Source organism: Agromyces intestinalis, from assembly GCF_008365295.1.
In the GTDB taxonomy this organism is placed as follows: Bacteria; Actinomycetota; Actinomycetes; order Actinomycetales; family Microbacteriaceae; genus Agromyces; species Agromyces intestinalis.
In genome coordinates this window covers 3,527,417-3,584,207 of record NZ_CP043505.1, presented here as the reverse complement: position 1 = coordinate 3,584,207, position 56,791 = coordinate 3,527,417, and the positions used below count along the sequence as shown (strand labels likewise).

Below are 56,791 nucleotides of genomic sequence, written 5' to 3'. Positions count from 1 at the left end.
GTTCACCTTGGCGCAGCCCCGCGAGATGAGGTCGCTGAACTGGGCGTCGGTCATGCCGCTGCCGCCGTGCAGGGCGATGGGCACGCCGGTGGCCTCGACCAGGTCGGTGACGCGCTGGAAGTCGAGGTCGGGAGTGGCCGAGTACACGCCGTGCGCGTTGCCGATCGACGGCGCGAACACGTCGACGCCGGTGGTCTCGATGAATTCGATCGACGTCGCGAGGCTGTGCCGGCGCGGGTCGGTGTCGCTGCCGATGCCGTCCTCGACGCCCTTGATGGCCTCGATCTCGCCCTCGACGTGGGCGCCGTAGCCGCGGGCCTCGGCGACGACCTCGACCGTCTGCCGCTGGTTCTCCTCGACCGGCATGGTCGAGGCGTCGAAGAGCACCGAGTTCCAGCCGCGGGCGAGGCAGTCGCTGATCACCTGCCGTTCGGGGCAGTGGTCGAGGTGCAGGGTGACCGGCACCTCGATACCCTCCGTCATCGAGGTCCACATCGACCAGAGCACGTCGAGCCCGATCGACTTCACCGTCTTCACCGACGTCTGCACGATGACGGGTGACCGCGCCTCGACGGCGCCCGCAAGCACCGCCTCGAGCGTCAAGTCGTTCACGATGTTGATCGCGGGCACCCCGTACCGTTCCTGGAATGCCCGGTCGACGATCTCCTTCAAGCTCACCACCGGCATGCCGACCTCCTCGTCCGCGCTGCAAGGTTGGCACGTGCCGGGCACGGCCCCCATGCGAGATTCCCCTACCGGGTGGTAGGGGAATCCTCCATGCGGATGCCCCGGGTCTCAGTCGCGGCGCAGGCCGGCGAGCTCGGTGCGGTTCGCCGCGCCGGTCTTGCGCAGGATCGCGCCGACGTGCTTCTCGACGGTCTTCACCGAGATCTGCAGCAGCACGGCGATCTGCTTGTCGGGAAGGCCCCGGGCGACGAGGTCGCGCACCTCGCGTTCGCGCGGGGTGAGCAGCGGATCGTCGGGCGCGGTGAGCACGCTGAACACCTCAGGCGTGAGCAGGGTGTCGCCCCGCGCGGCGGCGACGACCGCTCGCACCAGCCCCGCGGCATCCGTGTGCTCTTCGACGAAGCCGGTCGCACCGATCTGCGCGGCTCCGCGCACCCGCTCATCGCTGAACGACGGAACGAGCAGCACCACCGCCGCTTCGGGATCGATCGCGCGCAGGTACGCCGTGAGCTGCACGCCGTCGACGTGCGGGTGGTCGAGCGGGGCGAGCACCACATGCGGGCGCAGCAGCTCGTACGCCTCGACGACGCTGCGCGTCTCGGACACCTCGCCGACGACCTGGATATCGGGCTCCTGATCGGTGAGCACACGCACGAGCCCAGCCCGCACGAGCTCGTGCTCGTGAGCGACGAGCACCCGCCACCTGGTGCGCTCGGAGTCGACGGCGGGCCATCGCGGCACCTCCGCTCGGATCCGCGTGCCCCAGCCGCGCGTCGACTCGATCTGCAGCGTGCCGCCGAGGTGCTGGGCGCGGGCGAGCAGCCCCTGCAGACCGAGCGCACGCCTCGGTTCGGCCGTGACCGACGCGACGTCGAAGCCCCGCCCGTCGTCCTCGATCAGCACCGAGACCGTGTGCCCGCCGTACACGAGCCCGACGCGCACCGTCCGTGCGCCCGCGTGTTCGAGCACATTCGTCAGTGCCTCCTGCACGATGCGGAGCAACTGTCGGCCCGTTTCGGGCGGCAGCGCGACGGGATCGCCGATGACGATGAGCCGGGTCGACACGCCGGCAGCGGACTCCATCCAGCTGAGCTCGAGTCGCACGGCCTCGGCGAGCGCGGCGGCGTCGGTGAGGCCGGGATCGAACCCGAGCACGCTGCGCTGGGTCTCGGTCAGTGCGGTGCGCGCCGCAGAGCGGGCGCGTCCGAGCGCCCCCACCGGGTCGTCGGCGCGGCCGATCGCCCGCTCGGCGTCGTCGAGGTGCAGCAGCACGGTCGCAAGTCCTCGCCCGACGGTGTCGTGCACGTCGCGCATCACCCGCTCGCGTTCGGCGAGCACTGCCGCCTGGCGCTCCTTCTCGGCGGCGAGCGCGTGCAACCTGGCGTTGGCGATGGCGATCGCGGCGTGCGTGGCGAACAGCTCGACGAGCGTCACGTCGGCGTCGGTGAAGCGCCGGTCGGGGTCGCGACTGAACACGACGCAGGTGCCGATGATCGCGCCGTTCGAGAGGATCGGCACGCCGATCACGCCGTGCAGTTCGCCGCGGTCGCGTGCGGCGATGTGCCCGCCGCGAACCTGCGCGTACTCGTCGAACACGACCGAGCGGCGTGCGCGCACCACCTCCCCGGTGACGCCCTCGTCGAGCGGGAAGGTGCGCCCCGAGAGGCAGCCGACGCCGAGGTCGACCTCTTTGCGGTAGGTGCCCGCCGCCTCGTCGACCGTGCAGATCGAGCCGCTGTCGCAGTCGAGCAGTGCCATCGTATGGCGCAGGATGCGCTCGAGCAGGCGTTGCGGGTCGAAGCGGCCGGCGAGGTCGGCCGCCATCGTGATGAGCGCGTCGAACCTCGGGTCGCCGCGCAGACTCGTGTGGGGGTTCGCAGGGTTCATGGTCATCCTCATCGACGCCGTTCGTCCATGCACATCATGCGCCCGTATGGACGCGACGGCCAGCATCGGATGCCACGCGACCCGCGTGTCGCCCGATGTCAGCCGAGCCTTCCCTTCCTTGAAATACCGGGGCATCCGCGTAGCGTTGAGGCAGACATCATCCAGGGAAGGTGGACCGATGACCGACATCCAGACCGCACCGAAGACCGGCTCGGGCGCCGACGTCGCCGCGGGCGTCGCCCAGTACTTCACGCCCGTGCTGCACGAGCTCGTCGCCCTCGCCGTCAACGGCAAGCAGGCGCACTGGCACGTGCGCGGCGTCAACTTCATCGCCGTGCACGAGCTGCTCGACGACGTCGTGGCTCACGCGCAGGAGTGGGCCGACGAGGTCGCGGAGCGAGTCGTCGCGCTCGGCCTGCCGATCGACGGTCGACTCGCGACGATCGCGTCCAAGAGCGGCGCGGTGAACCCGAAGCTCGGATTCCAGGGCTACGAGGACACCATCGCCGATGTGGTCGCACAGATCGACATCGCGACCGAGAAGCTGAACGAGGCGATCGAGGGACTCGATGAGCTCGACCCCGCCAGCCAGGACGTCGCGATCGAGATCCGTCGCGGCATCGACAAGGACCGCTGGTTCCTGGCGGCGCACGTCGCCAAGAAGTAGCCCGCACGACACCGCAGGTCCCGCAGCCCACCCGGGGCGGCGGGACCTGCGGCATTCGAGCGCTATCGCTGCAGCCAGGCGAGCACCGCGAGCACCCGGCGGTGGTCGGTGCCCGAGTCCTCGAGCCCGAGCTTCTGGAAGATGCTGGTGACATTCTTCTCGACGGCGCCGACACCGATGAAGAGCTGCCCCGCGATCGCGGTGTTGGTGCGCCCCTCGGCCATGAGCTGCAGCACCTCGCGCTCGCGCGGCGTGAGCCGGGCGAGCGGGTCACCGCGCCGGCCGAGCAGCTCACGCACCACCTGCGGGTCGAGTACGGTGCCGCCGGCGCTGACGCGCTCCACCGCGTCCTGCAGTTCGTCGAGCGATGCGACCCGGTCTTTCAGCAGATAGCCCATGCCGCCCTCGCCCGATGAGAGCAGCTCGTCGGCATAGGTGCCCTCGACGTACTGGCTGAGCAGCAGGACACCCAGCCCGGGCCGACGCCGACGCAGCTCGATCGCGGCGCGCACCCCCTCGTCGCGGAACGTCGGCGGCATGCGCACATCGAGCACCACGACGTCGGGCGCGGGGGTGCCCGGGGCCGAGTCGTCGAGTGCGGCGAGCAGGGCGTCGGCCTCGCCGAAGGCCCCGACCGTCTCGAACCCGGCCTCGTCGAAGAGTCGGACGAGGCCTTCGCGCAACAGCACCGAGTCTTCGGCGAGCATGATGCGGAGCGGGGCGGCGGCTTCGGTCACTCGGCCAGCGTATCGGCCGGGCGCGCGGTGCGGCGGCGCCGCCGGCGCATCGCCGGCCGGCGCCGCCTCGGCTCAGACGGTCGGCGGCGTCACCGGTTCGGATGCCCCGGATCCGGCGCCGACCGGCTGGAACGGGATGTGCGCGCCGACGACGGTCGGCCCGCCCGCGGGGCTGTCGACCACGAGGACGCCGCGCAGGCCCCGCACCCGGTCGTCGAGCCCGGCGAGCCCGTGCCCGGCGGCGACGCTCGCGCCGCCGCGGCCGTTGTCGGTGACCCAGAGATCGAGCCAGTGCGTGCCGTCGGCGAGCGCGCGGGTCTGCACGCGCAGCCGCGCGGCCGTCGCCGCCGAGTGCTTGGCCACGTTGGTCAGCAGCTCGGCCGCGATGAAGTACGCGTTGCGCTCGATCGGCGCCGGCAGGGAGGCATCCGCACCGAGCCCGTTGTCGAAGGCGACCGTGACGGGGCTGCGCGCCGCGAGCGCGCCCAACGCGCTGCCCAGCCCGCGGTCCTGCAGCAGCGGCGGGGCGAAGCCGCGTGAGAGCGCGCGGAGTTCATCGAGCGTCTCGCGGGCCTGGTCTCGTGCCTCGGCGATCAGGGCGCGTGCCGCTTCGGGATCCTGGTCGAGTCGGCGTTCGATCGACGCGAGGTCCATCTGGAGGCGCACCAGCCGCTGCTGCGGGCCGTCGTGGATGTCGCGCTCGAGGCGTCGCAGCGAGGCATCCTCGGCCTGCACCGCGGCACCGCGGGAGGCGGACAGCTCGGCGACCTCGCGCTCGAGGGCCTCCGAGCGCCACGCGCCGAGCATGCCGCGCGCGACGCCGTCGTGCATGAGCGTCAAGCCGCGGAACACGAGCGGCAGGGTGAGCAGGAACATCACGCCGAGGAGCAGTTCGAGGACGCGCTCGCCCGCGACCGGGTCGACCAGGCTCGCCGTCCCGGGCGCGATGCGGTCGAGGATCCACTGGTTGAGCCAGAACCCGCGGTCGTCCGCGGGGATGAACGGCTGCCAGATCCAGCCGGTGAGTCCGCCGAGGGCGCCCGAGACCCACGCGATCGTGACGGTCCACGAGAAGACGCTGACGATCGGATTCACGACCAGCGTGTGCAGCAGGTACAGCCAGTAGTGGCCGTCGACGAACGGGCTGAACGTCGCACGCCAGAACCCGCCGGTGCCGTCGGTGCGCGGCCACTGGGGCCGGCGGATCTCGGGCCGCCCCGCCCAGCGCAGTCGGACGAGTTCGAGCGTCCCGAAACCGCGCGCGGTGAAGAACGCGGCGATCATGAGGAAGATGCCCACCACGAGCGCGATCATGCCGACGCCGGTGAAGAACACCGTCGAGACCACCACGAGCCCCGTGATCGCGATCGGCATGGTGAGGATGAGGAAGCCGAGCTCGCGCGGCACGCTCGCCCAGAGCGCGCCGTAGCCGCGCCGCGGGGTCGCGGCAGCGGGTTCGGCCGGCGCGATGCCGGGCGCGGCGGGCGCGGGGCCCGCGGTCGTCGAGTCAGTGGCCATGGTGGGGTGTTCCTTCCGTCATCGTCGCACGCTGACCGGGCTCGACGACGGCGAACTGGCCCATCATGCCCTGGTCCTCGTGCCACAGCAGGTGGCAGTGGTACATGTACGGATGCGCCGGGTCGGCGTAGTCCTCGAAGCGGAGGAGCAGTTCGTACTCGGCGTGCGGGCGCAGACGCACGGTGTCCTTCCAGCCCGCGAGCTCGGGCGGCGGCGCGGCGCCGTCGATCGTCGCGATGCGGAACTGCACGTCGTGCACGTGGAAGCTGTGCGGCAGGTCGGTGTCGTTCTCGACGACCCAGCGTTCGAGGGTGTCGACCGTGACGGTCTCGTCGACGCGGCCGAGGTCCATCGCGTGTCCGTTGATCTCGAAGCTGTCGTCGAGGACGAACCGGCGGGTGGTGGCCACCTCGGCGGGGTCGAACGGCGGGTTCGACGCGAGCTGCGCGGGCAGCGACGGCGCCGGGTCGAGCACGTCGGCGGCACGCACCTCGAGCACGTCGAACGAGTCGGCGTCGCCGTTGGTCGCGGCGATCACGCGGTTCGACCCGACCGCTTCCGCGGTGAGCTCGCTGCGCAGCACGACCCGCTCCCCCGGTGTCGGGCGCAGCAGCACCTCGGCGCGTTCGCCCGGCGAGAGCACCACCCGGTCGAGGGCGACGGATGCTTCGAGCAGCCCGCCGTCGGTGGCGATCAGTTCGACGGGCCGGCCGTCCGACCAGGTGAATCCGTACGTGCGGGCCGTCGAGGCGTTGAGCAGCCGCAGCCGGACGAGCCCGTCGGAGACCTCGAGGTACGGGCCGCGGGTGCCGTTCACGAGCAGTTCGTCGCCGAGGCCCCCCGCGTACCCGCGCTGCGGGCCCTCGCGCCGGCCGTCGGCCGAGAACCCCGTGTCCTGCACGATGAGGGGCACGTCGTCGACGCCGTACTCCGACGGCAGGCCGAGCGCGCGTTCGTCGGCGTCGTGCAGCAGGAACAGGCCGGCGAGGCCCCGGCGCACGTGCGACTCGGTCGCGCCGTGGGGGTGCGGGTGGTACCAGAGGGTCGCGGCGCGCTGGTCGATCGTCCACTCGGGCGACCAGGTCGCGCCCGGATCGACCATCTGATGCGGTCCGCCGTCCATCGCGGCGGGCAGGTGCATCCCGTGCCAGTGCACCGTCGTGGGCTCGTCGAGCGAGTTGGTCACGTCGACGCGCACGTGCTCGCCGCGCTCGGCGACGAGGGTCGGGCCCAGGTACGAGCCGTCGAACCCCCACGTCTCGCTCGGCACACCGGGTTCGAACTCGGTCGTGCCCGCCTGCGCGTCGAGCGAGAACACGCGGGTGCCATCGGCGTCGACGTGCGATTCGGCGATCGGCGGGATGGCGAGCGGCCGGTCGAACGCGACGTCGCCGATCGTCGAGATCTGCGCCGGGACTGCGAGCCCGCATCCCGAGAGCCCGACGGCGACGGCGGTTGCGGTGGCCGTGAGCAGGGTGCCGGCCGCGACCGCGGCGCGCGGTCTGCGGAGCGTGGGGGTGCGAAGCATGGTTCCAGCCTCGGCGGCACCGGCTCGGCGAGCCATCCGGCCGGCGACCGGATCGCGGCGGGGGATATCCCCCGACGCGTCCGTCGTGCCTGCGTTCAGCCGAGCGTCGAGTGCGTGAACCGGCCGCCGAGCAGCGTCGCCGCGACCGGCATCGTGCGCAGCCGATCGGCGGGGACGGCGAGCGGATCGAGCTCGACCACCGCGAGGTCGGCGCGCACGCCCTGGCGCACCTCGTAGCCGGCGCCGTTGGTCGATGCGGCGAGCGCGACGCGGGCTTCGACGGCCTGCTCGGGGTGCCACGGCTCGCGTCCGTCGCGGGCGCGCCCGACCGCGGCCGAGACCGCGACCCACGGGTCGAGCGGAGCGACGGGAGCATCCGACCCGAGCGCGAGCTCGACGCCCGCGGCGGCGAGCTCGGCGAGCATGAACGCCCGGTCGGTGCGCCCGGCCCAGTACCGGTCGGCCACATCACGGTCGTCCATCGCGTGCTCGGGCTGCACGCTCGCGACGACGCCGAGCGCCGCGAACCGTGCGACGTCCTCGTGCCGGAGGAGCTGGGCGTGCTCGATCGCGGCGCGTCCGTGCCATCCGCCCGGTGAGACCGCCTCGAATGCGTCCAGCACCCGGGCGTTCGCCTGATCGCCGATGGCGTGCACGGCCGGCGCGATGCCGCCGGCGCGTGCGCGGCGCAGGTGCGGCACGAGCTCGTCGTGCGGGACCGTGGCGACCCCGTGCGGGTGCTCGTCGGCCCCGAGACCGGGGTACGGGTCGAAGCACCAGGCGGTGCGGGTGTTCAGCGACCCGTCGGTGATGACCTTCGCGCCGCCGACCCTGACGAGCCCGTTCGTGCCGGGCACCGAGTCGCCGGTGCGCAGCCGTTCGTCGAGCGCGCGCTCGAGGTGCTGGGGGTAGATGCCGAACGAGACCCGCAGCAGGTCGAGCCCGCCGCCGACGCGGCGCGCCCAGTCGTCGCGGTTCCAGCGCATCTCGTAGTCGACGACGCCGACGACGCCGCGGGCCGCGGCCGCAGCCGCGGCGTCGGCGACCCATGCGTCGAGCACGTCGGCGGGCACATCGTCGAGCGCGCGCACGAGGGCGAAGCAGTCGTCCTCGCGGAGGAGCCCGCCGTCGCCCGTGGACGCGACCACGCCGTGCCGGCGGGCGGCGGCGGTGTTCACCCAGCAGCAGTGCAGGTCGGCGGCCACGAGCACGACCGGCACGTCGCCCGCAACTCCGTCGAGCATCGCGAGGCTCGGCGCATCGGCCCAGAGCCCGTCACGGAACCCGAAGCCGATCACCTCGGTCGCGCCGCCCGCGATGGATGCTCCGACGAGTGCCGCGGTCGCTGCCGCGCTCTCGGCAGCGGCGAGGTCGAGCCTGCGGGCCGCCATCGCCCACTGCGACATGTGGACGTGGCGGTCCCAGAGCCCGGGGATGACGTAGCGGCCCTCGAGTGCAACCCGATCGGCGCCCTCGGGCTCGGGCACGACGCCGGCCGGCGCGATCGCGGCGATCGCACCGTCGACGACGTGCACGTCGACCGGCGCATCGCGGCCGGGAAGCCGCCCGCCCGCGAGCACGAGCGCGCGATCGACCCTGCTCACTCCGTGCCCTCGGCCCGCGCCGCGCGACCGGCTCGGAGCGCCGTGTGGGTGCGCCGCATCTCGTCGGCGAGCGCGGGGCTCGCGTACGAGCCGTCGCCGTCGAGCTCGGTCATGATGCGGTCGACGACGGCGTCGGGCTTGTTCTGACTCATCTTGTTCTTGGCGGTCCACCGCGTGATCGGGATGCGCAGGCCCACGGTGCCGGCGGCGATGCGGTCGGCGTACGCCGAGTTCTCGGCGGTGCCGCGCATGCGGCGGGGCTCGGGCATGGCGTCTTCGAAGTGGTCGACCAGGTCTTCGAGCACGCGCAGGTTCTCGTCGTCGGAGAGGATCTCGGGCGTGCCGTGCAGGTGCGCCACGACGAAGTTCCACGTCGGCACCGCAGGGTTCGCGTCGTACCATCCGGGTGAGATGTACCCGTGCGGGCCCTGCACGATGATGAGCAGTTCGTGACGCCCGAGCTCGTGCAGCACCTCGTCGGGCCGGCCGACGTGCGTGAGCAGCACGATGCCGTCGGCCTCCTCGTCGAGCAGCACCGGGTAGTGGCTCGCGACCAGCCCCGAGGCATCCGTCATGCTGACCAGGGTCATCCAGGGGTGCTCGCGGATCAGGCGCTTCACGCCCTCCTCACTCGCGAGGGTGAAGCTGGGGTTCTGTCGCATCGGGTCCTCGCTTCGGGTCAGGCCTGGCAGTAGGGGCACCAGTAGAGCTTGCGGCCGCCCATCTCTTCCAATGCGATGTTCGTGCCGCACACCCGGCACGGCAGCCCCTCGCGCTTGTACACCCAGTGCCGGTCGGCGCGGTTCGCCATCGCGGCACGCCAGGCTTCGGGGTCGAGGTCGTCCATGGTCATCATCTGCCCGGTCTCGACGCCGATGCGCAGCAGCTTCGCCCAGTCGCGCCAGAGGTGCCGCACGTGCTCCTCGGGCACGTCGCGGCCCGGCGTGTGCGGGTTCTGGCGCGCGCGGAACAGCAGTTCGGCCCGGTACACGTTGCCGATCCCGGCGACGACGTTCTGGTCCATGAGCAGCAGGCCGACGGGCACGCCGCGCCGTCGCACGGCCGCGGTGAAGCGGTCTTCGGCGGCGTCGCCGTCGTCGAGCAGCGGGTCGGGGCCGAGCTTCGCGACGACCTGCTCGACCTGCGCGGGGTCGAGCACCTCGCACGCGATCGGCCCACGCAGGTCGGCGCACACCGTCTCGGTCAGCAGGCGCACCCGCACCTGGCCGACGGGCTCGGGCGGGAACGACTCGAGGCCGCCGCCCTCCTTCTCGGACTCCGACATGCGCAGTCGGGTGCGCCGCGGCGCGCCGATGGAGGTGACCGAGTTCTCACCTGCCGCGTCGAACACCCGGGGCTCGGATGCCACGGCATCGGGGTTCGGCCCCTCGAGGAAGGTGCCTCGCTGGTTCGTCTGACCCATGCGTCCGTTCGCGGACGCGATCGTGGCATCCATCAGGATGTCGCCCGCGAAATCCCACGCGCCGTACATGCCGAGGTGCACGCGCAGCCACACGTCGCCCTCGAACCCGAGGAACATCTGCTTGCCCACGGCGCGGGCCTGCGTCATCCGCCGCCCGTCGAGCTCGGCCGCACCGGCCGCGAACCGGCCCTGCGGGCTCGACGCCTGCACGACGTGGCCGACGAAGTTCCGCTCGAACTGCCGCGTGATGCGATGGACGGAGTGGCCCTCGGGCACGACTACTCCGCGTCGGGCGCGACGACGTCGACGCCCTTGCCGGCGATATCGCCGGTCTGCTCGTATTCGGCGAGCTGGGCGATGCGGCGCACGTGCCGCTCGTCGCCCGAGAACGGCTCGGCGATGAACGCGTCGATGTAGCGGATCGCCTCTTCGACGGTGTGCTGGCGCGCACCGATCGAGATGACGTTCGCGTCGTTGTGCTGGCGGGCGAGGATCGCGGTGTCCATGCTCCACACCAGGGCGGCCCGGATGCCACGCACCTTGTTGGCCGCGATCTGCTCGCCGTTGCCCGACCCGCCGAACACCACGCCGAGCGCGCGCACGCCCGCGGCCTGATCGCGCGCGACTGCGAGCGCCGCGTTGATGCAGAAGGCCGGGTAGTCGTCGAGCGGGTCGTACTCGGCGGGGCCGTGGTCGACGACCTCGTGACCGCCGTTGGTCAGATGGTCGACGAGCGTGCGGCTGAACTCGAGGCCGGCGTGGTCGGTCGCGATGTGGATGCGCATGCACCAAGTCTAGGGACGCGACAGGTGCCCCGAATGCACCCCTGGCTTAGGCTGGTTCGCGGTGCGTGCGGCCAGAAGCCGCGGCCCCGATGCATCCGATCGAATCGACTGGAGACCCCGTGCCCGGAGACAATCTCACCCGCTCAGAAGCCGAGGAGCGCGCCGCCCTCGTCACCGTCCACGACTACGACGTCGTGCTCGATGTGACGAAGGGCCCCGACGTGTTCCGGTCGACGACGACCGTGCGCTTCGCCGCGACGGCGGGTGCCTCGACCTTCATCGACGCGATCACGGCCGCTGTGCACTCGGTGACCCTGAACGGCGTCGCGCTCGACCCCGCCGAGGTCAGCGACGGCGTGCGCATCGCGCTGCCGAACCTGCAGGACGAGAATGTGCTCGTCGTCGACGCCGACGGCCGGTACATGCACACGGGCGAAGGCCTGCACCGCTTCGAGGACCCCGCCGACGGCGAGGTCTACCTCTACACGCAGTTCGAGGTGCCCGACTCGCGCCGCATGTTCGCGGTGTTCGAGCAGCCCGATCTGAAGGCCGCGTTCCGGTTCACCGTGACCGCGCCCGCGCACTGGCAGGTCGTCTCGAACCAGCCGACGCCCGAGCCGGTCGCCGCGGGCACCTCGGCCGACGGACAGGAGCGCGCGACCTGGCCGTTCGGCCCCACCCCGCGGATTTCGAGCTACATCACCGCGCTGATCGCCGGGCCCTACGACGTCGTGCGCGACGAGCTCACCAGCTCCGACGGGCGGGTCATCCCGCTCGGCGTGTTCAGCCGCAAGAGCCTCTCGCAGTACCTCGACGCCGACTACATCTTCGAGAAGACCAAGCAGGGCTTCGAGTACTTCGAGCGCAAGTTCGGCGTCGCCTACCCGTTCGACAAGTACGACCAGCTCTTCGTGCCCGAGTACAACGCCGGCGCGATGGAGAACGCGGGCGCCGTCACCTTCACCGAGGTGTACGTGTTCCGCTCGAAGGTGACCGACGCGATCAAGGAGCGCCGCGTCGTCACGATCCTGCACGAGCTCGCCCACATGTGGTTCGGCGACCTCGTCACCATGAAGTGGTGGAACGACCTGTGGCTGAACGAGTCGTTCGCCGAGTGGGCGTCGACCATCGCGACCGCCGAAGCCACCGAGTGGGTGAACGCGTGGACGACCTTCAACTCGATGGAGAAGACCTGGGCGTACCGTCAAGACCAGCTGCCCTCGACGCACCCCATCTCGGCGACGATCAACGACCTCGAGGACGTGCTGGTCAACTTCGACGGCATCACCTACGCCAAGGGCGGTTCGGTGCTGAAGCAGCTGGCGGCGTGGGTCGGCGTGGACGCGTTCTTCACGGGCGTGGGCGCGTACTTCCGCAAGCACGCGTGGGGCAACACCACGCTCGCCGACCTGCTCGCCGAGCTCGAGGTCGCCAGCGGCCGCGATCTGTCGGGCTGGTCGGATGTCTGGCTCGAGACTGCGGGCGTCAACACGCTGCGCCCCGAGCTCGAGGTCGACGAGGCCGGCACGATCACGTCGTTCGCCGTGCTGCAGTCGGCGCCCGCCGACTACCCCACGATCCGCCCGCACCGGCTCGCGATCGGCTTCTACCAGCTGCGCGACGGCAAGCTGGTGCGCGAGCACCGCGTCGAGCTCGACGTCGACGGCGAGCGCACCGAGGTCGCCGAGCTCGTCGGCCTCGCCCGCCCCGACCTGATCCTCGTGAACGACGACGACCTCGCCTACGCGAAGATCCGCCTCGACGAGGCATCCCAGCAGGTCGCGATCGCGAACCTGTCGGCGATCGAAGACCCGCTGGCCCGCGCGCTGGTCTGGAGCAGCGTGTGGGACGCGACCCGCGACGGCGAGACCCCGGCGAGCGACTGGCTCGACCTGGTGCTCGGCAACATCGCGAGCGAGACCGAGTCGACGACGCTGCGCATCGTGCTCGCGAACGCGATCCTGGCCGCGAGCTCCTACGTGGCGCCGGCCGAGCGCGCCGAGTCGCGCCGTCGGCTCGCCGACGGCTTCTGGGCGCTCGCACAGGCCGCCGCAGCCGGCAGCGACGCCCAGTTCCAGTTCGTGAAGTCGTTCGCCGCGATCGCCGAGGCCGGCACGAACATCGACGCGCTCGCGGGCCTCGCCGCCGGCTCGATCGCGCTCGACGGGCTCGAGATCGACACCGACCTCGGGTGGGAGCTGGCGCGCGCCCTGGTCGCGGCCGGCCGCGCCGGCGACGCCGAGATCGACGCACGCCTCGCCGACGACAACACCGCGACCGGTCGCGAGGCGGCCGCGCACGCCCGTGCCGCCATCCCGACCGCCGCAGCGAAGGAGCGCGCCTGGGCGTCGCTCGTCGACAGCGACACCGCGAGCAACTCGGTGGTGCGCGAGACCGCGGCCGGGTTCCTGCGCGCTGACGACACCGCACTGCTCGCGCCGTTCGTCGACCGCTACTTCGGCGTCATCGAGCGGATCTGGGCGGAACGCAGCTACGCGATCGCCGAGAAGATCGTCGACCTGCTCTACCCCGCGCCGCTCGCGAACGCCGACCTTGCCGCGGCGAGCCGCGCCTGGCTCGACGCGCACGCCGATGCCGCGCCCGCGCTGCGCCGCCTGATCGTCGAGCACCTCGCCGGCGTCGAGCGTGCGCTGACCGCGCAGGAGCGCGACGCGCAGGCCTGACCCCACCCGCGACGTCGGCCCGGGGCGTCGGCGGGTGGTACCTCGGTACCACCCGCCGACGCCCCGAACCGTTCTCACGGCCGATGTGCCGGCTGTCGCCGCTGCGTAGCGTCGACGACATGATCACCGCCACCGGGCTGTCCAAGCGCTACGGCGCCAAGACGGCCGTCAACGACATCACCTTCACCGTGCGACCGGGCGTCGTCACGGGATTCCTCGGCCCGAACGGCGCCGGCAAGTCGACCACGATGCGCATGATCGTGGGACTCGACCGCCCGACCACCGGCGCCGTCACCGTGAACGGCAAACCCTACGCCGCGCACCGCGCGCCGCTGCACGAGGTCGGCGCCCTGCTCGACGCGAAGGCCGTGCACACCGGTCGCACCGCCGAGAACCACCTGCTCGCGATGGCCGCGACCCACGGCATCGGCCGCAGCCGAGTCCGTGAGGTCATCGAGCTCACCGGGCTCGAATCGGTTGCGCGCAAGCGCGTCGGCGGCTTCTCGCTCGGCATGGGCCAGCGGCTCGGCATCGCGGCCGCCCTGCTCGGCGACCCGGCCACCGTCATCCTCGACGAACCCGTCAACGGACTCGACCCCGAGGGCGTCCTCTGGGTGCGGCAGCTCGTCCGCCATCTCGCGTCCGAGGGGCGTACGGTGTTCCTCTCGTCGCACCTGATGAGCGAGATGGCCCAGACCGCCGACCACGTCATCGTGCTCGGCCGCGGCGAGATCATCGCCGACGCGCCGATCGCCGACGTCATCTCAGGCGTCAGCCGCAAGCGGGTACGCGTGCGCTCGCCGCACGCCTCGCGCCTGGCCGACCTGCTGGCCGCACCCGAGGTCGCGATCGTGCGATCCGAGGGGGGTGTGCTCGAGGTGACCGGCCACGAGTCATCCGTCATCGGCGACCTCGCCGCCGCAAACGGCATCGCTCTGCATGAACTGACCGCCCAGACCGCGTCGCTCGAAGAGGCCTACCTGGCCCTGACCGCCGACGCCGTCGAGTACCGTACGGAGGCTGTCCGATGACCACCACGACCCTCACCGCGCCTCCTGTCCGCCACGACGAGACCCGCCCGAGCTTCGCGCGGCTCGTGCACTCCGAGTGGATCAAGCTCCGCAGCCTGCGCTCGACCGTCTGGTCGTATGCCATCGTCATCGCGATCGCGGTGGGCATGGCCTGGCTCATGTCGGCGACGTTCACCGGCGGCATGGGCGGCGAACTCGACGTCGCGACCGCGCCGGCCGAGCAGCAGGTCGCCTTCGTCGTGCAGGCCGCGTCGTTCGGGGTGCTCTTCGGCCAGCTCGTCGTCGGGGTGCTCGGCGTACTCTCGATGAGCGGCGAGTACACGACGGGGATGATCCGCTCCACCCTGGCAGCGACGCCGAGGCGCCTCCCGGCGCTCGCGGCGAAGGCGACGGTGCTGTTCCTCACCACATTCGCCGTCGGCGTCGTCGCGCTCCTCGCCGCCTTCGTCACCGCGAACGCCGTGTTCGCCGGGTCGGGGGTGTCGGTGAGCCTGTTCGACCCCGAGGTCGTGCAGCCGCTGCTGCTGGGCGCCCTCTACCTCGCGCTGGTGTCGGTGTTCGCGCTCGGGGTCGGCACGATGCTGCGCTCCAGCGCGGGCGGCATCGCCGCGGTGCTCGGGCTCCTGCTGCTCCTGCCGACCGTGCTGCAGATGCTCCCGGCCGACTGGGCGCACGACCTGGTGCCGTACCTGCTCGCGTCCGCCGGCATGGTGATGACGACGCCCCCCGGCGCCGTCGACCCCGCGTCGACCGATCCGAACGCGTGGCAGAGCCTCGCCATCACGGTCGGCTGGGTCGCCGCGTCGATCGCGGGTGCGGCCGTGCTGCTCAGGCGGCGCGACGCGTAGCATCCACATCATGGCCGATGCCGGATTCTCCCCCGACCCGCCCGAGGGGGCGGTCGGGGGAGAACTGCGCCTGCCCCGACCGCCCGGCTTCATCCGCAGGTTCTGGGCGAGGCATCCGCGGCTCGTCGATGCTCTGATCGCGGCCGTCTACGTCCTGCCCACCGTGACGGTCGCCGGTGTGGGCGCGGCGGGCACGACCCCCGTGGCTCCACCGGTGTGGGCGACCATCGTGCACGCCGCGGGCATCATCGCCGCGGGCATCTGCCTGCTGCTGTTCCGACGCAGCCGACCCTGGGTCGTCATCGCAGTCACGTGGGCGGTGTGCCTGGCCGTCTCGGTGACGGGCTCGGTCGAATCGCTGCCGGTGCTGCTGGCCCTATACGGCCTCGGCGTCTACCGGTCGACGAGGGCGGCCTGGATCGGGTTCGCCGGTTCCGTCGTCGTCGCAGCGGCGTCGAGCTTCCTCGCCGTCTGGCTCGGGTTCGTCGGCGCGATCCCCGACGGGCTCATCGACCGCGACGGCGCCCCAGCGATGACCTCGCAGGCGTTCGTCGGCATGCTCATCGCGACCCTCATCGGCGTGACGGTCGGCAACCGCCGGCGATACCTCGACGCGCTCATCGCGCGGGCGCACGACCTGGCGCGCGAACGCGACCAGCAGGCGAGGCTCGCCGCCGCCGCTGAGCGGGCGCGCATCGCGAGGGAGATGCACGACATCGTCTCGCACGGGCTCACCGTCATGATCACCCTCGCCGACGGCTCGGCCGCGACCGCGACGCGCGACCCCGAGCAGGCCGCCGAGGGCATGCGCACGGTCGCCGAGGCCGGTCGCGAGGCGCTGGGCGACATGCGGCGGATGCTCGGCGTGCTCGATGACCCGGATGTCCCGGCCGAGCGTCGCCCCCAACCCGACGCCGGCGGCCTGCCCGACCTCGTCGACGGGTTCCGCGACGCCGGCCTGCCCGTGCGGCTCACGACCTCGGGCGTCGCGCCCGACGACTCGGCGCTCGGGCTCACGGTGTACCGCATCGTGCAAGAGGGCCTCACGAACGTGCTGCGCCACGCGCACGACGCCACTCGCGTCGACGTGGCGGTCGCCTACCAGGGGCCAACTGTCGATGTGGTCGTCGAGGACGACGCGCGCGCAGCACGCCGCACGCCCGCCACGACCGGTAGCGGCCGGGGGCTTCCGGGAGTCCGCGAGCGGGTCTCGCTGTACGACGGCAGCGTCGAGGCCGGGCCCCGGTCGCACGCCGGGTGGCGCCTGCACGCGACCCTGCGGGTCGACGGCGATCCGAGCGAGAAGGGTGCGAGCACGTGAGCGGAGTACGGGTCGGCATCGTCGACGACCAGGCGCTGGTGCGCACCGGTTTCCGGCTCGTGCTCTCGGCGGAACCCGGCATCGAGGTGGTCGGCGAGGCATCCGACGGCCGCGAGGCGATCGAGCTCGTGCGCACCGCCTCCCCCGAGGTGCTGCTCATGGACGTCCGCATGCCCGGCATGGACGGCATCGAGGCGACCGCCGCGATCTCTGGACGCGCGGGTGCACCCCACATCCTCGTGCTCACGACGTTCGACCTCGACGAGTACGCGTTCGCGGCGATCCGGGCCGGTGCCAGCGGGTTCCTGCTGAAGGACGTGCGGCCCGACGAACTCGTCGCGGCGATCCGCACCGTGCACGCCGGCGAGGCCGCGCTCTCACCACGGGTGACGCGACGCATGCTCGAGCTGTTCGCCGACCGGGTGCCGGCCCTGCCGCGCGACGGCGGTGCATCCGGTGGCAGCGGAGCATCCGACGGCGGCGGCGCACCCGACGTGATCGCCGCGCTCACCCCGCGCGAGCGCGAGATCCTCGTCGCGATCGGCGAGGGTCTGAACAACACCGAGCTGGCCGAGCGATTCTTCCTCTCCGAGTCGACGGTCAAGACGCACGTCGGCCGGCTGCTGCAGAAGCTCGACGCGCGCGACCGGGTTCGGCTCGTGATCATCGCGTACGAGCACGGCCTGCTTCTCGCAGACGCCGGCGGCAGCGCATCCGGAACGCCCGCGACCGGCGACTAGGCTGGCCGGGCGAACGCGACACGGAAGGACGCCCATGCCCGCTGCCGACCTGACCCGAGCCGAGGCAGACGCGAGGGCCCGGCTCATCACCGGGCCGAGCTACGAGGTCGCTCTCGACCTCACGGGCGGCGGCGACACGTTCGGATCCGAGACGGTCGTGCGATTCGGCGCCGAGCCCGGTGCGTCGACGTTCATCGAGTCGACCGCGGTCGAGGTGCACGAGCTGGTGCTGAACGGCCGGGCCCTCGACGCGGCTGAGGCGATCGACGGGTCGCGCATCCGACTCGACGATCTGGTCGCCGAGAACGAGCTGCGCGTGGTCGCGACCCGCGCATACTCGAACACCGGCGAGGGGCTGCACCGGTTCGTCGATCCCGTCGACGGCGAGACCTACCTCTACACCGAGTTCGCGGTCGCCGAGGCGAACCGGGTGTACGCCGTCTTCGACCAGCCCGACCTGAAGGCGTCGGTGCGGTTCGAGATCACCGCGCCCGCGCACTGGACGGTGCTGTCGAACGCGCCGTCGCCCGAGCCGGTCGCGGCCACGGCCGCCCCGACGTCGGCCGCGGCATCCGACACCGGCCGCGAGGCATCCGCCACCTGGAGCTTCGAACCCGGCCCGGTCATCTCCAGCTACATCGTCGCGCTCGTCGCCGGCCCGTACGCGAGCTGGCGCGACAGCGCCGCGAGCGTCGACGGCCGCGACGTGCCGTTGGGCCTGTTCACCCGCCGCTCGCTGGCGCAGTACGCCGAACCCGAGGTCATGTTCGAGCTCGTGCGCGACGGGCTCGCGTTCTACGAGCGGGCGTTCGGCGTGCCGTACCCGTTCGGCAAGTACGACCAGATCTTCGTGCCCGAGTACAACTGGGGCGCCATGGAGAACGTGGGCGCGGTGACCTTCAACGAGGGCTACCTGTTCCGCTCGCGGGTGTCCGACGCGCGCCGCGAGCAGCGCGCGATCGTCGTGCTGCACGAGCTCAGCCACATGTGGTTCGGCAACGCCGTGACCATGCGGTGGTGGAACGACCTGTGGCTCAACGAGTCGTTCGCGACCTGGGCCTCGACGCTCGCGACCTCGCAGATCACCGAGTTCACCGGCGTCTGGGCGACGTTCGCGAGCGACGAGAAGACGCACGCCGCCGAACAGGACCAGCTGCCCTCGACGCACCCGATCGTCGCCGAGATCCGCGAGCTCGGCGACGTCGAGGTGAACTTCGACGCGATCACCTACGACAAGGGCGCATCGGTGCTGAAGCAGCTGGTCGCGTGGGTGGGCCTCGACGCGTTCCAGCTCGGCGTGGGCGCGTACCTCGCGGCCCACGCGGGCGGCAACGCGACCCTGCGCGACCTGCTCGACGAGCTCGAGCGGGCCAGCGGCCGCGAGCTCACGAGCTGGAGCGAAGTCTGGCTCGAGACGGCGGGCGTGAACACGCTGCGCGCGACGATCGAGGCGGATGCATCGGGCACGATCACGTCCGCTTCGGTCGAGCAGTCCGGTGCGGCGCAGCATCCGACCCTGCGCCCGCACCGGCTCGCCTTGGGTTGCTACCGGCTCGTCGACGGCTCGCTCGTGCGCACCGAACGGTTCGAGCTCGACATCGACGGGGCATCCACCCCGGTGCCCGACCTGGTCGGGCACGCCGTGCCCGATCTGCTGCTCGTGAACGACGACGACCTCACCTACGCGAAGGTGCGACTCGATGCGCGCTCGTTCGAGACGGCGATCGAGCACCTCGGCGACCTCGCCGATCCGGTGGCGCGCGCGGTCGTGCTCGGCTCGGCGTGGGACTCGGTGCGCGACGCCGAACTGCCGGCGACCGAGTTCGTGCAGCTCGTGCTGCGCAGCATCGGGCGCGAAACGCAGTCGGCGGCGCGCAGCCTCGCGCTCGGCCGGCTCGAGACCGCGCTGTCGCGGTACGTCGCCGACGACCGGCGCGAGCGGCTCGCCGCCGAGGCCGGCGACGCGATCTGGGCGCAGGCCCAGCTCGCCGAAGCCGGTTCCGACGCGCAGCTGCAGTTCGTGAAGGCGTTCACGCGGCTCGCCGCGACCGAGTCGCACGCGCACGTGCTGGCTTCGCTCGCCGACGGATCGCTCGCGCTCGACGGGCTCGTCGTCGACCTCGACCTGCGCTGGGAGCTGCTCATCGCGCGCGCGGCGCTCGGCGCCGCCGACGATCCCGAGATCGACGCACAGCTGGTCGAGGACGACACGGCCAAGGGCCGCCAGCTCGCCGAGACCGCCCGGGCCGCTCGTCCCGACCAAGCGGTGAAGGATGCCGCGTGGGAGCGAGTCGCGACCGATACGACCCTGTCGAACGACCTCGCCCGCGCGATCGCCGACGGGTGGCTGCGCGCCGAGCCCGCCACGCTGCTGACCACGAACGTGCGCCGGTACTTCGCGATGCTGCAGAAGGTGTGGTCCGAGCGCGGCTTCACGATGGGCTCGCTCATCGTGCGGCGCCTGTTCCCGGCCCCGCTCATCGACCCCGAACTCGCGACCCTCACGCGTGCGTGGCTCGAGGCCAACCCCGAGCCCGCGCCCCTGCGCCGATACGTCGCCGAGCACCTCGCCGAGCTCGAGCGCGCGATCGCCGCACGCGCACTCGACGCGGCATCCGCCGAGCGCGCGACGGCCACCGAGCTCCCAGCCGTCGCGAACTAGACTCACCAGCCATGGTCATCTTCGCGGAGCCTGCGCCCGACGAGACCCCGCTCGACGCGGGGTTCTGGAGCGACCTCGCGACCTGGTGGAGCGAGAACTGGGGCCTCATCGTCGGCAAGGCCGTCGCGATCATCATCATCATCGCGATCGCGCTGCTCGTCCGCTGGCTGCTGCACTTCGTCATCGACGGCACGGTGAACCGCGTCGTCACGGGCGTGAAGTCCAAGCAAGACGTCACCGACACCCAGGCGCTCCAGGCATCGCCGCTGGCGGCGGTGCGTCTCGTGCAGCGCACCCGCACGCTCGGCACCGTGCTGTCGAACATCGTGAACGTGACGCTGTTCATCGTGGTCGTGCTCATGCTCGTGAACGTGATCGACACGTCGATCCTCGGCTCGTTCGCACTGCTGTCGGCCGCGATCGGCGCCGGCCTCGGCTTCGGCGCGCAGAACATCGTGAAAGACGTCCTGAACGGCATCTTCATGGTCGTCGAGGACCAGCTCGGCGTCGGCGACGTCGTCGACCTCGGCCCCGCGACCGGCATCGTCGAGGAGGTGCGGATCCGCATCACCACGGTGCGCGACGTGAACGGCACGCTCTGGTTCGTGCGCAACGGCGAGATCCTGAGGATCGGCAACATGTCCCAAGGCTGGGCGCGCGTGATCGTCGACCTCGCGGTGCCCTACGACGCCGACATCGACGCCGTCGAGGCGCAGATGCTGAAGACGGCGACCGAGCTCGCCCACACGTCGAAGTGGCGCTCGCGCGTGCTCGAGAAACCCGAGGTGTGGGGCCTCGAGTCGATCTCGGCCGAGGCGATGGTCACCCGCATCGTGATGAAGGTGCGCACGTCGGCGAAGGACGACATCGCTCGCGAGCTGCGAGTGCGGCTGAAGCGGGACCTCGACGAGATGGGCGTGCACCTGCCGAACCTGAACACGGTCGTGCTCACGGGATTCGACGGCGCGACCCGCGTGAAGGGCGCTCGCCCGCCGAAGACCGCGCCGAACGCGGTGCTCGCCGGCGGAGCTTCGGATGCCTCGACGGGCGCCGCGGCATCCCGGCGTCGTCCGAAACGCACGCCCAAGATCCCGCCACCCGGCAGCTCGAACGGAGACGCCTCATGAGCGAAGCATTCCCGGCTTCCCCGTCCGCGGTGCCGCCCGCCGCGGTGCCGCCCGCCTCGGTGCCGCCCGCCTCGGTGCCGCCCGCCTCGGTGCCGCTTCGCGGCAGCGAGCACGGCGCGGCACTCGGTCCATCGTTCTTCGAACAGGTCGGCGGCCACGCGACGTTCGAGCGCCTCGTCGATGCGTTCTACCGCGGCGTCGCCGACGACCCGGTGTTGAAGCCGATGTACCCCGAAGAGGACCTCGGGCCCGCCAAGCGCCGCCTGCAGCTGTTCCTCGAACAGTATTGGGGCGGGCCCGGCACCTACAGCGCCGAGCGGGGGCATCCCCGCCTTCGACTGCGTCACCAGCCGTTCCATGTGAACCCCGATGCCCGCGATCGCTGGCTCACCCACATGCGCCGCGCGGTCGACTCGCTCGAGCTGTCGCCGCTGCATGAAGAGACGCTCTGGGACTACCTGCAGCGCGCCGCCTTCGCCATGGTCAACACCTTCGACGACTGACGCCCCCTCCCTCGCAGCACACCACCCGCACGACCCGCGCAACACCCACCTGCCCTCCCCAGACGAAGGAGTCACCCGTGGCAGCAGCCTCCCCCACCCGAACCGCCGGCGCCCCCGACGCGATCGTGATCGGCGCCGGCCTCGCCGGCCTGGTCGCCGCAGCCGAGCTCGTCGACGCCGGCAAGCACGTCGTCATCCTCGAGCAGGAGCCGGCGGCGAGCCTCGGCGGTCAGGCGCACTGGTCGTTCGGCGGCCTCTTCCTCGTCGATTCGCCCGAGCAGCGGCGCATGGGTATCGCCGACTCCCCCGAACTCGCCCGGCAGGACTGGTTCGGCACGGCGGGATTCGACCGCGACGACGAGGATGCCTGGGGCCGCAAGTGGGCCGAGGCGTACCTCGAGTTCGCGGGCGGTGAGAAGCGCGCGTGGCTGCACGAGAAGGGCGTGCGGTTCTTCCCGGTCGTCGGCTGGGCCGAGCGCGGCGACGGCACACCGACGGGGCACGGCAACTCGGTGCCGCGCTTCCACATCACGTGGGGAACGGGCCCGGGCGTGCTCGCCCCGTTCATCGCGCGGGTGAAGGCCGGCGAGGCGGCGGGGCTCGTCGAACTGCGGCACCGGCACCGAGTCGACGAGCTCATCGTCGAGAACGGCACCGTCGTCGGCGCCCGCGGCATCGTGCTCGCCGACGACGACGCCGAACGCGGCGCACCGAGCAACCGCGACGCGGTCGGCGAGTTCGAGGTGCGCGCCCCGGCGGTGCTCGTCGCGTCGGGCGGCATCGGCGGCAATCCCGATCTCGTGCGCGAGTACTGGCCCGAGCGGCTCGGCACCCCGCCCGCCGAGATGCTCTCGGGCGTGCCCGCCCACGTCGACGGTCGGATGCTCCCGATCGCCGAGCAGGCGGGCGCCCGGCTCGTGAATCGCGACCGGATGTGGCACTACACCGAGGGCATCACCAACTGGGATCCGATCTGGCCCGCGCACGGCATCCGCATCCTGCCCGGGCCCTCGTCGCTCTGGTTCGACGCGACCGGCACCCGGCTGCCCGTGCCGCTGTTCCCGGGCTTCGACACCCTGGGCACGCTCGAGCACCTGATGGGCACGGGGCACGGCCACTCGTGGTTCGTGCTCACCCAGAAGATCATCGAGAAGGAGTTCGCACTCTCGGGCAGCGAGCAGAACCCCGACCTCACCGGCAAGGACCTGAAGCTGCTGGCGCAGCGCGTGCGCTCGGGCGCGCCGGAGCCGGTCGAGGCGTTCAAGAAGCACGGCGTCGACTTCGTGGTCGCCGACACGCTGCCCGAACTGCTCGACGGCATGCGCCGGCTCTCGGGCACCGCCGAACTCGACACCGACGAGGTGGAACGCCAGATCCGCGCGCGCGACCGCGAGCTCGACAACGACTTCTCGAAGGACCTGCAGCTCGCGGCGATCCGTTCGGCCCGCCGCTCGCGCGGCGACAAGCTCATCAGGGTGGCGACGCCGCACCGCATCCTCGACCCGGGCGCGGGCCCGCTCATCGCGGTGAAGCTACACATCCTGACGCGCAAGACGCTCGGCGGCATCCAGACCGACCTCGACTCGCGCGCGCTCGGCGACGACGGCGCACCGATCCCCGGCCTGTACGCGGCCGGCGAGGCAGCCGGCTTCGGCGGCGGCGGCGTGCACGGGTACCGCGCGCTCGAGGGCACGTTCCTCGGCGGATGCCTCTTCAGCGGTCGTGCGGCCGGTCGCGCCATGGCGCGCGGCTGACCGACGTCGCCCCGGGTGGGGCGGGCGCGAACGCGCTCGGCCCGCTCAGGACTTCAAGGTCCAGGGCTTGCGGCGCACGAGCACGTGTCCGCGGCGCGAACTGAGCCTCGTCCACGGGCCGGTCTCGAAGATGCCGATCGCATCGTCGCCGAGGAATCCGAGGCTGTAGGCGGCGAATCCCGCCCCGGCCGGCACGTACTCGAGCCCGTCGATGCCGCGGCCCCACACCTCGCTGCGCACCCGCTGCACGAGCTGCTCGCCGGTGCCCGTCGGGATCGCCTCGGCGACCTCGTCGATGCCGGCCCGCGCCGCCCGCTCGAGGGTCGGGGCATCCGTCTCGCCGAGCGCCCGCCACCCGCCGCGCGGCGGCGAGATGCCCGCCCACGTGACCGTGTTGACCTCGGGCGGACGCGACATGCTGACGGGGTGCGACGTATCGTCGTCGGGCAACCGGCCGCGCGCCCGCACGATGCGCTCGACCAGCGAGCGCATGGGCACCACGCTGTCGAAGTCGTCGGTGTCCGCAAGCGCGAACGTGCGCAGGCCCAGCACGGTGGGCGTCTCGTCGAGGATGCCGCGCGGATACAGGATCGCCGTGTAGACCGCGAGGATGCCGCTGCCGGCGATCAGCCGCACCGATCCGTCGTCGACGCGACCTGCGCGCTGCAGATACGTGTGCAGGTCGCCGAGCGAGAGGCTGTCGGCGAGCGTCAGTTGCTGAACCATCTCCTGAATAAACTACCAAGGGAGCGCCGCGACTCCGGTGGCTGCGCCGCCCGGCCCATCGGTCGCGACCGAGACGGAGACACGATGAACAGCTCGATCGACGGCCTGTTGAGCACCCTCAACCTGACGAACACCGGCGCCCGCACGACCGAGGACATCTTCACCGGGCCGTCGCAGTGGATGCCGTTGGGCCGCGTCTTCGGAGGGCAGGTGCTCGCACAGTCGCTCATCGCCGCGACGCACACCGTGGTTCCCGAACGCATGCTGCACTCGATGCACGGCTACTTCCTGCGCCCCGGCGACGTGCAGCATCCGATCACGTTCGCCGTCGACCGCATCCACGACGGCCGGTCGTTCTCGACCCGCCGCACGCAGGCGTACCAGCAGGGCAAGCCGATCCTCTCGCTCATCGCATCGTTCCAGACCGACGACGAGGGCATCGAGCACCACGTCGAGATGCCGCGCGATCTGCCCGACCCCGAGTCGCTGCCCTCGGCATCCGAGGTGCTCGCAGCGATCGACCACGAGGTCGCCAGGTACTGGTCGCGCGAGCGCGCGTTCGACATCCGGCACGTCCCCGCGCCGATCTACGTGCACGCCGACGGCGAGCGGGAACCGCGGCAGGCGCTGTGGATGCGCGCGTTCGGCCGGCTGCCCGACGACCCCAAGCTGCACCGAGCCGCCCTCGCGTACGCGAGCGACTACTCCATCCTCGAGCCGATTCTGCGCGCCCACGGGATCGCCTGGGCGACGCCCGGCCTCAAAGTCGCGAGCCTCGATCACGCGATGTGGTGGCACCGCGACGCGCGCGTCGACGAGTGGCTGCTGTTCACGCAGGAGTCGCCGTCGGCCGGTGGCGGTCGCGGGCTCTCGCTCGGGCGCATCTACACCCGCGACGGACTGCTCGTGGCGAGCGTCGCGCAAGAGGGCATGGTGCGCGTGCCGGATCCGGGTGCGTTCGACTGAATGAATCCTGTGCATCCCGCCCGGGCGGGCGGCGCTGCTCCAGAATGACACCACGGATGCCGCGCTGCGCGGCCGTGACGCGAAGGGACGACGATGACCGAACGCGCGGAGTTCACGAGGCGGGGCCTGCTCACGGTCGGCGGTCTGGGGGCGACCGGCGCCGCGTTGGTGCTCGCGGGGTGCGCACCGGGGTCGAATGCGCCGTCGGCTACCTCGTCGGGCGACGCCGACAGCGGTAGCGGCGGTGACGGCACAGGCGGGGGTGGCGCCGAGGCCCCCGGAACCGACGTCGCCGCCGGCTCCGAGGTCGCGGCGCTCGCCGACGTGCCGGTTGGCGAGAGCATCAGCGTCACGATCGACGGCGCCGATGCGCTGCTCGCCCAGCCGAGCGCGGGCGTCGTCGCGGCGTTCAGCGCGATCTGCACGCACCAGCAGTGCAAGGTGGCGCCCGCGGGTGCCGAACTCCATTGCCCGTGCCACGGCTCGCGGTTCGACGCGGCGACCGGCGAGGTGCTGAACGGGCCGGCGCTCCAGCCGCTCACCCCGATCGCGGTGCACCTCGACGGCGACCGCATCGTGACGGGGTCGTGACGATGGACTACGAGTTCGCAGGGCTGCCGCTGCACGTGCTGCTCGTGCACGCGGTCGTGATCGGCACCCCCGTGCTGGCTCTGCTCCTCGTGGTGCTGGCGGCCTGGCCGGCCGCCCGCCGAGTGCTGTGGATCCCCGCGCTCGTGGCGGCGATCGGCCTCGTGCCCCTCGCGCTCACGACGATCGAAGCCGGCAAGTGGCTCGAATCGCGTGTGTTCCCGTCTCCGCTCGTGCAGGAGCACACCTCGATGGGCGAGACGATCGTGCCCTGGGTCTGGGCGCTCCTCGTGGTCGCCGTGGCGATCGGCGCCTGGGCGCTCGTCGAGCGGGTGGCACGGAGGCGGGCGGTCGGCGCCGCTTCCGAAGACGAGTCGGATGCTTCGCAGCCTGAGTCCCCCGAGCGCCGACCGGCGTCCGGCCGCGGCGCCGCCATCGCGGCCGGAGTCGTGCTGACGGTCGCTGCAGTCGTCGTCGGCGCGGGTGCGACGTGGACGATCGTGCAGATCGGCGAGTCGGGAAGCCGAGCCGTCTGGGAGGGCACGTTCAGCGACGAGCCGCTCGGCGAGTAGCGGGGTGAGCGAGTCGCTCGGGTAGTGAGCGCGGTCAGCGCCGGCGGAACTCCGCCGGCGCCTCGACGTACGGCTCCCAGGCGGCGCGCTCGCGATCGGTCATGCGCCGCGGCGTGTTCGTCGCCGCGTCGACGAGCACGATCGTCGTCGCCGCGCGCGTGTACAGCGTGCGCGGCTCGACCCCGGCGGGCGAGTACACCTCGTAGCAGACGTCGAGGCTCGCCCCGCCCATCCGACCGATCCACAGTTCGATGTCGAGCGGCAGCCGACCGTACGGGATCGGGGCGAGGTACTCGACCTCTTGCCGCGCGATGAGCGTCAGGGTGCTCGTGCCCGCGGATGCGTCGATCACCGCCGTCGATGCGCCGACGGCATGCTCGGGCGTGTCGTCGGAAACCCAGAACGCCTGGATGCGGGCCTCTTCGAGCAGGCTCAGCATCCTGGCGTTGTTGACGTGGCCGTACGCGTCGAGGTCGCCCCAGCGAAGCGGTGTCGGCACATGCAGGCGCATGTCAGTCGCGGGTCAGCTTGCGGTACGTCGAACGGTGCGGCTTCGCGGCGTCGGGGCCGAGTCGCTCGACCTTGTTCGCCTCGTACGCCTCGAAGTTGCCCTCGAACCAGTACCAGTTGGCGGGGTCGTCGTCGGTGCCCTCGTACGCCAAGATGTGCGTCGCGATGCGGTCGAGGAACCACCGGTCGTGGGTGATCACGACCGCGCAGCCCGGGAACTCGAGCAGCGCGTTCTCGAGGCTCGACAGCGTCTCGACGTCGAGGTCGTTGGTGGGCTCGTCGAGCAGCAGCAGGTTGCCGCCCTGCTTCAGCGTGAGCGCGAGGTTCAGTCGGTTGCGCTCACCGCCCGAGAGCACGCCGGCCTTCTTCTGCTGGTCGGGGCCCTTGAAGCCGAAGGTCGACACGTAGGCTCGGCTCGGCACCTCGGTCTTGCCGACCTGGATGTAGTCGAGCCCGTCGCTGACGACCTCCCAGAGGTTCTTGTTCGGGTCGATGCCGGTACGCGACTGGTCGACGTACGAGATCTTGACGGTCTCGCCGATCTTCACCGAACCGCCGTCGACGGGCTCGAAACCGACGATCGTCTTGAACAGGGTCGACTTGCCGACGCCGTTGGGGCCGATGATGCCGACGATGCCGTTGCGGGGAAGCGAGAAGCTCAGGTTCTCGATGAGCTTGCGGTCGCCGAAGCCCTTCTCGAGGTTCTTCACCTCGAGCACAACATCGCCGAGGCGCGGGCCCGGCGGGATCTGGATCTCCTCGAAGTCGAGCTTGCGGGTGCGCTCGGCCTCGGCCGCCATCTCTTCATACCTGGCGAGACGTGCCTTCGACTTGGCCTGGCGGCCCTTCGCGTTCGAACGCACCCACTCGAGCTCGTCCTTCAGGCGCTTCTGCAGCTTCTGGTCCTTCTTGCCCTGCACCTGCAGACGCTCGGCCTTCTTCTCGAGATAGGTCGAGTAGTTGCCCTCGTACGGGTAGAGCCGGCCGCGGTCGACCTCGCAGATCCACTCGGCGACGTGATCGAGGAAGTACCGGTCGTGCGTGACAGCGAGCACGGCGCCGGGGTACTTGGCGAGGTGCTGCTCGAGCCAGAGCACGCTCTCGGCGTCGAGGTGGTTGGTGGGCTCGTCCAGCAGCAGCAGGTCGGGCTTCTGCAGCAGCAGCTTGCAGAGCGCGACGCGGCGCTTCTCACCACCCGACAGCACCGAGACGGGCGTGTCGCCCGGAGGGCAGCGCAGCGCGTCCATCGCCTGCTCGAGCTGGGAGTCGAGGTCCCACGCGTCGGCCTGGTCGATGTCCTCTTGCAGGCTGCCCATCTCGGCCAGCAGCGAGTCGAAGTCGGCGTCGGGCTCGGCCATCGCGAGCGAGATCTCGTTGAACCGGTCGATCTTCGCCTTGATCGGGCCGACGCCTTCTTGCACGTTCTCGAGCACGGTCTTCGACTCGTCGAGTTCGGGCTCCTGCATGAGGATGCCGACCGAGAACCCCGGCGTGAGGCGTGCCTCGCCGTTGGAGGGCTGGTCGAGCCCCGCCATGATCTTCAGGATCGTGGACTTGCCCGCACCGTTCGGACCGACCACGCCGATCTTCGCTCCGGGAAGGAACGCCATCGTGACGTCGTCCAGGATCACCTTGTCGCCGACCGCCTTGCGGGCGCGAACCATCGAATAGATGTACTCAGCCATTTGCTACCAGTCTATGGGGACGGTCGCGCCGACCAGACAGCGCCCGGTTCCGAGCAGCGGCCGCACCGCGCCGTGATACCCGCCCGACGCCGGGCCGAACTGACCGACCAAGCACTCGCCTTGGAACTGCACCGAGAACTGGATCGAGTCGGCCGGCTCATCGCGGGTGGTCACATCGCTCGTGACCTCCATCTTCGACTTGTCGAAGCCGGCCTGCGTCAGCGCGTCGATGAACGCCCGGCCGCCTGCCGCCGGGTTCGCGGCCACCACGGCGAGGTTCACGTAGTCGAACACCGGGAGGTTCTCGCTCGCCGAGAGGTCGGGCATGAGCGTGGGAACCGGCGCGTCGGCCGGGCCGACCGATTCGCTCGGCACCGGGCGCCCCGTCGACTCGAAGGTCGGCTCAGGAGGGGGCGTCGTGCACCCCGCGAGGGCGACCGCGATGCAGGCGGACGCAAGCCCGAGGATCGCGCTGGAGGTGCGGCGCCGTCTCATGTCTCCCCTTCCGGCGGTGCCGTCCGCCCGAGCCGAGTCTATGCGTTCGCTCGGCGCGGGAGGACGTGCGCCGAGGGGTCAGCGTGCCGATCCCGCGAGGTCGGCCGACAGCGCGGCCGAAGTGTCGTACTCGGCGTCGACGTCGAGATCGTCCGCGCTCGAGAACTCGGTGAGCTCGGCGAACGCCGCCTCGTCGGGGTCGGGCGCGGACACCGCGTACTCGTCGGACACCTCGCCCGTCGCCGCGTCGACCCCGGCCTCACCGGCCTCGCCAGCCTCGGCGCCGGACTGCGGCTCGGCCGAGGACGCCTGCGACGGCATCAGCTTGCGCAGTTGCGTGACGCCCCACGCGAGGTCGTGTCCGATGGCGTCGGCCTCGATCTCGACGGCGGTGCCGCTGCGCTCGCCCGCCTCCCACGAGCGCTGCTTCAGCCGCCCGTGCACGATGACGTGCTCGCCCTTGCGGATCGACATCGCGGCGTTGACCGCGAGGTTGCGGAACGACGACACCGTGTACCAGTTGGTGTCGGCATCGACCCAGGTGCCCTGCACCCGGTCGAAGTAGCGCCGGGTCGAGGCGAGCCGGAAGCTCGTGATGGCGAGACCCTGGTTCGTCGTGTACGGCCGCGGGTCGCTGCCCACGATGCCGGTGATGGTGATCTGGTCGGTCATATGATGCTCCTCAGCTCTCGGCGCCGCCGGGATCGGCGGCTCGCGGCATCCGGAGCGCTCGTGCCGGTGATCGCCCCGGATGCCGCGTGCTGAGAGCCTGGCCGAAGGCCGCGGCATCCGGCCCGTCGCGAAGCCGGACTGTGGGCGATCGCACCCCGAATGCACCCTGTCGAGGAGGAGTCGCGGTCGAGGAGGAGTCGCGGTCGAGGAGGAGTCGCGGTCGAGGAGGAGTCGCGGTCGAGGAGGAGTCGCGCCGCCGCGACGCCACGTGTCGCGGGCCGGCCGTAGGCTGGCCCGCATGACCTACCTCGCCTCCCCCGATCGCTACGACCGCATGCCCTATCGACGCGTCGGCCGCAGCGGCCTGAAGCTTCCCGCGATCTCGCTCGGCCTCTGGCACAACTTCGGTCACGACCGACCGCTCGACACCCAGCGCGCCATCGTGCGTCGCGCTTTCGACCTCGGCGTCACGCACTTCGACCTCGCGAACAACTACGGGCCGCCCGCCGGCAGCGCCGAAGAGAACTTCGGCCGCATCCTCTCGACCGACCTCAAGCCGTACCGCGACGAGCTCATCGTCTCGTCGAAGGCGGGATACGAGATGTGGCCCGGCCCGTACGGCGACTTCGGGTCGCGCAAGTACCTGCTCTCCTCGCTCGATCAGAGCTTGTCGCGGCTAGGGCTCGACTACGTCGACGTGTTCTACTCGCACCGACCCGACCCCGAGACCCCCATCGAAGAGACGATGGGCGCGCTCGCGAGCGCGGTCAAGCAGGGCAAGGCCCTGTACGTCGGCGTCTCGAACTACTCGCCCGAGCAGACCTTGAAGGCGTCCGAGGCACTCGCCGAGCACGGAATCCCGCTCACCATCCACCAGCCGCGGTACTCGATGTTCGACCGGCACATCGAAGACGGCCTGTTCGACGTGCTCGGCGAGATCGGCTCGGCGGCGATCGTGTTCTCGCCGCTCGCGCAGGGGCTGCTGACCGACCGCTATCTGTCGGGCCAGGTGCCCGCGGACTCCCGCGCGGCGACCAGCCGGTTCCTCTCGCCCGAGAAGATCAGCGCCGAGTACCTCGAGCGCGTGCGCGCCCTCGACGCGATCGCGAAGGAGCGCGGCCAGACGATCGCGCAGCTCGCGATCAGCTGGGTGCTGCGCGAGCCGACGATCGTCAGCGCGCTGGTCGGCGCGTCGAGCGTCGCCCAGCTCGAGCAGAACATCGCAGCACTGGATGCCTCGCCGCTGACGCCTGCCGAGATCGAACTGATCGAACCGTACGCGGCGCACGGCACCGCGCTCGGCTGACGCCGCGTTCCCGACGGCGCACGTGCACCTCGATGTCGGTGGTCGGCCCTAGCGTTCGAAGCAGGACGCAGGGCCGGCTGCACGACGAGAGGAGCGATCCATGACCACGACCGCATTCGCGCGTCAGCGCGAGCCGTTCCCGGTCGCCGTACCCGGCCTGAGCTTCGCGGCGGCCGCACCCGGCCTGTGGCGGGTGGCGTCGGCGACGGGCGCCGTGCTCGGCCACATCGAGCGGCGCGCCGAGGTCGGCGACGACGAGCGGTTCGTCGCGCGACGGTTGGTGGCGGGCACCGCGCGCACGATGCCGGTCGGCGAGTTCCGCAGTTCGCGCGATGCCGCCGAGGTCTTCCGCTGACCTGACGCGCGCGACGCCTGCGGCGACTTCGGCCACGCCGACCGCGCTCACGACGCGTTCGCGTCTCGGCCGATAGCCTGCGCGCATGGAGTGGTGGAACGATTTCGTCGACTGGCTCGCGTCGCCCGGCGCCCGTCCGACGCTGTTCGCCGCCGGGGTGCTGTTCCTCGCGGTGATCCTGTCGGGGCTGCTCGCGGCATGGATCGCGAGCGCATCGACTCGCCGACTCGTGGCGCAACGCGACCGCGAGCAGAAGACCGCGGCCGTGCAGGCCCTCGTCGATGCCGCTACCGAGGCGTCGGTGTGGAACTCGCTGACCCCGCAAGAGCAGGTGCTCGCCGACCGAGCCGTCGGTCAGGCCGACATCCTCGTGCGCCTGCTGCCGATCCGGGGGGCCGCGGTCGCGGCGAACTGGGCCGCGCACCAACTGCACGAGCTCAAGCGCGCGTCGGCGACGTTCGGCTACCAGCTCGACCCCGCTGTCGCCGAGTTCCGCGACCGTCTCATCGACTGGGAGCGCCGCCCCAATCGCGCGCGCCGTCGCTTCCAGGACGACCTCGCCCACTGGCGCAGCCAGCGACCCGAACCCGAGCAGGTGCTCCTCGACGAGCAAGACTCCTGGGTCGCCGAACAGCATCACGAGCGCTACAGCGACACCGCGGTGCTCGCCGAGACGCCCGCAGGCGAGCAGTCGGCCCCGACCAGCTCGACCAACCCGCTGCCCGTCGTCCGCGCCGACTGACGACGCCGTTCACTCCTCGGGCTGCCACCACGTCTCGGCCGGGCCGACCGGCGTCGCGCGCTTGTGCTGCGTCTGCAGGTACCGCTGCTCGATGCGGCGAGCAACCTCGGCGTCGATCTGCCCGCCCTCGAGGTAGGTGTCGATGTCGCGGTACGACAGGCCGAGGTTCGCCTCATCCGACTGCCCCGGCTCCTCGTCGAGCAGATCGGCGGTCGGGGTCTTCAAGTACAGGCGCTCGGGGGCGCCCAGATGCTCGAGCAGCGCACGCCCCTGCCGCTTCGTGAGCCCCGACAGCGGGATCACGTCGACGCCGCCGTCGCCGAACTTCGTGAAGAACCCCGTCACCGCCTCGGCGGCGTGGTCGGTGCCGACCACCAGCAGCCGACCCTCGCCCGCGATGGCGTACTGTGCGACCATGCGCAGCCGGGCCTTGACGTTGCCCTTGCCGAAGTCGCTCAGCGGCTCGCCCAGTGCGGCGAGATAGTCGGCGACGATGCCGTCGACCCCGCCGGCGATGTCGAACGTGACGGTCTCGGGTGGCTCGATGAAGCCGAGCGCCAGCTGCGCATCCTCCTCGTCGCGCTGCACGCGGTACGGAAGCCGCACCGCGACGAATCGGGTCGCGCGCCCCTCGGCGACGAGTTCGGCCGTCGCGAGCGCGCACAGCCGCCCCGCCAGCGTCGAGTCCTGCCCGCCGCTGATGCCGAGCACGAAGCCCGCAGCATCCGACGCGAGCGCGTAGCGCTTCAGGAAGTCGACGCGGCGGCGCACCTCGCCCGCCGGGTCGATGTTCGGGTGGACGTCGAGCTCTCGGATGATGCGTTCCTGAAGGTCGTGCATGGCTCGACGATACTGCGCGGATGTTTCGCGGGCGCTACGCGCTGCCGCCGACACGCTTCGCGGGCGCCAGAACACGACGTCGCAGTGATCGAGACGAAGCTCGAGGCGGTCGGCTACAGCGCGCTCGTGCCCGCGTTCTTCGTCATGACCGGCGCGACCGGCCTGCCGATCGTCGTCGCGGTCACCGCGATCAGCGTCGAGCGCGGCGAACTCGAGTCGGGCACGGCGAACTCGACTCGGCCACGGCAACCGCGCTCGTCGGAGCCGGCGAGTGCGCGGTGCTCGACTTCCCGCTCGTCGCGCTCGCGGTGCGCGTCCGCCGGAGGGCGGGCGAGGGCGAACCGGATGCCGCGCCGCGTCTCGAGCCGTTTCCACCCGTGCCGACCGAGGGGCTGAATCGCCGCCGCCCCACGGATCCGGGACGGCGGGCCGGTTTCGCGGGCGCATCCGGGCGGGTTCGGTAAGCTGTCCGGGTCGGCCCCCGTAGCTCAGCGGATAGAGCAGCAGCCTTCTAATCTGTCGGTCGCAGGTTCGATTCCTGCCGGGGGCACCGAACGGCGCAGAACAGCGGTGTCGGAAGCGGCCGGTAGAATCGCCCGCATGGCAGGTGCTGCGGATCGACTCGTCTGGATCGACTGCGAGATGACGGGCCTCGACCTCGAGGTCGACGAACTCGTCGAGATCGCGGTGATCATCACCGACTACGACCTCAGGCCCGTCGACGAGGGGCTCAACATCGTCATCAAGCCGGGTGCCAGCGCGCTCGAGTCGATGAACGACTTCGTCCGCCAGATGCACACCGATTCGGGCCTCATCCACGAGATCCCCGACGGCGTCAGCGTCGCCGATGCCGAGTACCAGGTGCTCGAGTACGTGCTGCGGCATATCCCCGAGAGCCAGCGGGCACCGCTCGCCGGCAATTCGATCGGCACCGACCGAGCATTCCTCGCGAAGTACATGCCGCGACTCGACGGCCACTTGCACTACCGCAACGTCGACGTGTCCTCCATCAAAGAGCTCGCCAAGCGCTGGTTCCCGCGGGTCTACATCAACGCGCCCGCCAAGAACGGCGGCCACCGGGCCCTCGCCGACATCCTCGAATCCATCCGCGAACTGCAGTACTACCGACGCGCCGCGTTCGTCGCCGATCCAGGCCCCACGACGCCCGAAGTGCAGGCGATCGCCGCCGACGTCGTGAACGAGTTCGCAGCCAAGGTGGTGTAAGCTCGTTGAGTTGCCATGATCGCCGCGCGGTCATGACGCATGGTGGGTATAGCTCAGTTGGTAGAGCGCCTGGTTGTGGTCCAGGAGGTCGCGGGTTCAAGCCCCGTTACTCACCCCACTCCGTGAGAACGGCCGGCGAGTCGCCGGCCGTTCCGCGTTTTCCCACCACGTGAACGGAGCAGTTCGTGGATCTCGACCCTGAGGCCTTCGAGGCGATCGTCGTCGACGAGCTCGACCAGCTTCCCGACGACATGGTCGACGGACTCGACAACGTGGTGTTCGTGGTCGAGGACCGCCCCGAAGACGGATCGCTCGACCTGCTCGGCCTCTACGACGGCACCGCCCTCACCGAGCGCGATCGGTACGGGTTCGGCGAGATGCCCGACCGCATCATCCTGTACCGCGAGCCGCTGCTCGCGATCTGCGCCGACGAAGACGAGTTGCGCGACGAGATCCACGTCACGCTCGTGCACGAGATCGCGCACTACTACGGCATCGACGACGACCGGCTGCACGAACTGGGCTGGGCGTGACGTGGCGTCGGGTGCAGCCGTTGCGCCGGGTTAACCTGTCTGCATGAGTCTCAGTCCCGGCCGCATCGTCGGCATCATCGTCGGTGCGGTCGCGATCCTGGGCATCGGGGTGTACGGTCCGGCGATGCTGTTGGGCCCGCTTCCGGCCGCGGCGGTCAGCACCGCGAAGGCGACGGATGTCACGCCTCCCGCCGGCGCCGAGATTCCGCTGCCCGCCGACGGTCAGAGCGCGGTCGCCGTCGTCGGTGCTGACGGCGAGGCGGCCGTGGTCGCGCAGTCGGGCGGCGACGACGCCGTGCCGATCGGCGGCGCCGCCAAGCTCGTGACCCTGCTCGTCACCCTCGATTCGCTGCCGCTGCCTCCCGACGAAGACGGGCCCGGCGTGACCATCAAGCCCGCCGATTACACCGACTACCTGAACTATCAGAAGGAAGACGCGCGCACCCTGCAGGTCTCCCCCGGCGAGACCTGGACCGAACGCGACGTGGTGCGCGCGGTGCTCTTCGCGTCGAGCAACAACCACGCCGACACCCTCGCCCGCTGGGCGTTCGGCAGCGTCGAGAAGTACGTGACGGCCGCCAACGCCTGGCTCGACGATCACGAGTTCACCGCCACGCGGGTCGCCGACGCGACCGGCCTCTCGGGCGACAACATCGGCAACGCGACCGAGCTCACCCGCCTCGCGGCGATGGCGATGGCATCTCCGTCGCTCGGCAGCCTGCTCGACGGCTCCGCGACCCTGCCCAGCACGGCCCGCAAGGTGCCCGACGTCGTCGCGCGCCTCGACGACCAGGGCGTCCGCGCCATCACTCGCAGCTACACCGACCCGGCGGCGCTCACGTTCCTGTTCACGACCGAGGTCGCCGACGAGGCATCCGACGGATCGAGCCGGCTGGTCGGCGCGATGCTGCTCATCCCCGACTACGAGACGCTCGACCCGGCCGTCGCGGCCGTCGTCGAGGCGGCCTCGGCCGCTGCCGCCCCGATCGAGCTCATCACCGCCGGCACCTCGTACGGGTCGGTGAGCACCGCGTGGGGCGATCGCGCGGATCTCGTCGCATCGACCACGCGAGCGGGGACGGGATGGACGGGCGCGACGGGCAAGGCGAAGGTCACCGTCGAGGCGTTCACGACTGCGAGCTCGAGCCGCGACATCGGGCGCGTCAGCGTGCCGACCGGCGACGGCGAAGTGGGGTCGCCCTTGCGTTTGTCGGCCGACATCGACGACCCCGGCCCGCTCTGGCGGCTCGCGAACCCGTTCGCGATCATCGGTGCGTTCGCCGCGAATCAGGACTGACGCGCAGGGTCACGACCGAGCAGAACCAGGCGCGGCGACGCCTCGGGGTGCCACGGCGGCTGCCGCGAGGCATCCGGTTCGGGTCAGTCGTTGTCGTCCTCGTCGAACTCGACGGGGTCGGAGTCATCGGCGTCGAAGCGGAACCGGACGCGCAGTTCGCTGCCGACCGTGCGCTCGTCGACCGCGTCGTACCAGAACAGCGATTCGAGGCCGTCGACCGCGGCGACCATGCCCACGCGCTTCTCGGGTTTGCCGCCGACCAGGGCCCGCCGCTCGAAATCGCCTTCGAGCGGTCCGTCGATGAACTCGGCGACGTACTGTCCACCGGCTTGCGCATCACTCATGTCGCTACGCTACGCCGCAGGCCGTCATCATGCACCGTCCGCCGGCGCGAGTCGCGGCTCACTCCCCGACGATCCGCACGATGAGGTCGGCGGCGGCACGCGGGCGGCGGGCGGCGTATCGGCGCCACTGGGCGTCCCACATCGGCCAGTAGGGATCGAATCCGCCGGCGTCGCGCCGCAGCGCGCGGTCGCGCCGCACGTCGTCGGGCGCCTCCAGCCAGATCCGCACCACGCCGTCGCGTCGCCCCGCGACGGCGGCGAACGCACCGCAGCCCTCCACGATCGTGCGCCCGCGCCGTGGGCGCTCGGCGACGGACCCGCCGCTGCGCGAGGTCGTCCAGTCCCAGACCGGCCGGTGCCCGACCCGCCCGGCCGCGAGCGGATCGAACACGCCGACCTTCGCCGCGCGCGCACCGCGATCGAGCCCATGCCACCCCGGGTAGATGTCGTCGAGCCGCAGCACCCGGGTGGGCGCGGGCCACGCGGCAGCAAGGGCAGTTGCCAGTGATGACTTGCCGACACCGCTCGGTCCGTCGATCGCGATCACCGAGGCATCCGCATCTCTGACTGCCCGCTCGACCGCGCTGCGCACCTCGATACCCGCGGGCCTGCCCGACGCGGTCGCGTGGCCCGCCCCGCGACCGCTCACGCCCACACCGGGTGGAACGTACCGGCCACGACCGCCCCGGCCAGCGCGATGACCGCGACCGCGACCGCGATCGCGATGAGCAGCCAGTCGGCGGCGCCGACCCGCGAGTCGCGCGCCCAGGTACGCGGGAGATCGGCGCCGAATCCGCGCGCCTCCATCGCCGTCGCGAGCTTCGAACCGCGACGGATGGCGAGCACCAGCAGCGCGAACGCCATGGTGGCGAACCGACGCAGCACGCCGTGGTCGCCGATTCCGCGGGCGCGCCGCGACAGCGCCATCGCCCGCCAATCCTCGAGGAACAGACCGACGAGTCGCGCTCCCGCGAGCGCGCCGAGCACGAACCGGCTCGGCAGATGCCACACCTGGGCGAGCCCGTCGGCAAGGGCTGTCGGGTCGACGTCGATGAACAGCAGTACGGCCGGAAGCCCGACGGCGAGCACTCGCACCGTGATCGCGATCGCGAGTTCGATCGACCCGTCGGTGATGCGGATGAGGCCGAAGTCGACGTAGACCGTGCCCGACGGCCGGCCGTAGAGCAGCATGCTGATGCCGGCGATCGGCGCGGCCACGAGAATCGGCCACACCCGCTTCACGATCGACGACGGCGACAGGCCCGCCGCGATGAAGAGCACGAGCTGCAGCACGAGTGCGATCGCCGCGCTCACCCAGTCGACGGTGACGAGCAGCGGCGTGGTCATGAGCATGATCGCGGCGAGCCGCGTCACCGGGTTGACGCGCGACAGGAGGCGCAGGGGCGGTCGCCCATCGTCCCGCCCGTCCCCTGGCGGGTCGCTGAGGGTCGGCACGTCGACGCCGGTGCGTTCGTCGAGGCTCATGCGGCCGCCTCCGCGATGCCGCTCGCGCCCGACCGCGCGCCCAGTGTCACGAGGTGGTCGCCGAGCGCGTCGACGTAGGCGCGGTCGTGGGTGACCGAGAGCAGGGTGATGCCCTCGTCGACGAGCTCGCGCAGGATCGTGACGAGCTCGATCCAGGTCACCCGGTCCTGCCCGAACGTCGGCTCGTCGAGGATGATGACGCGCGGCCGGGCGACGAGCACGGATGCCACGGTCAGCCGACGCTGTTCGCCGCCGCTCAGGGTGAACGGGTTCGCCTCGGCGAGCCGGTTCAGATGGAGTCGCTCGAGCACCTCGTCGACACGGCGGTCGGCGTCGGGGTCGCCACCGCGGTCGCCCAGCGCACGGACAGCGACCGCGGCCTCGTCGCGCACGGTGCGGGCCACGAACTGGTGCTCGGGCTCCTGGAACACCGTGCCGATGCGCGTGAGCAACTGCTTCGAGCGCCAGGCGATCGGGTCGCGTCCGAGCCCGGCGGCGAGGGCGTCGGATGCCTCGACCCGGCCGTCGAGGGCGGGCAGCAGCCCTCCGAGCGTGAGTGCCAGGGTCGACTTGCCGACCCCGTTCGGCCCCGTGAGCACGGTGGATGCCGAGGAGGGCAGGCCCGCGTCGATGCCGCGACGGACGACCCGGTCCCGCGATCGACCGATCGCGAGGCCGTGCGCGGCCAGTTCCCTCGCGCCGCCCGGCGCGACCGGGGTCGCCGCGGCGACCGGCAGCGCAGCACCGGGCACCCAGACCCCCGCCGCGAGCAGTTCGTCGCGGTGCCGTTCGAGCACGCCCGCGGGGTCACCGTCGGCGATGAGCCGCCCGTCGCGACCGAATACGAGCATGCGCGAGACGAGGTCGAGCCAGACGTCGACGCGGTGCTCGACGACGACGAGTGTCGATCGGGTCTCGTCGAGGACCCGGCGTACCGCCTCGCGAACCTCGGCGACGCCGTCGGGATCCAGGTTCGCCGTGGGCTCGTCGAGCAGCAACAGCCCGGGCTGCATCGCCAGCGCTCCGGCGAGTGCCAGGCGCTGCTTCTGCCCGCCCGAGAGCCGACTCGTCGGATGCTCGAGCGGCAAGTCGAGCCCGACGGCCTCGAGTGCGCCCCGCACCCGTGGCCAGATCCGCTCGCGCGGCACGCCGAGGTTCTCGCAGGCGAACGCGACGTCGTCGCCGACCCGCGCGAGCACCACCTGCGAGTCGGGGTCCTGCAGCACGAGCCCGACGCGCCCGCGCGCGTCGCGCGAGTCGTGCCCGTCGATGAGCAGGCGCCCGGCCGACTCGCCCTCCTCGTCGCCGCCGTGGACGCCCGCGAGCGCGTGCAGCAACGACGACTTGCCACTGCCCGACGGGCCGACCACGAGCACCCGCTCGCCGGGCTCGATCCGCAGGTCGAGTCCGGCCAGCGCCCAGCGGATGCGGCCGGCGTGTCGCCAGCCCCACCCCTCTGCGGAGACGGCGGCAGGTGCGACGCCGAGTGCGGTCACCTCAGACCCGCTTCGTCACCGACTGCCCCGCGGCGAACCGGTTGAGCGCGCCGGTCGCGGCGAGACCGCGTACGATGAGCCAGCCGAGCAGGCCGGCGAGCACGGCACCCGACAGCACCGTGGTGCCCAGGTACAGCGCGAGGAACTCGGCCGACTTCTGCAGGTTCGCCGACGTGAACAGCTCGAGGGTCCACGCGCCGAGCCCGGCAGCAGCGCCCGCGAGGATCGCCACGATCGGTCCGAAGCTGCGGTAGGCGAAGATCGCGAACACGAGTTCGGCTCCGAGGCCCTGTGCGACTCCCGAGTACAGCGTCTCGATGCCCCATTGGTTGCCGACGATCGCCGAGACGATCGCAGCCAGCACCTCGACGTAGAGCGCAGCGCCCGGCTTTCGGATGATGAGCCCACCCAGCACACCACCGATGAGCCAGATGCCGACCGCGATGCCGCCGAGGCCGGGAGTGAGCGCGTCGGCTGCGGAGAACCAGGCGTAGCCGAGGTTGTTCCAGACGAGGAACAGCAGGCCGGTCGCGATGCCTACGACGCTCGCGACGACGATGTCGACCACGCGCCAACGCAGTCGGCGACCGCCGGTCGAGACGCGGTCGGGTTCAGTGATGGTTGCGTGCACTGTCGTGCCCTTTCGTTCGATGGAAAGCGGCACGGGATTGAGATGGGATGCCCTCCCTGCGCTGGCATGACCCAGATCAGGTTCGACGGTCGAAGGTTGGAGAACCTTCCTCTCAGCCCGGCTCACCGGACTCCCGTGTTCAGGGCACGAGTATACGCGCGAGTCGCGGTGTGCGACGCGACTCGCGCGGTTTCGGGCGGGTCAGTGCTTGAGTGCCCGGATGATCCACCGCAGCGTCTTGCCGAGCGCCCAGACGAACGGAGTGGCCACGAGCAGCAGCCCGATGACGTTCGGCTCGAAGCGGACCTCGCCGCCGCGACCGACATATGCGCCGAGAGGAATGGAGACGCCTCCCCCGCCGCCGCCCGAGCCCTCACCGTGGCCCTGCCGGTCTTCGCCGACGTCGCCCTCACCGCTGCCGCTTCCGCCGCCGAACCCGTAGTACCCGAGCGCGACGGGCACGATCGTGGAGCCCCCGACGTCGACCGGGTCGCCGTACGAGGTGCGGACGCCGACGCCGGCGACCTTGTCTGCGAGGTCGAGCACGAGTTCAGTCATGTGCAGCAGGCTACCGAGCGCGTGCTCGCCCGGCCACCCCTTGCGGTCGAGCGGCCCGGATGCCGCTGATGTCCGTCACGAGACCTCCGCGTACCCGACTGCGCATCGGCGGCACGTCAATCACCGTCGCGGAGGCGGCGTATCACCTCGGAGCGCACGTCGACCGTGCGCCCGTCGTCCTCACGCTCCACGGACTCGCCAGCACCGGGGCCGGCCGAAGCGGTCGTTCGCTTCGCTCGAACCAGCGCGGCGGGCCGAACGGCTCCGCGGCCGAACCGGGCGGTCACCTCGTCGACCGCTCGCTCGGCCTCTCGCCAGTCTTCGTCGGGATCCCACAGCATCGCCCCACCGCCGGCCGGACGCAGCTGCTCGGCGCGAACGCCGATGAGCCGCACCCGCGCACCGTCGCCGATGAGACCCGCGAGCGCGGCGGCGGCCTCGTCGTAGATGCGGCGGCCGACGTCGGTCGGTTCGGCGAGCGTGCGCGAACGCGTGAGGGTGCGGAAGTCACCGTAGCGGAGCTTCAGCGACACCGTCCGGGCGACGAGCCCGGCCCGGCGCAGCCTCACCGCGACGTCGTCGGAGAGTCGCAGCAGCTCACGGCGGATGTCGTCGGGCTCGACCAAGTCGTGCGAGAACGTCGACTCGTGGCCGATGCTCTTCTCTTCGCGGCCCGTCACGACCCGACGTGGGTCTTCGCCGGCGGCGAGGCTGCGCAGTCGTGTCGTGAGCGCGGGACCGACGGCACGCTCGAGGGCGTCGGCGGGCATGTCGGCGACGTCGCCGATGGTGCGCAGCCCGAGGCGTGCGAGCGACTCCTCGGTGACCTTCCCGACGCCCCACAGCGCCGAGATCGGCAGCGGGTGCAGGAACGCGATCGTGTCGGCGGCGGGCACGACGAGCAGTCCATCGGGCTTCGCACGACCGGATGCCACCTTGGCCACGTATTTCGTCGCGGCGATGCCGACCGAGCAGGTGAGGCCTGTCTCGGCGCGCACGCGCTCGCGGATGGTCCAGCCGATCTCGGCGGGACTGCCGTGGAGACGGCGCGCGCCCGACACGTCGAGGAAGGCCTCGTCGATCGACAGCTTCTCGACTCGCGGCGTGATCGACTCGAAGATCTGCATCACCTGCTTCGAGTAGCTGGCGTAGCTCGCGTAGTCGCCGCGGAGCACGATCGCATTGGGGCACCGTCGCAGCGCAACCGACATCGGCATCGCCGAATTGACCCCGAACCGGCGGGCCTCGTAGCTCGCCGCCGAGACGACGCCACGGCCAGCGGTGCCGCCGACGAGCACGGGCTTCCCGCGCAGCTCGGGTCGGCTCAGCAACTCGACTGACACGAAGAACGCATCCATATCGACGTGCAGGATCGGGGTCGCCGAGTCGTCGACGGGACCCGTCGTCACCTGCCTCGACGAGCCATCCTGCTTGCTCACGCTTCGACGCTACCCCGAGCCTCCGACACCCGGCGACGTGGGCGTCCGGGCCGACTCCGGCGCTGATGCGCCCCCGGCATACCCCAGACGCGTTTCCCCGAACCCCGCTCCGGCACTGACGCCACCCGCGCACAGTGCCGGAGTCGATGCGAGAGAAGGCTCCAGACGCGAACGGCCCGTGCACGCACCGCGGGGGCACCGCTCGGCGCGCGCGACGCCGGCTGGCGCCCGCCATCGCCCAGCGGACGCTCCGCCGGCAGACGGATGGTTACACCTGGCCGGCGCGCTCCAGGACGAGCTCGCGCACGCGCGCGGCGTCGGCCTTGCCCTGCATGGCCTTCATGACCGCGCCGATGACCGCGCCGGCCGCCTGCACCTTGCCGTCGCGGATCTTCTCGAGCACATCGGGCTGGGCCGCGAGCGCCTGGTCGATGGCCGCGATCAGGGCGCCGTCGTCGGAGACCACCGCGAGGCCGCGTGCATCGACGACCTGCTGCGGCGAGCCTTCGCCGTCGATGACGCCCTCGAGCACCTGCCGGGCGAGCCGGTCGGTGAGCGTGCCGTCCTCGACGAGCGCGGCGAGCTCGGCGACGTGCTGGGGCGACACGAGGCCCGAGGCATCCGTCTCGCGCTGGTTCGCGAGGCGCGCGATCTCACCCGTCCACCACTTGCGCGCGGCCGCGGGCGTGGCGCCGGCAGCGACGGTCTCGGCCAGCTCGTTCAACATGCCCGAGTTCGCCACGAGCTGGAACTCCTCGTCGGTGAAGCCCCACTCGGCCTTGAGCCGGCGCCGACGCGAGGCCGGCGCCTCGGGAAGCGCGGCGCGCAATTCCTCGATGAGCTCGGCCGACGGCACGACGGGCAGCAGGTCGGGCTCGGGGAAATACCGGTAGTCGTCGGCGTCGGACTTCGGGCGCCCCGGGCTCGTGGTGCCCGAATCCTCGTGCCAGTGCCGGGTCTCCTGCGTGATCGACCCGCCCTTCGCGAGGATCGCCGCCTGACGCTGGATCTCGTAGCGCACCGCACGCTCGATCGAGCGGAACGAGTTCACGTTCTTCGTCTCGGTGCGAATGCCGAGCTTCTGCTCGCCGCGGGGGCGCAGCGACACGTTCGCGTCGCAGCGCAGGTTCCCGCGCTCCATACGCGCCTCGGAGATACCGAGCGCGAGGGCGATGTCGCGGATCGTCGACACATACGCGCGCGCGAGCGCGGGAGCATCCGCCTCGGCACCGAAGATCGGCTTCGTGACGATCTCGACCAGCGGTACACCTGCGCGGTTGTAGTCGACGAGCGAGTACTCGGCGCCGTGGATGCGACCCGTCGAGCCGCCGACGTGCGTGAGCTTGCCCGCGTCCTCTTCCATGTGGGCGCGCTCGATCGGCACCTGGAAGACCTTGCCGCCGTCGATCTCGACCTCGACCGTGCCCTCGTACGCGATCGGCTCGTCGTACTGCGAGATCTGGTAGTTCTTCGCGAGGTCGGGGTAGAAGTAGTTCTTGCGCGCGAAGCGGCTCGACTCGGCGATCGAGCAGCCGAGCGCGAGCCCGAGCGAGATCGACTTGCGCACCGCGTCGCCGTTCACGACCGGAAGCGAGCCCGGCAGGCCAAGGCACACCGGCGAGACCAGCGTGTTCGGCTCGGCACCGTGGTACTTCGCGTTCGCCGGGTTCGGTGCCGGCGAGAACATCTTCGTCTCGGTGTTGAGCTCGACGTGCACCTCGAGGCCGATGACCGGCTCGAACAGCTCGAGCGCCTTGTCGTAGTCCATCAGTTCGGCGCGGGCCATCAGACGGCACCTTCCTCGGTCGCGAGCAGCTCATGGGTGGACAGGTCGGGTGCGCGGTCGAGCAGGCGACCGCCCCACTCGGCGGTGAGCAGCTGCTCGAGCGCCCCGCCCACGTTGTACAGGCGGGCGTCTTCACGCGCCGGCGCGAGGAACTGGATGCCGACCGGCAGGCCGTCCTCGGGCGCGAGCCCCGCGGGCACCGAGATGCCGGGCACACCCGCGAGGTTCGCGGGGATGGTCGCCACATCGTTCAGGTACATCGCCAGCGGATCGTCGAGCTTCTCGCCGAGCTTGAACGCCGTGGTCGGAGCGGTGGGCGTGGCGAGCACGTCGACCTTCGCGAACGCGGCGTCGAAGTCGCGCTGCACGAGCGTGCGCACCTTCTGCGCGCTGCCGTAGTACGCGTCGTAGTAGCCGGCCGACAGGGCGTAGGTGCCGAGGATGATGCGGCGCTTCACCTCGGGGCCGAAGCCCGCCTCGCGGGTCGCGGCCATCACCTGCTCGACCGTGCCACCGCCCTCGGGCGTCACCCGCAGACCGAACCGCACCGAGTCGAACTTGGCCAGGTTCGAGCTCGCCTCGGCCGGGAGGATCAGGTAGTACGCCGCGATCGAGTGCTCGAAGTTCGGCGCGCTGACCTCGACGATCTCGGCGCCGTGGCGCTCGAGCAGGTCGAGCGCCTCGTGGAATCGCTGGCGCACGCCGGCCTGGAAACCTTCGGAATCGAGCTCCTTCACGACGCCGATGCGCAGGCCCCGCACGTCGGCATTGCGCACCGCTTCGGCCATCGACGGCCACGCGTCGGGGATCGACGTGGAGTCGTGCGGGTCGTGCCCCGCGATCACGTCCTGCAGCAGCGCCGCATCGAGCACCGTGCGCGTCACCGGGCCGATCTGGTCGAGGCTCGACGCGAGCGCGATCGAGCCGTAGCGGCTCACCGCGCCGTAGGTCGGCTTCACGCCGACCGTGCCGGTCACGTGCGCGGGCTGGCGGATCGACCCGCCCGTGTCGCTGCCGAGCGCGAGCGGCGCCTCGAACGCGGCGACCGCCGCCGCCGAGCCACCGCCCGAACCGCCGGGGATGCGCTCGAGGTCCCACGGGTTGAACGTCGGGCCATAGGCCGAGTGCTCGGTCGACGAGCCCATCGCGAACTCGTCCATGTTGGTCTTGCCGAGCGGGATGAGCCCGGCCTCGCGCACCTTGCGCACCGGCGTCGCGTCGTACGGCGGCACCCAGCCCTCGAGGATGCGGGAGCCCGCGGTCGAGGGCATGCCCTGGGTCACGAGCACGTCCTTCACGGCGATCGGCACGCCCGCGAGCTCGCCGAGCGGCTCGCCCGCGGCGCGACGGCGGTCGACCTCGGCGGCATCGGCGAGCGCACGCTCGCCCGCGACGTGCAGGAACGCGTGCACCGCGCCGTCGACGGCCGCGATGCGGTCGAGATGCGCCTTCGTCGCTTCGACGCTCGACACCTCGCCCGCGGCGAGCTTCGCCGCGAGCGCGGAGGCATCCAGCCTGGTCAGTTCGGTGCTCACTGCTCCTCCCCCAGGATCGCGGAGACCACGAACCGACCGCCGTCGGCCTCGGGTGCACCCGAGACGGCCTGCTCGGCCGTGAGCACCGTGTCGCCCACGACGTCGTCGCGGAACACGTTCTGCATCGGGATCGGGTGGCTGGTCGGCGGCACGTCGGGCGTGGCGACCTGATTCACCTGCTCGACCGCCTGCATGATCTGGCCGAGCTCCGTCGTGAGGTGCTCGATCTCGTCCTCGGTGAGCGCGATGCGGGCGAGGTTCGCGAGATGCGCGACCTGCTCCGCACTGATTTCGGACATGCTGCTCCGTCGTCTCGGGATGGGGATCGATCAATCCTACCGAGCGCCGCCTCGCGGTCGGCGACTCACGCATCGACGCCGAACAGCCCGTCGCCGTACTGATGCAGCAGCCGATAGGCGTCGGCGTACGTCTCGGGCTCGGGCTCGCCCGCCTTGCCGTACTTGGCGATGAGCAGGCCAAGCAACCCCTTCGCGGGCGGGCTCAGCGGCTTGTCCTTGTGTGCGTGCGCCGGATGCGGGGCGGTCGCCTCGGGATTGGGCGGCACGTACTGCGGGTGTGTGACGGGCCAGGCATCGGGATGCCTCGGGGCCGGCAGGTTGACGATGTTGAACAGGTCGTTCGCACCGTCGTCGCGCTGCGTGAGCGGCTTCAGTCCATGCAGCCGGCACAGCGTGGCGATGACGGCGGCGTGGTGCATCTCGTCGTGGATGATCGTGCCGGCCTGGGTGTACGCCGACACCGCGATCGTCGGCACCCGGCAGCCGAGCCGGTCGAAGGTGAATCCCATCTCCCCCGGCTCCGCGTCGGCGTGCGGCGGCCGCCCGGCCGGCGGCACCACATGGTCGTACGTGCCGCCGTGCTCGTCGAACGTGATGAGCAGCAGCGTGTTCACCGCGTTCGAGCCGTCGGGCGTGCGGCTGGTGCGGATCGCCTCGTACACCCGGTGCACCAGCGCTTCGCCCGCACGGACGTCGCTGAGCGCACTGTCGACGATCTCCTCGCCGGCCACGTCGCTCTCGCGGAGCTTGCCGACCGGCGGGTGGAAGTCGTTGTGGTTGTAGATCATCCGCGGCTCGATGAAGGCGTACGCGGGCAGGGTCCCGTCCGCGGCATCCTTGTCGAACCGATCCATCGTCGCGAAGTGGTCGGTGCGCCAGTACCGCTCGAGCGCCGGCGCGTGCAGCACCCCGGTGAACGAGACGAGCTGCAGATCGTCGAAGTAGATCCGCCAGCTGAGGCCGGCGTCTTCGAGGCGGTTGAAGATCGTCGGCGAAGCATCCGCATCGAGCCATTTGTCGTACCCGCCGTGGTGCTTGTTCGTGACGAAGCCGTGCGAGGTCGACGCGTGGAAGAACGACCGGTTGCAGAACGTCTGCGACGGCACCGCGCAGTGCCAGGCGTCGAACACCGCGAAGCTCTTCGCGAGCGTGGAGAGCACGGGCAGCATGTCGGGCGAGAAGGAGCCCATGATCTGCCGGAGGTCGTCGGCCGTGGGTGAGCCGCCCCGCTTCAGCCGCTCCCAGTTGATGGCGTAGTCGCGCACGAACCCGTCCATCGTCGCGCCCGCACCCGGCGCCGGCGCGTTGTACGGGTCGCTCATGTCCTCGATGTACAGCTCGGCGTTCGTCTCGGGGTCGACGGTGCCGAAGAGCTGGGTGTTGACATGCGGGTACTCCTCGCCCGGGTCGGGGTTCGGCCGGCCCATGATCTCGTCAGTGGCGCCGTCGTAGACGTGCGCGGCGATCACCGAACCATCCGGAGCCGGATTCGCGTACTCGCCGAACGCGAGCCCCTCGAACCGCTCGCCCTCGGGCAGCGAGTCGGGCGTGTACAGCCAGCCCAGCAGGTTGTCGAACGAGCGGTTCTCACCCATCAGCACGACGACGTGGTCGAACCCCGGCTCGCTGCGCGGCTGCAGGGCGTCGAAGTCGTCGGCCCCGCGATCGAATCCGGCCCGGTATCCGAGCGTCGCGCCGGCCGCCGCGCCCGCGGCGCCCCCGATCACGGCGCCGGCCGCGGCCGCGCCGCCGATGCGCAGGAAACCGCGTCGGCTGGTCGCCTTCGTCTGGTCCGACGCGTCGAGCGGGCCGGGTGCTTCAGATGAAGCGGATGCCTCGGGCGAGTCGGATGCCTCATCCGCATCGTGTTCGTCGGATGCGCCGCCCCCGCGTCTCATCCCACCATTCTGTGCCGCCGGGCGCCTGTGGCTCTAGTGGCCGTGCACGCGGACCTCGTCCGCCGCCCTGCACCGAGCGTAGGAGATCGTCGCCGACACGCCGCGTCGGGTCCGGCCTCGACGGCGTGTCCGCGAGCATCTCCTACGACCTGCACGCGCCGGGCGTCGCCGGGCGTCGCCGGGCGGGCGCGCCGGGCGGACGCCGGGCGGGCGCCGAGCCGCCGCCGGGCGGCCGCGCCGGGCGGGCGTCAGGCGTCGAGCGCGGCCGGACCCTCGGTGACCAGCACGCGGAACTGCGCCGCGTCGAGCACCCGAATGCCGAGCTCTTCGGCTTTGGCGAGCTTCGACCCGGCGCCGGGGCCGGCCGCGACGAAGTCGGTCTTCTTCGACACGCTCGAGGCGGCCTTGCCGCCCGCGGCGATGATCGCCTCTTGCGCGCCCTCGCGCGTGTAGCCGTCGAGCGAGCCGGTCGCGACCACGGTGAGGCCGGCGAGCACGCCGCCCGCTTCGGCCGCCGCCCCGGGGCCGGGATGCCCGGGCGTCGCCCACTGGACGCCCGCCGCCGACCACCGGTCGACGATCTCTCGGTGCCAGTCGACGTCGAACCAGTCGATGACCGCGTCGGCGATGATGCCGCCGACGCCCTCGACCTCGGCGAGCTCGTCGCGGCTCGCCGCGCGGATCGCGTCGAGCGACCCGAACCAGTCGGCGAGCGCACGGGCGGCCACGGGCCCCACGTGCCGGATGTTCAACGACACGACGAGCCGCCAGAGCGGCTTCGACTTGGCCTTGTCGAGCTCGGCCACGAGCCTCGTCGCCGCCTCGGACGGCAGCAGCTCACGGTGGTTCTTGCGCACGCCCGCCGCTCGCCGTTCGGCGGCCGTGAGCTGCTCGGTGCCGGGCGGATACGTGATGCGCACCTTCTGGAACGGCGCCCGGCGCACGGGCAGGCCGGTCTCATCGTCGACCTTGGGCTCGCCCGTCTCGGCATCTCGCACGACGACCTCGATGGGCACGAGCTCGTCGACCGTGAGGTCGAACAGCCGCGCCTCGGTGACGAGCGGCGGCACCTCGGGAACGACGGGCTGGGTGAGGGCGGCCGCGGTCACCTCGCCGAGCGCCTCGATGTCGAGCGCGCCGCGCGAGCCGATGTGCTCGACGCGGCCGCGCACCTGGGCGGGGCACGCGCGCGCGTTCGGGCAGCGCAGGTCGATGTCGCCCTCTTTCATGGGGCGCAGCGTCGTGCCGCACTCGGGGCAGGTCTCGGGCATCTGCCACTCGCGCTCCGAGCCGTCGCGGAGCTGTTCGACCGCGCCGAGGATCTCGGGGATCACATCGCCGGCCTTGCGCAGCACCACGGTGTCGCCGATGAGCACGCCCTTGGCGCGCACGACGTCTTGGTTGTGCAGGGTTGCCTGGCGCACCGTGGAGCCGGCGACCGTGACGGGCTCCATGATCGCGTACGGCGTCGCCCGGCCGGTGCGCCCGACCCCCACCGCGATGTCGAGCAGCTTCGTGTACACCTCTTCGGGCGGGTACTTGTAGGCGATCGCCCAGCGCGGTGCCCGACTGGTGGCGCCGAGCTCGTCGTGCAGCGCGAGCTCGTCGATCTTCACCACGATGCCGTCGATCTCGTGCTCGACGTCGTGCCGGTGCTCGCCCCAGTGCTCGATGAACCCGGCGACGCCGTCGATCGAGTCGAACACGCGCGTGTGCGGCGACACCGGCAGCCCCCAGCCCGCGAGCAGGTCGTAGATCTCGGACTGCGCGCCGACCGGCGGGGTCTGCCACGCGCCGATGCCGTGCAAGTACAGCGAGAGTCGCCCCAGTCGCTCGCGCATGAGGTCGAGCTGCAGCGCCGATTTGTTCTCGCGCCGCTGGCGCAGGCTGCCCGCCGCGGTGTTGCGCGCGTTCGCGAACTCGGGGAACCGCACGGGCACCTGGTCTTCGGCGCGACCACGGGCGACCTGCTCGGCGACATAGGCGGCCTGCAGCTCGTGCTGGCGTTCGTTCAGCGCCTCGAAGTCGGCCGAGCGCAGGAACACCTCGCCGCGCACCTCGAAGAACGACGGCCACCCCTCGCCCGACAGCAGCCGCGGGATCGCCGGGATGAACTCGATGTTCTCGGTGATGTCTTCGCCGACCCGCCCGTCGCCGCGGGTGGTCGCCGTCTCGAGCACGCCGTCGCGGTAGGCGAGGCTGATCGCGAGCCCGTCGATCTTCAGCTCGCTGAGCCAGTGCACGCGCCGCGCCGCGGCATCCTGCGCCTTGTTCGCCCACTCGCGGAACTCGTCGACGCTGAACACGTTGTCGAGGCTCAGCATGCGCTCGGCGTGCTCGTGCGGCGGGAAGCCCGCCGAGACGACGGCCGCGCCGACCTGCTGGGTGGGGCTGTCCTGCCCGACCAGGGCGGGGAACGCCCGCTCGAGCGCCTCGAGCCGGTGGAACGCGATGTCGTACTCGGCATCGGAGAGCGGCGAGACGCCGTCGCCGTAGTAGGCGAGGCGTGCGGTCTCGATGCGCTCGCGCAGCGCCTCGGACTCGGCGTGGGCAGCTTCGAAGTCGGCGGGGATGTCGCTCACAGGGTCATCCTAGGAGGGCCCACCGACACCGCGGATGGGATGCACCGCGCTCACGCGCGCAAGGCAACCCGATCGACGCGGCGGTGGCGGCGGGTTCCGGCGAGCCCGCCGACGAACCTCGGGCACCCCGTTCACAGGCGCAGGTCGGCGACGGATCAGGCCTCGACGGGGACCGCGCTCACCGTGCGGTCGATGGTGCACTGGCCGAGTACGCGCGTGCCGACGTAGACGACCGCGGTCTGTCCGGGCGCCACCCCGTCGAGCGGCCGATCGGGGCGGACGACGAGTTCGGCCGTGCCGGAGGCATCCGTCTTCACGAACGCGACCGCCGGAACCGGGTCCGCGTGCGCGCGGATCTGCACCTCGCAGGCGAACTCGTCGCCGGCGGCGGCGAGGCCCGACTCGACCGGGTCGGCTCCGGCCCAGCTGAATCGCGATCCGGCGATCTCGGCGACGGCGAGCGCCTCCTTCGGGCCGACGACGACCGTGCGCTCCTTCGGGCGAACCTCGAGCACGAAGCGCGGCCTGCCGTCGGGCGCCGGCGTGCCGAGGTGCAAGCCGCGGCGCTGGCCGACGGTGTACGCGTGCGCGCCCTCGTGCACGCCGACGACGGCGCCCGACCGATCGACGATGTCGCCCGGCGCGGTGCCGACCTTCTCGGCGAGCCAGCCCTTCGTGTCGCCGTCGCTGATGAAGCAGATGTCGTACGAGTCGGGCTTCTGCGCGACGCTGAGGCCGCGGCGCGCCGCCTCTTCGCGCACGAGCGCCTTCGATGGGGTGTCGCCGAGCGGGAAGTATGCGTGCGCGAGTTGTTCGGTCGTGAGCACCCCGAGGACGTAGCTCTGGTCTTTCGCCTCCGCGCTCGCGCGGTGCAGCTCGCGGCGGCCCGAGGCATCCGTCGTGATCTTCGCGTAGTGGCCCGTGGCGACCGCGTCGAAGCCGAGGGCGAGCGCCTTCTCGAGCAGTGCGGCGAACTTGATGCGCTCATTGCAGCGCATGCAGGGGTTCGGGGTGCGGCCGGCCGCGTACTCGCTGATGAAGTCGTCGACGACGTCGGCCTTGAAGCGCTCGGAGAAGTCCCACACGTAGTAGGGAATGCCGAGCATGTTCGCGGCACGCTGCGCGTCCATCGAGTCCTCGATGGTGCAGCAGCCGCGGCTGCCGGTGCGCAGGGTGCCGGGCATGCGACTGAGCGCGAGGTGCACGCCGACGACGTCGTGGCCGGCCTCGACGGCTCGCGCAGCCGCGACGGCGCTGTCGACGCCGCCTGACATCGCTGCAAGCACTCGCATGCCCCCCAGTCTACGAACCCCCTCCTGACACTCTTTTCAGGAACCGCGCGGGGAATCGCACCGTTTTCAGGAGAACACGCCGGCGCGAGCGCGGTTCCGACCCGTTACGCCTGAAAAGCGCACCATTCGCGGCCGGGTGAGTGGGCGGGGCGGGTCAGCGGTCGAAGGAGGTGGCGCGGGCCGCGAGGCCCGCGCGGCGGGCGCGCTCGAGGGCCGCGGGCAGGGCCGCGAGGAACGCGTCGACGTCGGCATCGGTCGAGTCGTGGCCGAGGGTGATGCGCAGCGCCCCGCGCGCGTCCTGTTCGGAGCGGCCCATCGCGATGAGCACGTGCGACGGCTCTGGCACGCCGGCCTGGCAGGCCGAGCCGGTCGAGACCGCGACGCCCGCGGCATCCAGCAGGAACAGCAGCGAGTCGCCCTCGCAGCCCGCGAACGCGAAGTGGGCGTTGCCCGGCAGTCGGCCCTCGGGGTCGGGGTCGCCCGACAGCGTCGCGTCGGACGCGATGGTCGCGACCCCGGCGATGAGCCGGTCGCGCAGGGCGGCCATGCGTGCCGCGTCGGTCTCGCGCACCGCCTCGACGGCGGTCGCGGCGGCGGCGAAGGCCGCTGCGGCCGCGACGTCCTGGGTACCCGACCGGATGCGACGCTGCTGGCCTCCGCCGTGCAGCAGGGGTTCGACCTTCGCCGAGCGGTCGAGCACGAGCGCGCCGACGCCGGCGGGCCCGCCGATCTTGTGCGCCGAGACGCTGAGTGCGACGAGTCCGGCACCGGGCGCCGCATCGGACGCAGCGCGCAGCCCGCGGAAGTCGATCGGCACCTGCCCGTATGCGGCGATCGCGTCGACGTGCAGCGGCACGTCGGCGCTCGCGCAGAGCGCGGCGACGTCGGCGACCGGCTGGAGCGTGCCGACCTCGTTGTTCGCCCACAGCATCGACACGAGCGCGACGGATGCCGCATGCCGCCGCAGTTCGTCGGCGAGGGCGTCGAGACGCACCCGGCCGACGGCGTCGACCGGGATCTCGACGACCTCGGCGCCCTCGTGCGCCGCCAACCACTCGACGGTGTCGATCGTGGCGTGGTGCTCGCCCGCGGGCACGACGAGTCGGGGCCGCGGGGCATCCGCCTGGCGCTGCCACCAGAGTCCCTTGATCGCGAGGTTCACCGCCTCGGTGCCGCTGCCGGTGAACACGACCTCGATCGGGTCGGCGCCGAGCGTGGCCGCGACGCGTTCGCGCGACTCCTCGAGCAGCCGCTTGGCCGTCTGGCCCGCCGAATGGATCGACGCGGGGTTGCCGACGAGCGTGAGCGCCCCGGTGAGCGCGGCGATCGCCTCGGGGCGCATCGGCGTGGTCGCCGCATGGTCGAGATAGACCATCGCCCACCCTCTCCGATTCGCGGAGCGGACGCGTCGTCCGCACGAACTACTGTAGATCGCATGCCCGAAGCCGCTGCCCGTACGTCCACCGACGTGCTGCGAGACCTGGGGGTGCTCCCGACGCGCGACGGCGGGTCGATCCGGGTGTGGAGCGGCAACGCCGACTCGGTCGAGCTCGAGGTGTACGCACCGGGTGACGTCGCCTGGGCGGTCGACCGGGTGGCGCTCGAGCGCGACGAGCACGGCGTGTGGTCGGGGTCGTCGGGGGCACTGGTCGAGGGCGCCGGTTATGGCCTGCGGGTCGACGGCCCGTCGGGCATCGAGCACGCGTTCAATCCCGCGCAGACCCTGCTCGATCCGTACGCGCGGGGGCTCGTCGCCGCTGGTCCCCGTGCCTACCGCGGCGTGGTGCTCGGGGGCCTGGGGCCCGAGGCATCCGTGGGATCGCTCGATGCGAAGCCGCGCGTGCCGCTCGACCGCACCGTGGTGTACGAACTGCATGTGCGCGGCTACAGCCGGGCCAACCCGGCGGTGCCGGCAGAGCTGCGCGGTACCTACGCGGGGCTCGCCCACGACGCGTCGATCGAGCATCTGCACCGGCTCGGCGTGACGACCGTCGAATTGCTGCCGGTGCACGCGTTCGTCAGCGAAGACCGGCTCATCCGCCAGGGCAAGGTCAACTACTGGGGCTACAACACCCTGGCCTTCTTCGCCCCGCACGCCGGGTACGCGACCGCCGCCGCGCAGGCCGGCGGCGCGGCGGCCGTGCGGCGCGAGTTCGCCGAGATGGTGTCGAAGCTGCACGAGGCGGGCCTCGAGGTCGTGCTCGACGTGGTGTACAACCACACCGCCGAAGAGGGGCGCACCGGGCCGACGCACAGCTTCCGCGGCATCGACAACTCGGGCTACTACCGTCACGACGCGCACGGCCGGTACGTCGACACCACGGGCTGCGGCAACACGCTCGACGCCGGCCACGAACCCGTCGCCCAGCTCGTGCTCGACTCGATGCGGTACTGGGCGGGCGAACTCGGCATCGACGGGTTCCGTCTCGACCTCGCGGCCACCCTCGGGCGCGACCGCAACGCGACCTTCACGTCCGACCATCCGCTGCTGCGCGGCATGCTCGACGACCCGGTCGTCGGGGCGACGAAGCTCATCGCCGAGCCGTGGGACGTCGGCCCGGGCGGGTGGCAGACCGGCAGCTTTCCGGCCGGGTTCAGCGAGTGGAACGACCGGTACCGCGATCGGATGCGCGACTTCTGGCTCGGCGACCTGCGACGAGAGCGCGAGAGCGGCTCGGCCGGCAGCGGCATCGGGCGGTTCGCGACCCGGCTCGCCGGTTCCGAGAACACGTTCGCGCACGATCGCGGGCCGCTCGCGAGTCTCAACTTCATCACCGCGCACGACGGGTTCACGCTCGCCGACCTCACCGCGTACGACGTGAAGCACAACCTGGGCAACGGCGAGGGCAACCGCGACGGCACCGACGAGAACCGCTCGTACAACCACGGCGTCGAGGGGCCGACCGACGACCTCGCCATCCGCGCGGCGCGGCGGCGGAGCATCCGCAACCTGCTCGGCACCCTGCTGCTCTCGGCCGGCGTGCCGATGCTGACCGCCGGCGACGAGATCGCGCGCACGCAGCGCGGCAACAACAACGCCTACTGCCACGACTCCGAGCTGACGTGGCTGTCGTGGCAGCTCGACGCCGACGAGCGGTCGCTGCGCGACACGGTCGCCCGGCTCATCCGCCTGCGCGCCGAGAACCCGGCACTGCGTCCCGTGCGCTACGGCCGGTTCGGCGAGACGGTGCCGAGTGCGAGCCAGATGGACTGGTACAACGCCGACGGCGAGACCATGACCATCGACGACTGGAACTCCCCGGCCGAGCGCACGCTGCAGTACCTCGCCGCCTCGACGCCCGAGCACGAGCCGTTCAACCGCATCCTGCTCGTGGTGCACGCGCGCGACGCCGAGACCGAGGTGATCCTGCCCGAACACGAGGGGGTCGACCACTACACCCTGCTGTGGGACTCGGCGAGCGAGACGCCGGCCACGGCCGCCGAGGAGCAGCGGCCCGGCGACCGCGTCGAGGTGTCGGGCCTGTCGATGCAGCTGTATCGGGCCGACGGCGTGGCCTGATGGCCCGGCGATCGGATGCCGCGGCGAGCGCCGGCACGCCGGCCACCGTCGCACTCCAGCGGGCCGGAATCGCCTTCGTGCCCCGCGCCTACGAGCATGATCCGCGTGCGACCGCGTACGGGCTCGAGGCCGCCGAGAAGCTCGGCATCGAGCCCGAACGGGTGTTCAAGACGCTGCTGGTCGCGGTCGACGACGGCCTCGCGGTCGGCATCGTGCCGGTCGCCGAGCAGCTCGACCTGAAGGCGCTCGCGGGCGCTGTCGGCGGCAAGCGCGCCGAACTGGCCGACCCAGCGGTCGCCGAGCGCAAGACCGGGTACGTGGTCGGCGGCATCAGTCCGATCGGGCAGAAGACGGCGTTGCCGACCGTGCTCGACGAATCGGCGATCCTGTGCGAGACGATCCTCGTGTCGGGCGGGCGGCGAGGGTTCGACCTCGAGCTGGCCCCTGACGACCTGCTCACGGTCACGGGCGGGCGGTACGCGCCGATCGCGCGGGCGCGCTGAGGCAGCGGCGCTACGGGCGCTGCGAGTGCTGCCCGGCTCCAGCGCAGCGCGCCGACGGCCTATTCCGCGACGGCGACGAGCCCGAGTTCGGCGGCGCTCAGCAGCAGCGGATGCTTCGGGATGACGCGCACCGTGTACCCGAACGATCCCGCGCGGTCGAGTACGACCGAGCCGGCGTAGACGCGCGCGACACCGGCCTGACCGCCGGAGCCGGGCACGAGCTCGAGCGTCGCCCGGCGCACCGCGTCGAGCGTGTCGTCGGCGCGACCGCGGCCGTACACGACCTCGACCGACACGTCGTCGGGGTCGAGCGAGCCGAGGTCGACGTACGCGCGCAACTGCAGCTGGTCGCCGACGTGCGGGCTCTCGACTCCGCCCGACTCGACGTGCACGACGTGAACCCCGGGCCATGCCGCGCGCAGCCGCGTGCCGAACGCCGCGAGATCGCGCGCTCCGCGCGCGTTGTCGGCGCCGACCGCGGCGACGTGCCGTGCGGCGTGGCGGTAGAGCCGGTCGACGTACTCGCGCACCATCCGGTCGGCGCCGAGTTCGGGCGCGAGCGTCGACAGCGTGCGGCGGAGCATCCGGATCCACTCCCCCGGAACGCCGTCGCTGTTGCGGTCGTAGTAGCGCGGAGCGATGCGATGCTCGAGCAGGTCGTAGAGCGCGGTCGCCTCGAGCGCGTCGCGCTCGGCCGCGTCACCCGCCTGATCGGCGGACGGGATGACCCAGCCGTAGTCCTCCTCGGCGAACTCGGCCCACCAGCCGTCGAGGATGGACAAGTTGAGCGCGCCGTTCATCGCGGCCTTCATGCCCGAGGTGCCGCACGCCTCGAGCGGGCGGAGCGGGTTGTTCAGCCACACGTCGCAGCCCGGGTACAGGGTCGCCGCCATGCCCATGTCGTAGTCGGGCAGGAACACGATGCGCTCGCGCAAACCGGGCTCCTGGGCGAAGCGCACGAGCTGCTGGATGAGTCGCTTGCCTTCGTCGTCGGCCGGGTGCGACTTGCCTGCGACGACGAACTGCACCGGTCGTTCGGGGTCGGTGAGCAGCGCCCGCAGTCGATCGGGATCCTGCAGCATGAGGGTGAGGCGCTTGTAGGTCGGCACGCGCCGGGCGAATCCGACCGTGAGCACGTCGGGGTCCAGCACTCGGTGCACCCACTCGGGGGCGGGTGCACCCGAGTGCTGCTCGCCCCACGCCGCAACGAGGCGCCGTCGAGCGTCCTCGACGAGGTGCTGGCGCATGCGGCGCTTCACCGCCCAGAGCTCGGAATCCTCGAGCGAGGCGCTCAACCAGTCGGCGTGCTCGGCGTCGGCGGTGCCGAGCACCCGCTCGGCGAGCGAGCGCAGGGACGGGTCGGTCCAGGTGGGCGAGTGCACGCCGTTCGTGACCGAGGTGATCGG

General features: G+C 71.5%; 50 protein-coding genes, 2 tRNA genes, 1 pseudogene and 1 riboswitch (2 of these 54 cut by a window edge). Of the genes and pseudogenes, 23 read left to right on the top strand and 30 right to left on the bottom strand.

The window, feature by feature from the left end:
• Together FLP10_RS16320 and FLP10_RS16315 are read right to left on the bottom strand one after the other, a co-directional pair.
• Positions 1 to 687 carry the 5' portion of a class II fructose-bisphosphate aldolase gene (locus FLP10_RS16320; RefSeq protein ID WP_149161823.1) on the bottom strand. Its footprint begins 174 nt before the window's first position, so the window shows 687 of its 861 coding nt (coding positions 1–687); the start codon lies at positions 685 to 687; its stop codon lies beyond the left edge, outside the window.
• Between the two features lie 108 nt (positions 688 to 795).
• A complete protein-coding gene (locus FLP10_RS16315) occupies positions 796 to 2,574 on the bottom strand; it encodes a hybrid sensor histidine kinase/response regulator transcription factor (RefSeq protein ID WP_168209220.1) in 1,779 nt (592 codons plus the stop codon).
• 178 nt (positions 2,575 to 2,752) lie between these two features.
• On the opposite strand from FLP10_RS16315, the gene FLP10_RS16310 reads away from it, so the two are divergent.
• Positions 2,753 to 3,241 (top strand): Dps family protein, encoded by a 489-nt coding sequence (locus tag FLP10_RS16310; protein WP_149161821.1) that lies wholly within the window; start codon positions 2,753 to 2,755, stop codon positions 3,239 to 3,241.
• Between the two features lie 62 nt (positions 3,242 to 3,303).
• Here FLP10_RS16310 and FLP10_RS16305 read toward each other — a convergent pair whose 3' ends face one another.
• The 7 genes from FLP10_RS16305 to FLP10_RS16275 form a co-directional block, all read right to left on the bottom strand.
• On the bottom strand, positions 3,304 to 3,948 hold the full coding sequence (locus FLP10_RS16305) for a response regulator transcription factor (protein ID WP_149162318.1): 645 nt from the start codon (positions 3,946 to 3,948) through the stop codon (positions 3,304 to 3,306).
• A gap of 102 nt (positions 3,949 to 4,050) precedes the next feature.
• Entirely contained in the window at positions 4,051 to 5,496 is a 1,446-nt protein-coding gene (locus FLP10_RS16300) for a sensor histidine kinase (protein WP_246150062.1), read from the bottom strand.
• Positions 5,486 to 7,024 carry a multicopper oxidase family protein gene (locus tag FLP10_RS16295; RefSeq protein ID WP_149161820.1) on the bottom strand — a complete coding sequence of 513 codons (1,539 nt, stop codon included), beginning with the start codon at positions 7,022 to 7,024 and terminating at the stop codon, positions 5,486 to 5,488. The genes FLP10_RS16300 and FLP10_RS16295 overlap by 11 nt, the downstream gene beginning before the upstream one ends.
• A gap of 95 nt (positions 7,025 to 7,119) precedes the next feature.
• A complete protein-coding gene (locus FLP10_RS16290) occupies positions 7,120 to 8,628 on the bottom strand; it encodes an amidohydrolase (RefSeq protein ID WP_149161819.1) in 1,509 nt (502 codons plus the stop codon).
• Positions 8,625 to 9,290, bottom strand: a complete 666-nt coding sequence (locus tag FLP10_RS16285) for an FMN-binding negative transcriptional regulator (RefSeq protein ID WP_149161818.1) — start codon at positions 9,288 to 9,290, stop codon at positions 8,625 to 8,627. The genes FLP10_RS16290 and FLP10_RS16285 overlap by 4 nt, the downstream gene beginning before the upstream one ends.
• 17 nt (positions 9,291 to 9,307) lie before the next feature.
• Positions 9,308 to 10,327, bottom strand: coding sequence for an Fpg/Nei family DNA glycosylase (locus FLP10_RS16280; protein ID WP_149161817.1), 1,020 nt, complete (start codon positions 10,325 to 10,327; stop codon positions 9,308 to 9,310).
• Positions 10,328 to 10,329: 2 nt separating this feature from the next.
• Positions 10,330 to 10,836 (bottom strand): ribose-5-phosphate isomerase, encoded by a 507-nt coding sequence (locus FLP10_RS16275; RefSeq protein ID WP_149161816.1) that lies wholly within the window; start codon positions 10,834 to 10,836, stop codon positions 10,330 to 10,332.
• A 119-nt stretch (positions 10,837 to 10,955) separates the two neighbouring features.
• Here FLP10_RS16275 and pepN (FLP10_RS16270) point away from each other — a divergent pair, with 119 nt between their 5' ends.
• From pepN (FLP10_RS16270) to FLP10_RS16230, 9 genes are all read left to right on the top strand, one after another.
• Entirely contained in the window at positions 10,956 to 13,520 is a 2,565-nt protein-coding gene (gene pepN, locus FLP10_RS16270; RefSeq protein WP_149161815.1) for an aminopeptidase N, read from the top strand.
• Positions 13,521 to 13,639: 119 nt separating this feature from the next.
• Positions 13,640 to 14,551 (top strand): ABC transporter ATP-binding protein, encoded by a 912-nt coding sequence (locus tag FLP10_RS16265; protein WP_149161814.1) that lies wholly within the window; start codon positions 13,640 to 13,642, stop codon positions 14,549 to 14,551.
• The gene (locus tag FLP10_RS16260) at positions 14,548 to 15,399 is read left to right on the top strand and encodes an ABC transporter permease subunit (RefSeq protein ID WP_149161813.1); all 852 of its coding nucleotides are present in this window, start codon (positions 14,548 to 14,550) and stop codon (positions 15,397 to 15,399) included. Before FLP10_RS16265 ends, FLP10_RS16260 begins: the two co-directional genes overlap by 4 nt.
• A 10-nt stretch (positions 15,400 to 15,409) precedes the next feature.
• The gene (locus FLP10_RS16255; RefSeq protein WP_149161812.1) at positions 15,410 to 16,720 is read left to right on the top strand and encodes a sensor histidine kinase; all 1,311 of its coding nucleotides are present in this window, start codon (positions 15,410 to 15,412) and stop codon (positions 16,718 to 16,720) included.
• Positions 16,717 to 17,460, top strand: coding sequence for a response regulator transcription factor (locus FLP10_RS16250; protein ID WP_149161811.1), 744 nt, complete (start codon positions 16,717 to 16,719; stop codon positions 17,458 to 17,460). The genes FLP10_RS16255 and FLP10_RS16250 overlap by 4 nt, the downstream gene beginning before the upstream one ends.
• A 34-nt stretch (positions 17,461 to 17,494) precedes the next feature.
• Positions 17,495 to 20,122, top strand: a complete 2,628-nt coding sequence (gene pepN / locus FLP10_RS16245) for an aminopeptidase N (protein WP_149161810.1) — start codon at positions 17,495 to 17,497, stop codon at positions 20,120 to 20,122.
• 11 nt (positions 20,123 to 20,133) lie between these two features.
• Positions 20,134 to 21,249 carry a mechanosensitive ion channel family protein gene (locus FLP10_RS16240; RefSeq protein ID WP_149161809.1) on the top strand — a complete coding sequence of 372 codons (1,116 nt, stop codon included), beginning with the start codon at positions 20,134 to 20,136 and terminating at the stop codon, positions 21,247 to 21,249.
• A gap of 89 nt (positions 21,250 to 21,338) precedes the next feature.
• Positions 21,339 to 21,752 (top strand): globin, encoded by a 414-nt coding sequence (locus FLP10_RS16235; protein ID WP_246150435.1) that lies wholly within the window; start codon positions 21,339 to 21,341, stop codon positions 21,750 to 21,752.
• Between the two features lie 77 nt (positions 21,753 to 21,829).
• Positions 21,830 to 23,506: an FAD-binding dehydrogenase gene (locus FLP10_RS16230; protein WP_149161807.1), complete on the top strand. Its 1,677-nt coding sequence runs from the start codon at positions 21,830 to 21,832 to the stop codon at positions 23,504 to 23,506.
• A 45-nt stretch (positions 23,507 to 23,551) separates the two neighbouring features.
• On the opposite strand, the gene FLP10_RS16225 is transcribed toward FLP10_RS16230, so the two are convergent.
• The gene (locus FLP10_RS16225) at positions 23,552 to 24,232 is read right to left on the bottom strand and encodes a DUF8185 domain-containing protein (protein ID WP_149161806.1); all 681 of its coding nucleotides are present in this window, start codon (positions 24,230 to 24,232) and stop codon (positions 23,552 to 23,554) included.
• An 84-nt stretch (positions 24,233 to 24,316) separates the two neighbouring features.
• Between FLP10_RS16225 and FLP10_RS16220 the strand changes: the two genes are divergently transcribed.
• From FLP10_RS16220 to FLP10_RS16210, 3 genes are all read left to right on the top strand, one after another.
• A complete protein-coding gene (locus FLP10_RS16220; protein ID WP_210418430.1) occupies positions 24,317 to 25,198 on the top strand; it encodes an acyl-CoA thioesterase in 882 nt (293 codons plus the stop codon).
• Between the two features lie 93 nt (positions 25,199 to 25,291).
• On the top strand, positions 25,292 to 25,789 hold the full coding sequence (locus FLP10_RS16215) for a QcrA and Rieske domain-containing protein (RefSeq protein WP_149161805.1): 498 nt from the start codon (positions 25,292 to 25,294) through the stop codon (positions 25,787 to 25,789).
• Positions 25,790 to 25,791: 2 nt separating this feature from the next.
• Positions 25,792 to 26,358 carry a hypothetical protein gene (locus FLP10_RS16210; RefSeq protein ID WP_149161804.1) on the top strand — a complete coding sequence of 189 codons (567 nt, stop codon included), beginning with the start codon at positions 25,792 to 25,794 and terminating at the stop codon, positions 26,356 to 26,358.
• Positions 26,359 to 26,392: 34 nt separating this feature from the next.
• Here the strand turns inward: FLP10_RS16210 and FLP10_RS16205 are convergent, their stop codons facing one another.
• The 4 genes from FLP10_RS16205 to FLP10_RS16190 all read right to left on the bottom strand — a co-directional run bounded on the left by FLP10_RS16205 (position 26,393) and on the right by FLP10_RS16190 (position 29,720).
• Complete coding sequence (locus FLP10_RS16205) at positions 26,393 to 26,869, bottom strand: acyl-CoA thioesterase (RefSeq protein WP_149161803.1); 477 nt, start codon at positions 26,867 to 26,869, stop codon at positions 26,393 to 26,395.
• A gap of 1 nt (position 26,870) precedes the next feature.
• Positions 26,871 to 28,553 carry an energy-dependent translational throttle protein EttA gene (ettA, locus tag FLP10_RS16200; RefSeq protein WP_149161802.1) on the bottom strand — a complete coding sequence of 561 codons (1,683 nt, stop codon included), beginning with the start codon at positions 28,551 to 28,553 and terminating at the stop codon, positions 26,871 to 26,873.
• Between the two features lie 3 nt (positions 28,554 to 28,556).
• The gene (locus FLP10_RS16195) at positions 28,557 to 29,048 is read right to left on the bottom strand and encodes a DUF6993 domain-containing protein (RefSeq protein ID WP_149161801.1); all 492 of its coding nucleotides are present in this window, start codon (positions 29,046 to 29,048) and stop codon (positions 28,557 to 28,559) included.
• A gap of 78 nt (positions 29,049 to 29,126) precedes the next feature.
• Positions 29,127 to 29,720, bottom strand: a complete 594-nt coding sequence (locus FLP10_RS16190; RefSeq protein ID WP_168209219.1) for a single-stranded DNA-binding protein — start codon at positions 29,718 to 29,720, stop codon at positions 29,127 to 29,129.
• 298 nt (positions 29,721 to 30,018) lie between these two features.
• On the opposite strand from FLP10_RS16190, the gene FLP10_RS16185 reads away from it, so the two are divergent.
• The 3 genes from FLP10_RS16185 (at position 30,019) to FLP10_RS16175 (ending at position 32,123) form a co-directional block, all read left to right on the top strand.
• Positions 30,019 to 31,026, top strand: coding sequence for an aldo/keto reductase (locus FLP10_RS16185; protein ID WP_149161799.1), 1,008 nt, complete (start codon positions 30,019 to 30,021; stop codon positions 31,024 to 31,026).
• Positions 31,027 to 31,126: 100 nt separating this feature from the next.
• Positions 31,127 to 31,381 carry a hypothetical protein gene (locus FLP10_RS16180; RefSeq protein WP_149161798.1) on the top strand — a complete coding sequence of 85 codons (255 nt, stop codon included), beginning with the start codon at positions 31,127 to 31,129 and terminating at the stop codon, positions 31,379 to 31,381.
• Between the two features lie 85 nt (positions 31,382 to 31,466).
• On the top strand, positions 31,467 to 32,123 hold the full coding sequence (locus tag FLP10_RS16175; RefSeq protein WP_149161797.1) for a hypothetical protein: 657 nt from the start codon (positions 31,467 to 31,469) through the stop codon (positions 32,121 to 32,123).
• A 9-nt stretch (positions 32,124 to 32,132) separates the two neighbouring features.
• Here the strand turns inward: FLP10_RS16175 and nadE are convergent, their stop codons facing one another.
• Entirely contained in the window at positions 32,133 to 32,963 is an 831-nt protein-coding gene (gene nadE, locus FLP10_RS16170) for an ammonia-dependent NAD(+) synthetase (protein ID WP_149161796.1), read from the bottom strand.
• 477 nt (positions 32,964 to 33,440) lie between these two features.
• On the opposite strand from nadE, the gene FLP10_RS16165 reads away from it, so the two are divergent.
• The 5 genes from FLP10_RS16165 to FLP10_RS16145 all read left to right on the top strand — a co-directional run bounded on the left by FLP10_RS16165 (position 33,441) and on the right by FLP10_RS16145 (position 36,017).
• Positions 33,441 to 33,513: transfer RNA gene (locus FLP10_RS16165), tRNA-Arg, on the top strand.
• A gap of 50 nt (positions 33,514 to 33,563) precedes the next feature.
• The gene (gene orn, locus FLP10_RS16160) at positions 33,564 to 34,187 is read left to right on the top strand and encodes an oligoribonuclease (protein WP_149161795.1); all 624 of its coding nucleotides are present in this window, start codon (positions 33,564 to 33,566) and stop codon (positions 34,185 to 34,187) included.
• A 42-nt stretch (positions 34,188 to 34,229) separates the two neighbouring features.
• Positions 34,230 to 34,305: transfer RNA gene (locus FLP10_RS16155), tRNA-His, on the top strand.
• Positions 34,306 to 34,372: 67 nt separating this feature from the next.
• Entirely contained in the window at positions 34,373 to 34,720 is a 348-nt protein-coding gene (locus FLP10_RS16150; protein ID WP_149161794.1) for a metallopeptidase family protein, read from the top strand.
• A 43-nt stretch (positions 34,721 to 34,763) separates the two neighbouring features.
• The gene (locus FLP10_RS16145) at positions 34,764 to 36,017 is read left to right on the top strand and encodes a D-alanyl-D-alanine carboxypeptidase family protein (protein ID WP_149161793.1); all 1,254 of its coding nucleotides are present in this window, start codon (positions 34,764 to 34,766) and stop codon (positions 36,015 to 36,017) included.
• A gap of 83 nt (positions 36,018 to 36,100) precedes the next feature.
• Here FLP10_RS16145 and FLP10_RS16140 read toward each other — a convergent pair whose 3' ends face one another.
• The 14 genes and pseudogenes from FLP10_RS16140 to FLP10_RS16075 form a co-directional block, all read right to left on the bottom strand.
• A complete protein-coding gene (locus FLP10_RS16140) occupies positions 36,101 to 36,361 on the bottom strand; it encodes a hypothetical protein (protein ID WP_149161792.1) in 261 nt (86 codons plus the stop codon).
• Between the two features lie 58 nt (positions 36,362 to 36,419).
• Complete coding sequence (locus FLP10_RS16135; RefSeq protein WP_149161791.1) at positions 36,420 to 37,010, bottom strand: nucleoside/nucleotide kinase family protein; 591 nt, start codon at positions 37,008 to 37,010, stop codon at positions 36,420 to 36,422.
• A pseudogene (locus tag FLP10_RS16130) lies at positions 37,007 to 37,831 on the bottom strand (energy-coupling factor transporter transmembrane component T family protein); the annotation flags it as partial. The gene FLP10_RS16135 and the pseudogene FLP10_RS16130, both read right to left, overlap by 4 nt.
• An 11-nt stretch (positions 37,832 to 37,842) precedes the next feature.
• A complete protein-coding gene (locus FLP10_RS16125) occupies positions 37,843 to 39,342 on the bottom strand; it encodes an ABC transporter ATP-binding protein (protein ID WP_246150061.1) in 1,500 nt (499 codons plus the stop codon).
• A gap of 1 nt (position 39,343) precedes the next feature.
• On the bottom strand, positions 39,344 to 39,973 hold the full coding sequence (locus FLP10_RS16120) for an ECF transporter S component (protein ID WP_210418429.1): 630 nt from the start codon (positions 39,971 to 39,973) through the stop codon (positions 39,344 to 39,346).
• 36 nt (positions 39,974 to 40,009) lie between these two features.
• A riboswitch (TPP riboswitch) is annotated at positions 40,010 to 40,120 on the bottom strand.
• 54 nt (positions 40,121 to 40,174) lie between these two features.
• Positions 40,175 to 40,531: a hypothetical protein gene (locus FLP10_RS16115; protein ID WP_149161789.1), complete on the bottom strand. Its 357-nt coding sequence runs from the start codon at positions 40,529 to 40,531 to the stop codon at positions 40,175 to 40,177.
• 116 nt (positions 40,532 to 40,647) lie between these two features.
• On the bottom strand, positions 40,648 to 41,970 hold the full coding sequence (locus FLP10_RS16110; RefSeq protein ID WP_149161788.1) for a DNA polymerase IV: 1,323 nt from the start codon (positions 41,968 to 41,970) through the stop codon (positions 40,648 to 40,650).
• 268 nt (positions 41,971 to 42,238) lie between these two features.
• Entirely contained in the window at positions 42,239 to 43,756 is a 1,518-nt protein-coding gene (gene gatB / locus FLP10_RS16105) for an Asp-tRNA(Asn)/Glu-tRNA(Gln) amidotransferase subunit GatB (RefSeq protein WP_149161787.1), read from the bottom strand.
• Positions 43,756 to 45,291 (bottom strand): Asp-tRNA(Asn)/Glu-tRNA(Gln) amidotransferase subunit GatA, encoded by a 1,536-nt coding sequence (gatA, locus tag FLP10_RS16100; protein WP_149161786.1) that lies wholly within the window; start codon positions 45,289 to 45,291, stop codon positions 43,756 to 43,758. Before gatA ends, gatB begins: the two co-directional genes overlap by 1 nt.
• Positions 45,288 to 45,590 carry an Asp-tRNA(Asn)/Glu-tRNA(Gln) amidotransferase subunit GatC gene (gene gatC, locus FLP10_RS16095; RefSeq protein ID WP_149161785.1) on the bottom strand — a complete coding sequence of 101 codons (303 nt, stop codon included), beginning with the start codon at positions 45,588 to 45,590 and terminating at the stop codon, positions 45,288 to 45,290. Before gatC ends, gatA begins: the two co-directional genes overlap by 4 nt.
• A gap of 65 nt (positions 45,591 to 45,655) precedes the next feature.
• Complete coding sequence (locus FLP10_RS16090) at positions 45,656 to 47,488, bottom strand: alkaline phosphatase family protein (protein WP_149161784.1); 1,833 nt, start codon at positions 47,486 to 47,488, stop codon at positions 45,656 to 45,658.
• A gap of 248 nt (positions 47,489 to 47,736) precedes the next feature.
• Entirely contained in the window at positions 47,737 to 50,070 is a 2,334-nt protein-coding gene (ligA, locus tag FLP10_RS16085; RefSeq protein WP_149161783.1) for an NAD-dependent DNA ligase LigA, read from the bottom strand.
• A 155-nt stretch (positions 50,071 to 50,225) separates the two neighbouring features.
• The gene (gene mnmA, locus FLP10_RS16080; RefSeq protein ID WP_149161782.1) at positions 50,226 to 51,362 is read right to left on the bottom strand and encodes a tRNA 2-thiouridine(34) synthase MnmA; all 1,137 of its coding nucleotides are present in this window, start codon (positions 51,360 to 51,362) and stop codon (positions 50,226 to 50,228) included.
• A 154-nt stretch (positions 51,363 to 51,516) separates the two neighbouring features.
• Entirely contained in the window at positions 51,517 to 52,737 is a 1,221-nt protein-coding gene (locus FLP10_RS16075) for a cysteine desulfurase family protein (protein WP_149161781.1), read from the bottom strand.
• 60 nt (positions 52,738 to 52,797) lie between these two features.
• Here FLP10_RS16075 and glgX point away from each other — a divergent pair, with 60 nt between their 5' ends.
• Positions 52,798 to 54,882: a glycogen debranching protein GlgX gene (gene glgX / locus FLP10_RS16070; RefSeq protein WP_149161780.1), complete on the top strand. Its 2,085-nt coding sequence runs from the start codon at positions 52,798 to 52,800 to the stop codon at positions 54,880 to 54,882.
• Positions 54,882 to 55,385 carry a Cys-tRNA(Pro) deacylase gene (ybaK, locus tag FLP10_RS16065; RefSeq protein ID WP_149161779.1) on the top strand — a complete coding sequence of 168 codons (504 nt, stop codon included), beginning with the start codon at positions 54,882 to 54,884 and terminating at the stop codon, positions 55,383 to 55,385. Before glgX ends, ybaK begins: the two co-directional genes overlap by 1 nt.
• Positions 55,386 to 55,444: 59 nt before the next feature.
• On the opposite strand, the gene glgP is transcribed toward ybaK, so the two are convergent.
• Positions 55,445 to 56,791, bottom strand: the 3' portion of a protein-coding gene (gene glgP / locus FLP10_RS16060; RefSeq protein WP_149161778.1) for an alpha-glucan family phosphorylase. 1,218 nt of this gene lie beyond the right edge of the window; only the last 1,347 of its 2,565 coding nucleotides appear in the window; its start codon lies off the right edge, out of view — the gene reads right to left on this strand; it ends in the stop codon at positions 55,445 to 55,447.

What these genes read in the sequence shown, in the direction of transcription:
- FLP10_RS16315 (WP_168209220.1), bottom strand. Translation starts at nt 2,574, where the DNA reads ATGAACCCTGCGAACCCCCACACGAGTCTGCGCGGCGACCCGAGGTTC.
- FLP10_RS16310 (WP_149161821.1), top strand. Translation starts at nt 2,753, where the DNA reads ATGACCGACATCCAGACCGCACCGAAGACCGGCTCGGGCGCCGACGTC.
- FLP10_RS16305 (WP_149162318.1), bottom strand. Translation starts at nt 3,948, where the DNA reads ATGCTCGCCGAAGACTCGGTGCTGTTGCGCGAAGGCCTCGTCCGACTC.
- FLP10_RS16300 (WP_246150062.1), bottom strand. Translation starts at nt 5,496, where the DNA reads ATGGCCACTGACTCGACGACCGCGGGCCCCGCGCCCGCCGCGCCCGGC.
- FLP10_RS16295 (WP_149161820.1), bottom strand. Translation starts at nt 7,024, where the DNA reads ATGCTTCGCACCCCCACGCTCCGCAGACCGCGCGCCGCGGTCGCGGCC.
- FLP10_RS16285 (WP_149161818.1), bottom strand. Translation starts at nt 9,290, where the DNA reads ATGCGACAGAACCCCAGCTTCACCCTCGCGAGTGAGGAGGGCGTGAAG.
- FLP10_RS16275 (WP_149161816.1), bottom strand. Translation starts at nt 10,836, where the DNA reads ATGCGCATCCACATCGCGACCGACCACGCCGGCCTCGAGTTCAGCCGC.
- FLP10_RS16265 (WP_149161814.1), top strand. Translation starts at nt 13,640, where the DNA reads ATGATCACCGCCACCGGGCTGTCCAAGCGCTACGGCGCCAAGACGGCC.
- FLP10_RS16260 (WP_149161813.1), top strand. Translation starts at nt 14,548, where the DNA reads ATGACCACCACGACCCTCACCGCGCCTCCTGTCCGCCACGACGAGACC.
- FLP10_RS16255 (WP_149161812.1), top strand. Translation starts at nt 15,410, where the DNA reads ATGGCCGATGCCGGATTCTCCCCCGACCCGCCCGAGGGGGCGGTCGGG.
- pepN (WP_149161810.1), top strand. Translation starts at nt 17,495, where the DNA reads ATGCCCGCTGCCGACCTGACCCGAGCCGAGGCAGACGCGAGGGCCCGG.
- FLP10_RS16240 (WP_149161809.1), top strand. Translation starts at nt 20,134, where the DNA reads ATGGTCATCTTCGCGGAGCCTGCGCCCGACGAGACCCCGCTCGACGCG.
- FLP10_RS16225 (WP_149161806.1), bottom strand. Translation starts at nt 24,232, where the DNA reads ATGGTTCAGCAACTGACGCTCGCCGACAGCCTCTCGCTCGGCGACCTG.
- FLP10_RS16220 (WP_210418430.1), top strand. Translation starts at nt 24,317, where the DNA reads ATGAACAGCTCGATCGACGGCCTGTTGAGCACCCTCAACCTGACGAAC.
- FLP10_RS16215 (WP_149161805.1), top strand. Translation starts at nt 25,292, where the DNA reads ATGACCGAACGCGCGGAGTTCACGAGGCGGGGCCTGCTCACGGTCGGC.
- FLP10_RS16210 (WP_149161804.1), top strand. Translation starts at nt 25,792, where the DNA reads ATGGACTACGAGTTCGCAGGGCTGCCGCTGCACGTGCTGCTCGTGCAC.
- FLP10_RS16205 (WP_149161803.1), bottom strand. Translation starts at nt 26,869, where the DNA reads ATGCGCCTGCATGTGCCGACACCGCTTCGCTGGGGCGACCTCGACGCG.
- ettA (WP_149161802.1), bottom strand. Translation starts at nt 28,553, where the DNA reads ATGGCTGAGTACATCTATTCGATGGTTCGCGCCCGCAAGGCGGTCGGC.
- FLP10_RS16195 (WP_149161801.1), bottom strand. Translation starts at nt 29,048, where the DNA reads ATGAGACGGCGCCGCACCTCCAGCGCGATCCTCGGGCTTGCGTCCGCC.
- FLP10_RS16190 (WP_168209219.1), bottom strand. Translation starts at nt 29,720, where the DNA reads ATGACCGACCAGATCACCATCACCGGCATCGTGGGCAGCGACCCGCGG.
- FLP10_RS16185 (WP_149161799.1), top strand. Translation starts at nt 30,019, where the DNA reads ATGACCTACCTCGCCTCCCCCGATCGCTACGACCGCATGCCCTATCGA.
- FLP10_RS16180 (WP_149161798.1), top strand. Translation starts at nt 31,127, where the DNA reads ATGACCACGACCGCATTCGCGCGTCAGCGCGAGCCGTTCCCGGTCGCC.
- FLP10_RS16175 (WP_149161797.1), top strand. Translation starts at nt 31,467, where the DNA reads ATGGAGTGGTGGAACGATTTCGTCGACTGGCTCGCGTCGCCCGGCGCC.
- nadE (WP_149161796.1), bottom strand. Translation starts at nt 32,963, where the DNA reads ATGCACGACCTTCAGGAACGCATCATCCGAGAGCTCGACGTCCACCCG.
- orn (WP_149161795.1), top strand. Translation starts at nt 33,564, where the DNA reads ATGGCAGGTGCTGCGGATCGACTCGTCTGGATCGACTGCGAGATGACG.
- FLP10_RS16145 (WP_149161793.1), top strand. Translation starts at nt 34,764, where the DNA reads ATGAGTCTCAGTCCCGGCCGCATCGTCGGCATCATCGTCGGTGCGGTC.
- FLP10_RS16140 (WP_149161792.1), bottom strand. Translation starts at nt 36,361, where the DNA reads ATGAGTGATGCGCAAGCCGGTGGACAGTACGTCGCCGAGTTCATCGAC.
- FLP10_RS16115 (WP_149161789.1), bottom strand. Translation starts at nt 40,531, where the DNA reads ATGACTGAACTCGTGCTCGACCTCGCAGACAAGGTCGCCGGCGTCGGC.
- gatB (WP_149161787.1), bottom strand. Translation starts at nt 43,756, where the DNA reads ATGGCCCGCGCCGAACTGATGGACTACGACAAGGCGCTCGAGCTGTTC.
- gatC (WP_149161785.1), bottom strand. Translation starts at nt 45,590, where the DNA reads ATGTCCGAAATCAGTGCGGAGCAGGTCGCGCATCTCGCGAACCTCGCC.
- FLP10_RS16090 (WP_149161784.1), bottom strand. Translation starts at nt 47,488, where the DNA reads ATGAGACGCGGGGGCGGCGCATCCGACGAACACGATGCGGATGAGGCA.
- mnmA (WP_149161782.1), bottom strand. Translation starts at nt 51,362, where the DNA reads ATGCGAGTGCTTGCAGCGATGTCAGGCGGCGTCGACAGCGCCGTCGCG.
- FLP10_RS16075 (WP_149161781.1), bottom strand. Translation starts at nt 52,737, where the DNA reads ATGGTCTATCTCGACCATGCGGCGACCACGCCGATGCGCCCCGAGGCG.
- glgX (WP_149161780.1), top strand. Translation starts at nt 52,798, where the DNA reads ATGCCCGAAGCCGCTGCCCGTACGTCCACCGACGTGCTGCGAGACCTG.
- ybaK (WP_149161779.1), top strand. Translation starts at nt 54,882, where the DNA reads ATGGCCCGGCGATCGGATGCCGCGGCGAGCGCCGGCACGCCGGCCACC.